This window comes from Ruegeria sp. AG7, assembly GCF_056541545.1.
Map to the genome: position 1 here is coordinate 1 of NZ_JBQFYP010000021.1, position 45,936 is coordinate 45,936.

Consider the following 45,936-nt stretch of genomic DNA (forward strand, 5'->3'; position numbering starts at 1 on the left):
AGATCGGGCGATACAAACAGGTCATCGGACTGGAACTGCGCAGCCGCAACATGGAGACCCAGACAACCGAAGCCCGCATCGCTGTCAAAGCCCTCAACCGCATGACCCGTCTAGGTCGTGCGACCTATGAACGTGTCGCATAACGAACCGGGGAAAGGGGCAAATGCGGCCCAAGCGCTATTCGTGCAACGCGGTCGGCCGGATGCGTCTTTTGATGAAACGATGGTCCTGTTCCACGATGTTGTTCAAGGCGTTCGCTTCAGCGGCGGCAACCCTCGACGGAATCGAAGTGGCACACATGATCCGCAAAGGTCAAATCACGCCCGGAGTCTGTCCGTTTCGGCAGTTTGCAGAGCTGGCCGCTTAGCCCGCCGGTACAACACTATCGCTGTCGCCAGTCAAAACTTCGCAACAGATCCTTTCGTCCATTCGCCAGGAGCGGTCGCATGGGCCTTTGCGGCGGCGTGCTGTTTCAGCGATTGCGCAAGAGTACCGTGTCACCCAGCGGTTCAGCGTGGTGTGATCGACCGAAACACCGCGCTCTGCCATGATCTCTTCCAGATCGCGGTAGGAAACGCCGTATCGAACGTAGAAGAATACTGCGAATAAGATCACATCTTTCGGATACTGTGCACCTTTGAAGGAAATCATGAGCTGGCTTTCGACTTGATACGACCGACGAGTCATTCACTCGTTAATTCCGAAAGCGTCAATGGCCGAAAGTTTGCAACGGAACCTTCAGCAGTTATGCAAGCGCTGGTCCTACAAGGGGCAAGTAGAATTTGATGTAACTGAAGGGAAAGTTTCATTTGAAAACGGGTGCGCGGTCGCGATGAAAGCGACGGACGAGGGGCTAGACATAGTTGCTTCAGTCGGCCCACGTGGTGACTTGAACTCGTGGAAAGTTGTCATAGAAGACCACCTGAAACGCTTTGCATTTCGCGAAGAGTTCACGGTTGATTGGAATGCATAACGCTGGAATGCAGGGGCAACCGAGCGACCTCCTGACATTCGGACACCGCCGCAGGCTACGATTTGTAGTCTGCGGATATTCGACAAGACCCTGCACCGGATTCTGACTCGGGTAAGACAAGCCGCAACTGAGGATTTTCCAAACCTAAAGCGGCATCATCCTCGACAAACGTCCTGACAGCGGAAACAGACAGGCTTGCAACGAGTGGTAGATGTCCGGCTTGCCGTCAAAAATAGATGTCACTACAGCCCCTGCCCCATCCACTGCTGGAAACCAGCCGCCATGTCGATGATCCACAAGTGTTTCACTCGCATAGGTCCAGAGCTTTCTGTACCACTCCTCGTCTTCTGGCCTTCTGTCTAGCGCGATCAGAGCGGCAACCGCCCCTATGGCTTCGGTGATGGGCCACCAGAACCGCGAAGCATTGGCAACGCGACCATCAAAATCAAGAGTATAGGCCAACCCGCCGCCAGGCAGCCACGCATCATTCAAAGCCTGCGCAATCAAGCGGCGCGCCCTGTACGGAGCATTGGGGTTCGTTCGGCCTGACAAATCCCAATGCTGAAGCTGAAGCCGACCCAATTCGAACGAATGCCCCGGCGTTGTTCCGTAAGGTCTGAACATCGGGTCACCCGCATAATCCCGGTTGATCTGCCAATCAGACGAATAGTGTTCGGGAAGCCGCCAGTTTTCACCGGGTGCAATTTTGCCAATGAAGAAGTCCAGAATGCGACCGGCGCGGGACAGGAAGATTTCGTCTCCTGTGGCTTCAAAGGCGGCCAGCATTGCCTCAACGCCGTGCATATTTGCATTCATTCCGCGATATGTGGAAAACGGCGTCCAATCCCTGTTCCATTCATCGCGAAACAGGCCTGCTTCTTCGTCCCAGAAGTGTTTTTCCAGAACACTTTGGACATCTGTCATTAGCTTGTCTGCATCCGGGTGACCCGCCAGTTTCGCACTTGCCGAGGCAAGAAGGACAAAGACGTGCCCATAGGCAAGCTTGCGGTCATCCTTGATCTGATCCCCATCCAACGCCCAGAGATATCCGCCGTGGTCGCGATCTCGGTGATGGCTATCGAGATATGTCATGCCGTGATCAATGATCCGTTCAGCACCTTGGAAACCGGACAGAAGTCCTAATGCATAAGAATGAACCAACCGGGTCGTCGTGTGCAGCTCCTGCGGCTTGCCGGGCAACGGGCGGCCATCGTGACCAAGTGTATAGAACCCGGACTCATCCCGGCAGCTCGCGCTGAAGAACGTAAGTTGCCGCATGGCCTGATTCATCAACCAATCGCGATGTCTTGACGTTTCAACCCAAAACCCGGCTTCGGACTGCGACCCCGGCAGCAATAACTGGTTATCGTTCATCTAAAGATCCCGCGGATGGAGTTTTATCGCATGCGGCGAAGCCCAATCTTCCAAATTATCCACCATCTCAGCAAGCCCGTCTCAACGCTGTACCATCCGAGGCAAACAGATGTGCATTCTGTGCTTGAATGCGCAAACCGAGGCGATCCCCGGATTTCACCGGGATATTGCCATGCTTGCGCACCATCATGGGGCCGATCCCCTCGGCATTGACGTAGATGTTCGTGTCCGACCCCAGATGTTCCACAACATCCGCCACGGCCGACAGATCACCGGTGCCGTTGTCCACAACATCGATATGTTCCGGCCTTACACCCAGTTCTTTCGCCTGAGCGGTAAGGGGTTGATCGAGTATCCTGATTTCAACCCCATTCCCGACATTCACACCTGTTTTGGTTCCCAATACAGGCACAACATTCATGGTGGGTGAGCCGATAAACTGGGCAACAAATTTGTTGGCCGGCCTTTCATAAAGCTCGAGCGGACTGCCGACTTGCTGGATATCCCCTGCGTTGAGAACAACGATCCGGTCTGCCAGCGTCAACGCTTCGACCTGATCATGGGTCACATAGATCATGGTCGCACCTAGTTTTTGATGAAGCCGCGCGATCTCCAGCCGCATCTCGACACGCAGAGCCGCATCAAGGTTTGACAATGGCTCGTCAAACAGAAATGCGCGTGGGTCTCGGATGATGGCCCGCCCCATGGCAACCCGCTGACGTTGACCTCCTGAAAGGGCCTTGGGCAAGCGATCCGTCAATTTGGTCAACCCCAGCGTCTCTGCCGCCTGGGCGACCTTTGATATGCGTTCAGCAGCCGGAGCTTTGCGGATTTCCATTGAGAAGCCCATGTTCCGAGCGACATCCATATGCGGATAGAGAGCGTAGGACTGGAACACCATCGCGATGTCCCGATCCCTTGGCCTCTCATCATTCATGCGCTCGCCATCGATCAGAAAGTCGCCGCTTGATATCGGTTCAAGACCAGCAACCATGCGCAGCAAAGTGGACTTGCCGCAGCCTGACGGGCCGACCAGAACGATGAACTCACCATCCTGAATCTCAAGGTTGATGTTGCGCAGAACCTCGACGGATCCATAGCGTTTTGCAACGTCACGAAGTTCGATACGTGCCATGATCTGGCCTCCTATCCTTTGACCGCGCCGGACGTGAGGCCCTGCACGAGATAGCGTTGAATGAAGATGAAGAAGAGGCAACTTGGGATCAGTGCCAGCACGCCGGCCGCCATCATTTGCCCCCAATCGACGGAGAATTTGGAAACAAATGTCAACAAGCCAACCGGGAATGTCATCGCGTCGTTCTTTGAAATCAGCATCAACGCAAACAACAGCTCGGACCATGCGGCAGTAAAGACAAATCCAAGCGTCGCCCCGAGACCGGGCAATGTCAGCGGGAACACCACTTTGCGCAGCGCCTGAAACCGTGTACAGCCATCCATCATCGCCGCGTCTTCAAGATCTTTGGGAATGCCGTCAAAGAATGACTGCATCAGGAATGTTGCAAAGGGGATGTTGAACGCGGTGTAGACAACAATCAGGCTTGTCAGCGAATTCAGCAGCCCCAGGTCCGCGATGATCTTGTAGATGGGTGCGATGATCATCAGCAGCGGGAACATCTGGGTGACCAGCATCAAGGCAATGATGATCCGTTTGCCCGCGAAAACAAAGCGGGAAAAGGCATAACCCGCCCCAGCCGCGAACAATGTCGTAAAGAACGCCGCCCCCAGCGACACCACAAGAGAGTTCCGGAAATAGGCCACAAAATCGGTCTGAAAAATGACTGTTTTGAAGTTTGAAAAGGTCACTTCGCTTGGAAACAGCCGGGTGCCCTCTGAAAAGATCAGTGCGTCCGGGGTCAACCCGATCTTGAGCAACCAGTAAAGCGGGAACAACGCAAAGATCAGATAGAACGCAAGTGCCGCGTATTTGCCCACAACCAGCAGGGGGTTGGGTTTCCTGACAGCTGACATGGCCTACTCCTCAAATCTTGACCAGCTTCTTGCGAAGCCAGAGCAGGATAACGGCGTAAATCAGAAGGATCACCAGCAGCGCCACAGCAATGGTTGACGCGTAGCCGAAGTCCAATTTTCGAAAAGCTGTGGTGAAGATGTAAGTCGACAGGATTTGGGTCGAATTGGCAGGCCCGCCGCCGGTCATCACGTAAATCAGGTCGGCGAAATTGGCGATCCAGATCGTCCGCAGCATCACGGTGATCGCGATCATCGGAGCAAGGAACGGCAAGGTGATCTTGGTGAAGGTCTGCCATGGGGTCGCGCCATCGACTTCTGCAGCCTCATAAAGCTCACCGGGTATCGATTGCAAAGCCGCCAACAGCGTGATCGCAAAGAAAGGAACGCCGAACCAGATATTTGCAGTGATCGGGCCCCATATGGCAAGCTCGGGATCGCCAAGGATATTGTAGGGCTCTGACAGAATGCCAAGGGCGGCCAGCCAATGCGGTAGCGGGCCGATGACAGGGTTAAAAAGCCACGCCCATGTCAGCGCAGAAAGGAAGGTCGGGACAGCCCAGGGTAGGAAAACAAGCGCCTGAAAAAGTTTCTTTCCATAGAACTGCGTATTCAAAAGCATGGCAAGACCAAGGCCAAGCAGAAACTGGAATGTTATCGACCAAAAGGTCCAAAACAGCGTGTTCTCCATCGCGATCCAGAACTTGCGGTCTCCCCACAGATCAACGTAGTTTTCAAACCCGATCCAGCCAGAAGCAAAAGGCTTCAACAGCTCAATGGATTGGAACGAATATGAGATTCCGATGATTAGCGGAACCATGATCACCGCACCGATCAGAAGAATAGCGGGTGACAAATAGAAAAACGGCTCGACCATGTATTGTAGGTAGAGCGAGCGTCGTGCCCGGGTGTCCCCGGGCCTGACAGTTTTCTGAGTGCGCGAAATCACTGTCTTGCCTTCCACTTGGCGTGTTCGTCAGTGAGGAACTCAGCCCACTCATCCGCGACGTCCTGCGCGCTGCGCTGCCCCAACAGGGCTTCCTGACTGGTTTCCAGCAGAAGCGTGCTGCCAAAATAGCCCCACTGTTCCAGGTTGGTTGGCATTGTTGTCGGCACATATTGCTCGCCGTTCAGTTCCTCAAACCAGCCTTTGAATTGCTCGGTCTGGAAATGAGGATCCTGATCGGCGCCTTTGTGGATCGGAATGACGCCAACGCGTTTTGCCCACGTGGCGTTGGCTTCGGGCGTCGACAAGGCCGCAACCAGATCAAAGGCTTCGTCTTCATGTTCAGTCGCATTGAAGATCGACCAGCCTGCGAACCCAATTGTTGGGAAAGCTTTGCCCGAAGGTCCGACAGGCATCGGAATGACCGCAAAATCTTCGGCAGGCATCCGCTCGGCAATAGCGATCAGTGCGTCCGGGTCCTGATCGAGGAATGCACATGTACCGGAATAGAAACCGGCCACGATCTCGTTAAAGCCCCAACTGACGGCGTCCTTGGGCGCATATCCGTTCTGATACATGTCGATCATGAACTGGATACCTTCGACCGAGCCGGGCTCGTTGATGCGGCTGACACCGTCTTCTGTGAAGAACTCGTTGGTGCCGTTCATGGCTGCGGCCAACATGATCCAGCCATTTGTTCCACCGGGACCACCGCGCAAACAGTACCCATACTTGCCCTCAAGCTCGGACACTGCGGCAGAGGCAGCCTTGAACTCCTCCATCGTTGTCGGGGGAGTGTCGATACCCGCTTCGGCCAGCAGTTTCTTGTTGTAGAACATCGCCCGCAGATAGAATCCGTACGGGATCATATAGAGATCACCCGCCTGGCTGCCCATAGCGACTGTCTTGTCAGTCAGCGAAGCCCCGTGTTCCCATCCGGCGACATGATCCTTGAGACTGACCAGCTGATCGGACCCAGCATAAAGAGCCTGCCAGGTATCGGGCATTTCCACCACATCAGGGATGTCGCCACCTGCCACCATTGTTGCCAGCTTTTCGAACGCGTTACCCCAAGGTAGCGATACAATTTCGACAGTGACGTCGGGATTATTGGCTTCAAATTCATCCACCAGTCCCTGAAGCACCTCTGTACGCTCAGGGCTTGTAATAACCTCGACCAGTTTCAGTGTGGTCTCGGCGTAAGATGCCGATCCCATGAGCACGGCCGCAGCCGTCATTCCAGTTAGTAGTTTCTTCATGTTTTCCTCCTGTTGATTTTATTGAGCGAACGGTTCTAAGCCGTGCTTTCGGCGAGCGCCGAAGAAAAATCGGCCCATAGATCTTCTGCCGACTCGAGCCCCAGACTCAGGCGCACTAGATTGGGTGAGACCCCAAATTTCTGCATTGAGTTTTGTTCACCGGCCTGAGCAAGCCCGACGCGCGCAGGCAGGATCAGACTTTCGAAGCCACCCCAGCTCACACCGAGGCGGAAAAGGTTCAAGGCATCAGAAAGTTTGGCGATGTCGACACTGTCATCAAACTCAACCGACATAAGTCCGGACCGCCCCGTCAGCCCGGGCACGTCGTTGGCGCCTGGTGAGTTGACCTGCCTGACCTGCGGAACAGTGGCTAGGCGATCAACAAACATGTTGGCCGTCGCTTGATGCTGCATCATGCGTGCGTTCAGCGTGCGCAGGCCGCGCGTCAGCAGGAAGGCCTCAAAAGGTGCCAGTTTGGCCCCAAGCAAAGGAAGTGTCAGATCACGGATGCGGGCGATATGGTCCCGGGAGGCAACCACCACGCCCGCAACCGTGTCCGAGTGCCCCGAAATGTACTTCGAGGCCGAGTGGATGACGATGTCGATGCCCAGTGCGAGGGGGCGTTGGAACACCGGGCTTGCCCATGAATTATCGATTATCGTCAACACATTGTGGCGTCTGGCATGCTCTGCGACACGACGTAGATCCATCGCCTCAAAAACAATCGATCCGGGGCTCTCCAGATAGGCCACCGTTACATCGGCAAGCAGATCGGGGTCGTTCTCGAAACGCTCCGGCGCATGGTAGTCGATATGCACCCCGAACGGGCGCAGGATGCGCTCCATAAACCGGAATGAATCCGGATAGACGTGTTCGACGCAGGCAATCCGGTCACCGGGTTTGACAAATGCCAGCAGCGTTGAGGAAATGGCCGCCATCCCGGAAGCAAATGCAACGGCAGCCTGACCTTGTTCGGCTTCAGCCATGAGCGTTTCAAACGCGGCGACGGTCGGGTTTTCCACGCGCGTGTAGATGGCTGTTTCTGATCTTCCGGCCATCCGGTCTTCAAAACTCTGATAATTGTCAAAGGTGAATAGTGACGTTTGAACAATAGGAGGCGTGACCGAACCTGCCTCTTCCGGGAAGATAGTTGCAAGACGCGTTGCAAGGTCTCTGTAATCAGACATTCTGACTTTCCATGATTTCTAGGACTTCTGCTTCGACCATGTCCATGATCTCGCCGATAATACGCGCGGCTTCATCTGCACGGCCTGCGACAATTGCTTCAGCCAGCTGCGCATGTATTGGAATTGAGGCTTGACCCAAGTGTGGTTGGCCGAATGGGGTGTCATATACTTCGTGAAATGCTTTCTGAATTTGCCGTATCAACTGCCCGAAAAGTGGGTTTCCGCACGCTTCATGCAGTGCCGCGTGAAACCGGTAGTCGGCCGGTCGCCAATCCTCACCCGCAGAATGAACAGCTATGAGCTCGGCAACGCGGGCCGAAATCAAAAGCCGCTGCGCGTCTGAGCAATTCAATGCAGCCAACCTTGCAGCCTCGATTTCCAGTGGCCGGCGCACGGCGTGTGTCCGCAAAAGGCTTTCGGCTTCAAGCTTCAGCGTGAGTGGGAGATGGATCGTGTTGGCAGATACCTCGGCTGCCAAACGTGTCCCGGCTTTCTTGTTCCGCACAACGATGCCCATGTTCTGCCAACTTGTCAGGGCCTCGCGAACCTTCGCCCGTCCGATTCCAAGCTGATTTGCAATTTTGATCTCTGGCGGCAGGCGATCGCCTACTTTCAAACCTTCCGCTTCGATCATTCCAGAGAGAGCTTCCAGAACGTCCCGGCCACTGCTGCCAGCTGGTAGCACCTTCAAGGTGTTGCCGACACTCTCAGCTTTTTCCTTTGGGGGCGTTCTTTTGGCCACGTGCGACTTCTCCGATTCGTGTTTCATTCACTTCTACATTTAATGTAGGACAAAATAAACAATAATGTCCGACAATATAACAACACTTGCCATCCCTACAGATAAAGTCGAAAAAATTTGGTCTCGGTCATTTCGCGGCCGGATCGATACAGCCTTCCTCGCCTGCGGCTTGTTGGCGGGTTGTGGTCTTTGCGTGACCGTCTTTCTTGCTGTATTCCGCCCGAATTGCCGTTATCCTGAAGCGCCCGCCTAACGGTGCCCATAATCGCCGTTAGGTTTTTTTGTCAGCTACGGCTGAATAGTGCTTCTTTACGCCAAGGACCCGCGGTTTCTTGCCCAAAAAAAGATGTGCAAACTTGGCAAGGCTGATCTAACTTTTTAAGTGCGGGGTCGCATCTCCGAATAATATGGATTTAAAACATTGAAACCTGAACACCGCGTATCCGCGGCCCCCCGAAATGAACTGCGCAATGTGCGCAATCAGGGGATCGCGTTCCTTGCTTTGGCGTTCTTGTTCAGCATTTTTGTGAACCTGCTTATGCTGACGGGCCCATTGTTTATGTTGCAGGTGTATGACCGGGTATTGGGCTCGCGTGCGGTGGAAACACTGACAGCGTTGTTTTTGTTGGTGGCGTTGCTTTATGCGCTGATGGCGATGCTGGATTTTGCCCGCGGACGCATCGTTGCCCGGTTCGGCGCACGGTTCCAGTCACAGTTGGATGAGCGCGTCTTCGAAGCAACGCTGCGGCGTTCACTTATGCCGCAAATACGATCTGCCCCGGCGACGGCCTTGCGTGATCTGGAATCCATTCGAAACCTGTGTTCGTCCCCTGTTCTGCTGGCGGTGATGGATATTCCATGGACGCCTGTTTTTCTGAGCGCGATTTTCCTGTTTCATCCCCTGCTGGGTTGGCTGGCCGTGACAAGCGGTGTTCTACTTGTCGTGATTGCACTCCTCAATCAGGCGCTGACCAGCAGGAAAGTCGCCGAGGCACAATCTGCAGCAGCGCGGGCAAACGCCTTTGCGGAACATGCGAGACAAGCGGCAGAGGTTGTGCGCTCTCAAGGTATGCAGGCGGACGTGACAAAGCGGTGGTTGGACCAGCGTTCGAATGCCTTACGCCAAACCATTTCTGCCAGCGATTGGACAGGCAGTTTTACATCTCTGACCAAGTCGCTACGACTGTTTCTTCAATCTGCAATGCTTGCCTTGGGCGCGTGGCTGGTTCTGCAAAATGAAATGACACCGGGCGCGATGATTGCGGGCTCAATCCTTTTGGGTCGGGCCCTCGCCCCGGTCGAACAAGCGGTTGGCCAATGGGGCATGATCGAACGTGCGCGAACAGCCTGGACTTCCCTCAGCCGGTTTTTGGATCAGACCCCACCCGAAGAGCAGCGGATCCGCTTGCCCATCCCGAAGGCGCAGCTGGAAGCAAAATCGCTGACTGTCATTCCCCCTGGGGCAACAACGCCAACGTTGCGGAACGTCAATCTGAAACTGCAACCGGGCAAGGCGCTGGGTGTCATCGGCAAAAGCGGGTCGGGAAAGACGACACTGGCCAAGGCGTTGCTGGGGCTTTGGAATCCGGCAGCCGGGGAAATTCGGCTGGGTGGTGCCACTCTGGATCAATATGACTCCAACGATTTGGGCAGCCATATCGGATATTTGCCGCAGCAGGTTACCCTATTTAACGGAACGGTGGCCGAGAACATCGCCCGGATGTCGGAGAACCCGGATTCCGAAGCGGTGGTGGCCGCGGCCAAAAAAGCCAATGCACACGACCTGATCCTGTCTTTGGAGAAAGGTTATGGCACCTTCCTTGAAGGCAATGACAGTCAGTTGTCAGGTGGACAGAAACAGCGCATCGCTCTGGCCCGCGCCCTCTATGGCGACCCTGTTCTGCTTATTCTGGACGAACCAAACTCGGCACTGGACGCGGATGGCACCGAAGCCTTGAACGCGGCCGTGAGGGGGCTCAAGGCGGCAGGCAAAGCCGCCATCATCATGACACACCGTCCGCAGGCCATTTCGGAATGTGACGATCTGGCCGTTGTCGAAAAAGGACAAGTGGTCAGGTTCGGTAGTCGTGACGAGGTTCTCGGCGCAATGGTGCAGAATGCGGGCGCGATTAAGCGCAAGCTTAGCCCCGTAGGTGAATAATGGCAAAAAACACGACCAAGAAGCAGGCGCAGGCCTGGAGTATGAGAATCCCCGCCCTGGTAGGATTCGCCGCGCTTGCCATTTTGGTCGGCGGACTGGGCCTTTGGGCAGTGAAGACACGCCTAGCTGGTGCGATCGTATCCTCAGGCGTGATCGAAGTGCAAAGCAACCGTCAGGTGGTCGAACACCCTGATGGCGGCGTTGTTGGCGAAATCTTTGTACGCGATGGTGATGTGGTCGCCTCGGGCGAGATGCTGCTGAGACTGGATGATACTTTCCTATTGTCCGAACAGACGATTGTGGAAGCGCAGCTTTTCGAACTTCTGGTCCGGCGTGCCCGGCTTCAAGCCGAACGCGACGGGCTTTCGTCGCAAGAGCTGTCGGCGCAGTTGCACGAGGTACAGGAGGAATACAGCATTGATCCCGACCTGATAGTAGGGCAACAAAACTTGTTCGACGCGCGGGTGGAAACAATGTCCAAGCAGCACGAACAACTGAAAAAGCAGTTGGTTCAGATCGAAAGTGAGATCGAAGGCACACAAGCCCAACTCGTTTCCCTGCGCCGTCAGGTTGAATTGATCGAGGATGAGCTGGAAGACCAACAAAGCCTGTTGAAACGTGGATTGACCCAAACCAGTCGCGTGCTGGCCCTGCAACGGGAAGAAGCCAGCCTGACAGGTGAAATAGGTCGACTGGAAGCCGCTGTCGCCCGCCTCAAAGGGCAGATCGCATCAACCGAGATCCAGATCGTTGAACTGACTGCAACCCGCCGGGAGGAGGCGATTACCACTTTGCGAGACGTACAGGCCCAAATTGCTGAACTATCGGAACGCCGACTATCCCTGTCCGAGCGGATGGCACGTTTGGACATCCGCGCACCTGTCAACGGAACCGTTTACGGCAGTCAGGTCTTTGCCCTGCAGTCGGTGATTCAGCCGGGCGAACCCATGATGTATGTGGTCCCACAGGATACGCCATTGCTGGTCGCCGCGCGTGTGGACGCAATCCATGTGGATCAGCTGCACGTGGGCCAACCTGTCGCCCTGCGATTTCCGGCCTTCAATCAGCGCGAAACACCTGAATTGGACGGGCAGGTCAAAAACGTGTCTGCCGACACTTTCACGGATGAACAGTCCGGCTTCACTTTCTACCGCGCCGAGGTGATTATGAATGATGGTGAAATGGACCGTCTCAACGGTCAGGAACTTTTGCCGGGTATGCCTGTTGAGACACTGATCAAAACCGATGAGCGCACTCCGTTGTCCTATCTTGTCAAGCCGATGGCCGATTACTTCAATCGTGCATTTAGGGAATAACGGCAGGGCTATCTCTGGATTACCGCGCTTTCCCATTCGGCCAGAAACCGGCGGCGTTTTAATCTGTCCAAAAACGTCATCAACGCTGGATCCAGCCCGATCGTTTCACGTTCTTCGTCCGTGTCATAAGGCGCCAAAGGCGGGAGGGTATGGCTGCCACCTGCCCGGCTGGATTGACTGGATACAAGGTGACGGACAAAAGACGCGGCAAATTCAGGTACGGGTGTACCTTCAAGCACCATTGCCGTGCGCATCATGGTCGTCTGAAAATCCGACGGCAGAATAACCTCAAGCGTATCCTTGTGCCCGGCGCGCGCATCCGCGTAGCTGCCAAGTACATTGTAGGCGACGGCGATCTCGCCTTTAACAAGGTCGTCAATCATGTCACCCGAACAGCAGTACAGACGCACATCCAAACCGCCCATGACTTCCATCAGACGCCAGAACGTTTCTGACGCACGGGCATCCTGCGTCGCAAACAGATACCCTAGACCGGACTGGCGGATGTCATAAGTTCCCACCCGGCCCCGAAAACTGTCCGGTCGCATTCGAAGTGCTTCGATCAGTTGCTGTCGGGTCTCCGGGATAGGCGTGCCGGAAAAGGCGGCACGGTTGATCACGATGGTCGCGGGCTCAAACGTGAAGGCGAAAAGACTGCGATGCCACTGCGCCCAGGACGGCAGAGATATGTCATCGATCACGCGTCCATATCCGTCATTGGCCAGTTTCAGTTGCAGGTCCATAGCGCTGGAAATGACAATATCGAAATCTTCCGGTGCGGCACGCACGATTCGATCGATGTCGGCAGTACCCGTCACCATATACTCGACAGAAATGTCAGGGTTCTCCTTGATAAAACCGGAAATCATAGGCTCAAACAAAAACGTATCCGTGCTCGAGATGACCCGAATATGCGCCTCGTCTGCTTCGGCGTTGAATACTTGCCGGTCCTCCCAGATTTGCGCCAGTGTGACAGCAGGAAACCAAAGGAAGACTAAAGCGATAATGTAACGCAAGCGCCGCCTCCCTGCCTGTTGGACAAGTCAAGCGTTCCACCATGCGCTGTTGCAACGTCCCGCGCGATGGTCAGGCCCAGACCGGACCCGATGGTGCCACTTGCGTTCTTACCCCGTTCGAAACGGCGCGTGAGAGTGTCAATTTCGTTTATGGGGAACCCCGTGCCACGATCTTTTACCCGGATTTGAACCCGTGGTTCCGAAGTGACTTCGATGCGAACAGAACTGTCGGCCGGAGCATATTTCAGTGCATTGTCAATCATGTTGCGTACGGCGTTTTGAATGAGGATGGGGTCACCTGAATACATGACCTGTGGGTCGCCACAAAGCGACAGTGACAGGTCCTTCATCTCGGCAATTGGTGTTAGGCGCTGCACAAGGTCACGGACCAAGGCGTTCAGGTCTATGTCTTCCCGCTCAAGATGATCAGCCCGGAACGTGATCATTGCGTGATCCAACAGCTGACCAGCTGCACGTGAGCTTTCGTCAATGGCGCGCACCATCGAACGCAGCGCCTCGCGGTTTTCTTCTTTTTCAACCCTTTGCAAAGTAGCATCAGCATATGACCTGACAGTGGCTAGCGGGGTGCGAACGCGGTGAGCCGCTTCGGCGATAAAATCTTCTGACTGGCTCAGTGACTGATCAAGCCGACCCATCAATGAGTTCAGTGAAGCAACCAAAGGGGCCATTTCGCGGGGTACCGGCTTTTTGAACGGGCTCAAGTCCTGTGGGCCACGGCGGGTGACAGAGGTTGTCAACCTGTTCAACTGCCCGATGGTCGAGGACGTCGCCCAAAAGGAAAGAGCGGCGGCAAGGGCAAAGAACCCTACGCCCAGAATCGCCGCATTGCGCGAAATCTGGTCCAGAGTCTCCGCCAACGCATCTTGCGTTTGCCCCAGCGCGACCACGAGCTCGATTTGCTTATCCAATCCCACCAAAGTCCGGCTGGCGCTGACCTGACGAATGGTTTCACCGCGAATCTGGCTGAACCTGAAAAGCGACTTGCCGTCATGCGGTCCTATGGTCGGTGGAAAATCCTCGTATCCGGACAGAAACGACCCGTCCTGAAAGATAGAATAGAAGATTCTGTCGTCCGCAGGGGTGCTTAGCATCGCGAAGGCCGCATACGGGATATCGACCTCCAACACGCCTTCCCGCAAAGCGGCCGCATCGAGGATAGAGGCCACTGATGCGCCAAGTATGTTGTCTTGCCCCTGTAGCGCGACCTGCGCAGCATAGTTTTGTACTGCGACAAACAGCAGGAACGCAAGTATGGCCGCGCCACCGATCAGTGTCAGAACCAGCCTGTTCCGCAGTGATCCTGACACATTGGGATCAGGAGGCATGATCCAACCTGTATCCCAGCCCACGCAACGTGGTGATCTTTAGGTCCGAGGGTTCTAGATGCTTGCGCAAGCGGCCCACATAAACTTCGATCGCGTTATCAGAGACATCATCATCATAAGAAAACAGCCGGTCGGTTAGTTTTTGTTTCGAAAAAACTTGACCAGGTGCGCTAATGAACAATTCCAGCAGGCGCAGTTCACGGTTACGCAGCGACACGGTCTCGTCACCCACCGTCAGATGGCCTGCCAGAGGGTCGAATACGATGCCGCCGACTTCTATCGTTGTCTTCGTATTCCCGGATTTGCGACGCAGAACTGCGCGGCAGCGCGCTTCAAGCTCGGCGTGATCAAACGGTTTGGTGACATAGTCGTCAGCGCCCAGATCAAGCGAGCCGATTCGATCAGAAACCTGACTGCGGGCCGTCAAAACGATTACTGGCGTGTCCAAATGGCTCGCGCGATGCCGCTTGAGGAAATCGCGACCGTCCCCATCCGGCAGCATGATATCCAGCAGGATCAGATCGTATTCCTGAGTTTCAACAAAGGCAGTTGCATCGCCTAATGTGGACGCGTTATCAACCACATGCCCGTCCAACCTCATGCGGGAACTGATCGCGTTTGCGAGGTCTAGATTGTCTTCGACAAGCAGAAATTTCATCGGGCTTTAATACTATTCTCGCGCGTGACAGGTTGATGTCAGGTTGGTGTGTTTTTGTTCTTCCTAATCTGAGCCGCCATGCGGCCCGTTGTCAAATGGGAGGACATCATGACAACTTTCGAACTGGGCCGTCGCGCCCTGATCGCAGCTGTTGCTGCTGTAGGTCTTGCAGGACCCGTTCTGGCTGAAGACCAGCTGGTGGACAGCATCCACTTTCTGATCCCCGGCGGCGCCGGTGGTGGTTGGGACGGTACCGCTCGCGGCACCGGCGAAGCGCTTACCAACGCCGGTCTTGTGGGCACCGCGTCTTATGAAAACATGTCAGGCGGTGGTGGCGGCAAAGCCATCGGCTATCTGATTGAAAACGCCGACAGCAACCACGGGACGTTGATGGTAAACTCCACGCCAATCGTGATCCGTTCGTTGACTGGCGTGTTCCCTCACAACTTCCGCGACCTGACGTTGGTGTCGGGCACGATTGGAGATTACGCAGCAATTGTTGTCGGCAAAGACAGCCCTATCAACTCTATGAGTGATCTACTTGCTGCATTCGACGCCGACCCGGGCAACACGGCCATTGGCGGTGGCTCAGTTCCTGGTGGCATGGACCACCTGGTCGCAGCAATGGTGATGGAAGCCGCTGGGAAGGATGCTCTTGGCGTGAAATACATCCCATATGATGCAGGTGGCAAAGCCATGGCTGCCCTTCTGTCCGGTGAGATCGCAGCCCTGTCTACGGGTTTTTCGGAGGCCGTCGATTTGGCCAACGCAGGTGAAGTCAAGATCATTGGCGTTACATCGGCAGATCGTGTTGACGCCGCCCCAGACGCGATGACCATGAAAGAACAGGGCATCGACACCACCTTTGTGAACTGGCGTGGCTTCTTCGCGGCCCCGGGCCTGCCCGAGGACAAGCTTGCAGCCTATCAGGCCGCGATTGCAAAGATGTACGACACCCCGGAATGGGAAGAGGTTCGTGCACGCAACGGTTGGGTGAACATCCACAACTCGGGCGATGATTTCCGGTCATTTCTTGAGCAGCAAGAACAACAGATTGGTGATCTGATGAAGAAGCTGGGCTTCCTCTGAATACAACTTTGGCAGAGCGGTAACCCGCTCTGCCATCTCTGACGACCAAAAAAGGAGGGGGTCCCATGGCGCTGGATCGCTGGATCGCGCTCATTCTTCTGGGTGTTTGTATAACATATGGCTACGCCGCTTGGTTCACGATGGACAGTAGTCTGCCTCCTTTCATGCAAAGAAATCCCATCTGGCCAAGCACTTTTCCCAAAGTGCTGTCGATTCTGGGCATCATCACGGCCACGATCATTCTGCTGGGCTTTGAAAAGGCTGAACCCAGCGAACCTGAAATCGATTATCGGCGGTTGGGCGATTACCATCTTGGTCAGGCGATCATGCTGCTAGTTCTGATGGTCGTCTACGCATTGTGCCTGCGCCCTGTTGGGTTTCTGATCTCAACCTCGGCCTTCCTGATCTTAGGATCATTTATATTGGGCGAACGCAAATGGCATCTCATGTTTCTCGTCGCCCTGATTGCCACCGGTACAGTCTGGTATCTGGTTCAGGAAATCCTTGGCATTTACATGCGCCCCTTGCCCGGCATTTTCGGAGGCTGACATGCTTGAAGGACTTCTGATTGGCCTGCAAACGGCATTCTCACTGCAAAACCTGCTGATGGTCGTCGCAGGCTGTCTGATCGGCACATTCATCGGAATGCTTCCGGGTCTGGGCCCGATGTCGATCATCGCCATCATGATCCCAGTAGCAATTTCCATGGGTGACCCGTCCGCCGCGCTGATCCTGCTGGCCGGCGTGTATTATGGCGCCATTTTTGGTGGCTCGACCTCTTCTATTCTGCTGAATGCGCCGGGGGTCGCGGGTACCGTCGCGTCCAGCTTTGACGGCTACCCGATGGCCCGTCAGGGCAAAGCGGGCAAAGCCTTGACCATTGCCGCAATCGCGAGCTTTGCAGGTGGCACGTTCGGTGCGTTGCTGTTGATGGTCTTCGCTCCTGCCCTGTCCTCTGTTGCGTTGCTTTTCCACTCGGCCGAGTATTTCGCGCTGATGGTTGTCGGTTTGTCCGCCATTGCCGCTTTCGCGGGAACAGGTCAGGTTGCCAAGGCTATCATAATGACAATCCTTGGATTGATTATGGCAACCGTCGGCGAAGGCGCGCTGTTCAACATGCCCCGCTTCACCATGGGCATCATGGATTTGCAGTCGGGTTTTGGCTTTATCACACTTGCAATGGCCATGTTCGCGTTACCCGAAGCTCTGTTTCTTGTTCTCAAACCCAAGGACCTTAAGGGCGAAGAAGGCGAAATCAAGGACCTGCGCATAAGCAGGGAGGAAGCCAAAGCCATTGCTCCGGTGATTGGCCGCCAGTCTATCCAAGGGTTTTTCATCGGCGTTCTGCCGGGTGCCGGTGCAACGATTGCCAGTTTTCTGGGCTATGCGGTCGAGCGTAACATCGCCCCAAAAGCCGAGCAGGACGAATTCGGCAAAGGGTCAATCAAAGGGCTGGCCGCGCCTGAAACAGCAAACAACGCCGCCTGTACCGGCTCGTTCGTACCGCTGCTGACCCTGGGCATTCCCGGATCGGGTACGACGGCGATCCTGCTTGGCGCATTGATTGCGCTGAACGTGACGCCGGGCCCACGCCTTATGCTGGACGAGCCGCAGATCTTTTGGGCGGTCATCATGTCCATGTTCATTGGCAATCTGGTGCTTCTGATCCTGAATCTGCCGCTGATCCCCTACATTGCCAAAGTTCTCTCGGTGCCGCGCAACTATCTGATCCCCTTTATTTTGTTCTTTACTCTGATGGGGGCCTATATCGGGCAGAACAATGCAACCGAACTGCTGATACTGGTAGGTTTTGGGGTATGCGCAACGGCGTTGAAATTCGCTGATTACCCATTGGCACCACTGCTGATTGGTTTCATCCTCGGCGGCATGATGGAAGACAACTTCTCACGGTCCATGCAGTTGTACGATGGCATCGCCTTTATCTGGGAACGCCCGATGACGCTGGGTCTGCTGGTTATCGCGGCGCTTCTGGTGCTCCTGCCCAGCTACCGCGCGCGCCGTGCACAGGCCCGGGCGGAAGGGGTTGCCGAAGGTGACTGACCCGCTGGCGGGAATACGGGTTCTCGATCTGACCAATGTCCTCGCGGGTCCGTATTGCTGCTACCAACTGGCATTGATGGGTGCCGACGTGATCAAGGTCGAACGCCCCGATGGTGGCGACCTTGCTCGCGTTCTGGGAGCCGATCCTGCCAGAAACAAGGCGGGGATGGGGATCAGTTTTCTGGCGCAGAATGCCGGGAAAAAATCTGTCACGCTGGACATGAAATCGGAAAAGGGCAAGGCGCTGCTGAAACGCCTTGTCCAGTCAGCCGATGTTCTGGTGGAAAACTTCCGGCCCGGAGTAATGGATCGTCTTGGTCTTGGTTACGAAGTTCTGCGCAACGTCAATTCCAACCTGATCTATTGCGCCATCAGCGGGTTCGGGCAGGATGGCCCCCGGCGCGGCGATCCGGCTTATGACCAGATTGTGCAGGGTATCAGCGGCGTGATGTCAATCACCGGCGCCCCCGACACGGCACCTTATCGCGTCGGCTATCCGTTGGCAGACACGGTCGGGGGGATGACGGCTGCCTTTGCAGTCGCGGCGGCATTGAACGCCAACCCGCGCGGCGCGTATCTGGATGTTGCGATGTCCGAAGCCGTAATTTCGACGATGGGCTGGGTTGTTTCAAATTATCTGGTGGGCGGCGTAACACCCGGAGCACACGGGAATGAGAACACAACCTCGGCCCCCTCAGGGACATTTGCCACGCTGGACAGCCCGATCAACATCGCGGCCAATCGGGACGAGCAATGGCAGGCACTTGCCCGCTGTCTGGGGCGGGATGATCTTCTGGACAACGCTGATTACGCAACGCGCGAAGACCGCAAAAGAAACCGCCACGCCTTACGTACAAAACTGGAACGAACCCTGAAAACGAAGGCTGCGGCCGAATGGGTGAGTGAATTAAACGCTTTGGGTGTTCCAGCTGGGCAAGTTCTGACCGTACCAGAGGCCCTTGCAGACCCGCAACTTTACGATCGCGGTCTGATTGGCTCTTTACAGGTTCACGGCGAACAGATGCAGCTTGCAGGTAGTCCCGTCGTAATGGATGGCACCCGGCGAATGCCGCAAATCGCGCCACCAAAACTTGGGGCCGACAACAAGGCAGTGTGGTCTGAAATCGGATTGACCGACGCGGAAATCGACGCGCTGCGCAGAGAGGGGATCATATGAACGATGTGTCAGATTGGTGGGCAACATCCATCATCGATATGGAACCTGGCCGGATCGACCTGCGCGGAGAGCCGATTCAAAACCTGATCGGACGCCTGGGTTTCGCGGAGATGATCTGGTTCATGGTACGCGGCGACCACCCATCAAAAGCGCAGGCCCAATTGTTCGAAGCCGCGCTGGTCGCGGCAGTCGACCACGGTCCGCAGGCCCCATCGATTGCGACCGCGCGCATGGCGGTGACCTGTGGCCTGCCTCTCAACAACGCGATGGCGAGCGCCGTGAACATGTTGGGCGACATTCATGGAGGGGCTGGCGAGCAAACCGTGGAACTCTACCACTTTGTGGGCCTTTACCCTGGCACTTTGGAGCAGGCAATCAATGCGAGGATCGAAAGCCACGGAAAGATACTTCCGGGTTTTGGTCACAGGTTTCACACACCCACAGACCCTCGTGCGCCGCGCCTGATGGAACTGGTCGCCGAAGCGGTGAAAACCGGTGCTTGCGATGGGCAGGTCATGCGCATTGCGCAGCAGATCGAGGCAGAGCTTGCGCGGCGTAAGGGTAAACCCGTCCCGATGAACATCGATGGCGCAACCGCAGTTATTTATGCCGAGCTTGGGTTTGCGCCACCATTGGCGCGCGGCCTTTTCTGCCTGTCCCGATCAGTGGGTATTCTGGCACATGCCTGGGAGCAGATGCAGCAAGGTGGTCGCAACAAAGGGCCGACCCCACCCTCGTATCGCTGGACGTACCAGCCGGGCTAAGCACTTTTCCGATGGGATCGATTTGTCAACAGATCTGCGGCAGCACGGGCAATAACCAGCTCTTCGTTTGTCGGAATAACCATGGCCACCACACGGGACAGATTTGTCGAGATTATCCGATCATTGTCCGCGTTGGCATCGGGATCCAGTTCAATCCCCAGCCACCCCATTCCGGAACATACCCTGTCGCGTACAAGACGCGAGTTTTCTCCGATACCACCAGTGAAGATCAGGGCATCAATACCGCCCAATATTGCGGCCATTGCCCCAAGTTCGCGGCGGATGCGGAAAGTGAAATAGCTGATGGCCTGTCGGCTTTCACGGGTATCTGCTTTTTCAAGAGTGCGCATGTCGCTTGAAAGTCCGGACAGACCCAGCAAACCTGATTTGCGAAACAGAAGGTCGGAAATCTCTGAGGCGCTCAACCCTTCCTGATCCATCAGATACAACAAAACACCTGGATCGAGCTGACCGCAACGTGATCCCATCGGCAGCCCGTCCAACGACGAAAACCCCATGGTCGAACCGACGGATCGCCCCCCGATCATGGCACACATCGACGCACCGTTACCCAAATGCGCGACCACAACCCGCCCCGCGTGCAAAAGTGGCGCGGTTTTGGCCAAATGGTCCGAGATGTACTCATAACTAAGCCCGTGAAAACCATAGCGGCGGACGCCTTTGTCGTAATACTCGCGCGGCAGGGCGAATACGTCGTTCTCCCAGGGGTGATTGCGATGAAAGGCCGTGTCAAAACAGGCAATCTGGGCGGCATTTGGAAAGCGTTCCATAGCTGCCTTGACGCCAGCCAGGTTGTGCGGCTGGTGCAGAGGTGCATACGGAGAGAGCTTGTCCAACTCCTCCAAAGCAGCGGCGGTCAACGGCAATGGCGTATCGATCTCAGGTCCGCCGTGAACAATACGATGCCCAACCGCGGTGACCTCGCAACTGGGGAAGGCACGTGACAACAGGTTCAGTACCCAGTCCAGGGCGGCGGCATGATCGTGAATATCTCCTGCCGTGCCATTCGCCAGAACTCCGCCGCCAGATGACCGCGCCTTGACGGTTGGCTCAGGCTCGCCGATCCGTTCGACCACACCGGTGCACACCATGATTGGATCGTCTTCTGTCAGTTCGAACAGGCCGAACTTCATCGAAGACGATCCGGCATTCAGTGTCACGACATGTGTCATGCATACCCTCTGGTTTACGAAAAGGTGAAGCTCAGGAAGTTTACAGATCCGCATTGGGCCAAGGTTGTGCTTCAGACGTTATACAAGAGACTACGAACCAGCCCACCGCGACAACCCCGGTCTTTTCGAACTTTCAAGAAAGAAAAGATCAATTAGCACAGCCGTTTCTGTAGCGCCAACATCACCTTCATTCCGGTCGTCCCAGTCGTAATCATGGATTGAACCACGTGCAAGATACTAAGCTGACGCCCCTCAAAACGCGGTTTCAAGAAGGCAGCGCACTTCATCACGCGTCGTTTTGCGATCACGCGCGACGATGTCCGCCGCCACTTTGTTTTCGCATGGTCAACCCAATGCGCTTTCTCGGGACATCAACATCGACAACACGTACTTTAACCACCTGCCCGGTCTTAACCACGTCATGCGGATCTTTGACAAACCGGTCCGCCAGCTGGCTGACATGAACAAGCCCATCCTGATGCACACCGATATCCACAAAAGCGCCAAAAGCCGCGACGTTGGTGACTGTGCCTTCCAAAACCATTCCGGGTTTCAGATCGGTGATTTCTTCGATACCATCGGTGAATGATGCGGTGACGAAACTGGGTCTGGGGTCGCGTCCGGGCTTTTCAAGTTCGGCAAAGATGTCCCGAACCGTCGGCAGGCCGAAATCCTGAGTTACAAATTGTTCCGCCCGCAACCCCTTTAAAGCGCCATTATGGCCCATGATGCTTCGGATATCACGGCCGCAGGCGGCAACAACCCGGCGCGCAACGTCATAGGCTTCGGGGTGTACCGAAGACGCATCCAGCGGCTCGGAACCGTCCCTGATGCGCAGGAAGCCGGCGCATTGTTCGAACGCGCGCGGTCCAAGGCGGGCGACGGACAGCAAATCCTTCCGCGATAGGAAGGGCCCATTCAGATCGCGGTGGGTGACAATCGCTTCGGCTTGCGCTGGCCCCAGACCTGATACGCGTGACAGCAAAGGGGCGGACGCTGTGTTCAGATCGACCCCGACAGCATTCACCACATCCTCGATCGCGGAATCCAGCGACTGTGACAGGCGATGCTGATCCACATCATGCTGATACTGGCCGACACCAATGGATTTCGGTTCGATTTTTACAAGCTCGGCCAAAGGGTCCTGCAATCGGCGCGCAATCGAGACCGCACCACGTAGCGAGACATCCAGATCCGGAAACTCGCGCGCAGCCAGTTCAGAGGCGGAATAGACCGAAGCCCCAGCTTCTGACACCACCACTTTTGTTGGTGCTTTCACCTTCTTGGGTAGTAGCGCAAGAGTGTCTGCAACCAATTTTTCGGTTTCACGGCTGGCAGTCCCGTTCCCGATTGCGATCAGTTCGATCTGATGAGCAGATATCAGATTGAGGATACTGGCCTGTGCGCCACGCAAATCATTTTTCGGCTGAAATGGGTACAAGGTGTCAGTGGCAACGACCTTGCCGGTCGCATCAACGACAGCAGCCTTTACGCCCGTACGAATGCCCGGATCCAGACCCAATGTCGCCTTGGCACCTGCCGGCGCGGCAAACAGCAGGTCTTTGAGGTTTCGCGAGAAGACCTGAATGGCTTCGTCCTGCGCCCGGCTGCGCAGATCAGCCATCAGTTCGACCATCATGGACAGCGAAAGCTTTACCCGCCATGTCCAGCCCGCGACTTTGCGCAACCATGCGTCTGCCGGCCCCGTGCCACGTGTCTGTAGATGAGCGGCAACAATCGTCTCGGCCCGCGCGGCACCAAATTCCGGTTCAGGCGCGATATCCAGCGTGACGATGCCCTCTTTGGATGCCCGCAGCATCGCCAATGCCCGATGCGACGGCACGTCTGCCCACAATTCGGCATGGTCAAAGTAGTCGCTGAACTTTGCGCCGTCCTTTTCCTTGCCTTCGATGACCTTTGCGCTGAGCAGAGCCTCGCGCTGCATGAAGCTGCGCAATTCGCCCAGCAGTGCGGCGTTTTCCGTCAGCCGCTCGGTCAAAATGTCCCGCGCGCCGTTCAATGCATCCCGGGTCGTCGTTACCGCCTCGGTGAGGTACGCCGCGGCCAATGTTTCAGGGTCGCAGTTGCGGTCCGCCAGAATAGCGTCAACCAAAGGTTCAAGCCCATTTTCGCGCGCAATCATCGCCTTGGTGCGCCGTTTTGGCTTGTATGGCAGATAAATGTCTTCCAACTGCGCTTTGGTTTCGGCACGTGCTATGGATTGGCTCAGATCTTCTGTCAGTTTGCCCTGATCCTTGATCGAGTTCAGGACGGTCTCACGCCGCGCTTCAAGCTCGCGCAGATAGGTCAGCCGCTCGGACAGCAGACGCAACTGGGTGTCGTCCAATCCTCCGGTTGCTTCTTTTCGATACCGGGCGACAAAAGGCACGGTTGCTCCGTCGTCCAGTAGCTTGATCGCGGCACCGACCTGCTCGGATCGTGCATTAATCTCGGTGGCGATGGTGCGGGCGATACGGTCCAATGGGGCCTCCTGAAACGACGCTGGAAGAACTTCTTAACCAGCTGTTTCGGCAAGGGGAAGACCCTTGGTTCAATCTGAACCGGTCACAGATTGACGCCGCTCAGTTGCGGCGTGCAATCGACGATTCCAGCGTTGAGCGCAGTAGTTGCGCATCTAGCGGTTTGTAGAGCAAAGGCAGATTGGCGCGCTTGCAACGCTCGGCCAGTTCAGGTGATCGGTTGGCCGAGATAATGCAGCCGGGCAGAGGGCCAAACTCGTGCGTCAGGGCATGTATCGCGTCAACACCGGTTCTATCGTGATTTAACTGAAAATCGGCAACTATTGCGTCAGGCAGAATGTCAATTTCACGAAGTAGATTGATTGCTTCGTCTTCGCTTTCGCTCTCCAGAACCTCAACCCCCCAGGATTCGATGGTCATGGTCAGTGCACTACGGAGGTTTTCATCATTCTCAATCAACAATACGACCGTGTTACCAAGGACCTTGGAGCCCGGATCGCGGGCCGCAGGGGCGCTGCTGCAAATGGTCTGCTCTTCCTGCGCCAACGGAACTTCGACCGAGAATCCAGTTCCTTTGCCTACTTCGGAATACAGCTGGATTGGATGTTGCAACAGCCCACAGGCGCGCTCCACGATTGCAAGGCCCAATCCCATACCCTCTGCGGCGCTGGCATCAGAATGCAGGCGCTGAAATTCCTGAAAGACGAGGTCTCTTTGGTCTGACGCGATACCGATACCTGTATCCCAGACCTGCAAGGCAATTGCGCCTTTGCGACGCCGCACTCCGACCAGAACCTTTCCGGCCTCGGTATACCTGATCGCGTTCGAAAGCAGGTTCTGCAAAATCCGACGCAAATAGCTGGCGTCGCTGGTCACGCGCGCGTTCGTGTCAACAAAAGACAGCTCAAGCCCTTTTGCCTGCGCCACCGGGCGAAACGCATCTTCCATCTGCGAAAACAGCGTACTCACTGTTATGGTCGACAAATGCGCGGTGGCCCGCCCTGAATCAAGTTTCGAGATATCCAGCAGCGCTTCCAGAATGTGTTCAACACTGTTCAGCGCACTTTCAGCCTTTCCTGCAACGGTTCTTGCGTCGTCTTTGTCCAGACCGCTGCCCAGCGATGCAACATAAAGCTTTGCCGCTGACAGAGGTTGCAACAGGTCGTGACTGGCCGCTGCCACAAATCGCGACTTGGATGCGTTTGCACGCTCGGCCTCGTTCAAAGCGTCAGCCAGTTCCATCGTGCGCGATGTTACGCGCTGTTCCAGCAATTCTTTGGCCTCATATAAGGCCTGGGCGGATTTTCGTTCTGCGGTTACATCGGTGAAGGATATCACAAAACCGCGGTCGGGCATTTCCTGCGCAAAAACAGAAAGTATCTTCGACCTTCCACGGTGCATCTGAAATTGCAGAGGACGGCGATAGGTTTGCCGCGTCACCCAGTTCAGAAGATCGGCTTCCGTTACCCCCTTCTGGAACCTGATGTTCGCGCCAAGGCGATTGGACAGCGATTCAAACCGGGTTCCCGTCTGAAACTGTGCGATTGGAATGGCCAGCAACTCGCTAGCGCGGTTGTTCCACCCGATCAGACGGTGTTTGTTGTCAAAAATGCAAACGCCCTGTTCAATATGTTCAAGCGTTGCGCGGATCAGCCTGGCCTTGTCATCCAGTATCCGGTCACGCTCCTGCCGTTCGATCCGCATGATATCGGTCACATCGGTTTGCAGAATAACAGTGCCGCCATCCGGCGTGCGGTGTTCGGACACTTGTGACCACCGATTGCCAACAAGCCGGACGTTGAACACCACATGATCGTCCGTGTGCCGATCCAGGCGGCTTTTGGCCCATTCTGTCGGTGTCATTGTTTCAGGCAGGGACAGAAACCCTGATCGGCTGACCAGTTCGACATATTCGGCAAAGCTCAATCCCGGGCTCAGCCGCTCCTGAATGTCGGGCATATGCAGACCAAAACGGCTGTTACACAGCACCAGTTTTTCGTCGCGATTGAAAAGGGCAAACCCCTCTTGCACCGTTTCGATTGCATTGGCCAGATCCGCGCGTGCGGCTTCGGTGTCCTTGTTCGCCTGTGCCAATCTGGCATTGGAATCGTTCAGCAATTCAAGGGCACGTTCCAGATCATTCGTCCGGGCGCGGACCTCTTGTTCAAGCACGGCCGCACGCTGAAACTGCGCATAAGCTGCGCCTGACGCATCGGTGGATTCTTCTACCCGACGCATCAGCGCTTCGGCGATCTTGCGAAGTTTCTCGTTCTGGCGGTCAACCGAGTCCGTGGGATCTGTAAGATGCTCGATCATGCGTTACTCTTTCTCGGGCGGATAAATCGCAACACCCGTCAGAGTTTGGTTCACATGGATAGAGTTGTACTGCTCTCCGTAAGTTGAAAATCCGACAACGTGATTGCGGGCCAGAATGTCCGAGATTTCGCGTGTCTTTTGCTTTTCCTGCGCTTCCAGTCGGCGGAGAATGCAATCACAGCCCAGAATTGTGTCGGGTTGCCGTTTCTCGGTCAGAAGGCCGATTTCTTCCTCAAGGTGCTCTACCATGTCCCTTGGTTCGGCCAGCGTCAGCACAAGCCCTTCATCAATGGCCGAGAAAAAGACAAGGTCCCCGTTGCCCGCCACCTGCTGAATGGCGCGGACGTGATGCTGCCCACCAATCTGCACAACAACGGGGTGCGCCGCAAAGGTGAATGTCGTCAGTTGTTCCGGATCCTTGCCAAGGATACGGGCGTACTCGCGGGCGGCGGGCTCGGCATTGATCTCCTGAACGATGCGTTTTGCCGGATCCGCCTTGGTTACGACCATACGCCGGGTCGTTGGAACCAGATGATCCGTTTTGAACACCTTGATCGGGCACCGCGTACGAACCTGAGTCAGTATGGCAGCATTGCTCAGTGCCTTGCCCTGATGCAGCACATAGGTACGCCCGAACCGGGTTCCATCACCGGCCGATCCGCCAAACAATGGCACCGGCCCCAAGCCGACGGCCAACTCGGAGGTCAACGCATCCTCTTTGGTCGACAATCCGTCGATCATCAGGAACGTAAACTCATGGCTCCAGTCGGGCGCCGTGACCATCATGGCATTTCGGTTGTGGATCATCTCGTTGATGATGCTTTCCGCCTCAAAATCGTTCAGATCGGAAACTAGGACCGTACGCGTGTCGAAATGGGATTGCGGGAGGCCGATTGCGACGATCTGGTCTTCGCAATAACCGCTATCCGCAAGTTCTCCGGCGGTGGTGCAGCCAACCACCGGCGTAGGCGCAAACACCTGCTCGGCTTTGGCAATGACCGCAGCGGCGTCCGCGTTCGGACTGACGAACAATATCACCAGCGCAAGTGGCTCAGCCCCGATTTGACGTTCGAGCACCCCAAGCGCCTGCCCGGTGTCGTAACGCACGAAAGCCGTTTTGACGATGCCTGTTGCACCGGTCCGGGCTGTCGCCCACCCGACTGCTTGGTCCATCGAGCCTCCTCCCTAAAGCGCGACGATGTGGTGAGAGTATGACGCTTAGCCTTGGTCTTGCAAGACGCTGGCAAACGAAGCTTTCTTTGCAATCAGAACGGCTTGCGTCCGGCTTTGCACACCCAGTTTCCGCATGATTGCCGTGACATGCGCTTTGACCGTGGGTTCCGCAATGGACAGGTCATAGGCAATCTGCTTGTTCAGTTTACCTTCGCAAATCAGTTGCAGGATGCGGGCTTGCTGATTTGTCAGTGTCGCAAGCCGATTGACCGCGTCGGCGTGTTCATCCTCTTCAACATTGATCAGAACGCATCCTTCGGGCACAAAAACTTTGCCGGAATGCACTGTCTCGAATGCCAGGCGAAACACATCGCGTTGGCTATGCTTGGGTACATAACCCGATGCACCCGCCTGAATCACCTGACTGACAACGCGATTATCCGTCATCGAGGACACCACAATAACCGGGGCATTCGCAGCAGCCTTCAGACGGACAAGGCCGTCCAGCCCTTCCACATCCGGCAGGTTGAGGTCCAGCATGACCGCGTCCGGTTTCAGCCCCCCTGATAGAAGTTCCATCGCGCCTTCCAGTCGGTCTGCGGTATGGATTTCGCCGATCTGCGCCACGCTTTGCAAGGTCATCGACAGCGCGTCGCAAAACAGGGGGTGGTCATCGACGATCAGCACTTTCTCGAAGCCAGACCTTACAACGGAGTCAGCAAGCATTTGGTATTGCCTTTTTTCAATCAGATTGTCCCCAGCTTACCCAATCCTAACAACGAAAGTAATCTGCGCCTACTGGCCCAAAGTCGTACATAAGACCGGCTCGGCGTCACCTACACCCAAGGTCTAATAGGCAGGGCGAAAAACACCACGTAGCGTAAGAAAAAACACCTGGAGAAGAGAAATGGAGCTTAGCGACAGCCGCGTCATCGCCGCGCCGCGATCCAAGGTCTGGGATGCGCTTTTGTCGGTTGAGGTTCTGAAAGAATGCGTTCCGGGATGTCAGGAAATGACGGGCTCGGTCGATGACGGGTTCGAAGCGACGGTGGTGCAGAAAGTTGGCCCCGTCAAAGCGACCTTCAAAGGGGCCGTTACCCTTTCTGATATCGTAACGCTTGAAAGCGTGAAGCTCTCGGGTGAAGGTAAGGGTGGGGCTGCGGGTTTTGCCAAGGGTGCGGCCGATGTCAGTTTGTCTGATGTGCCCGAAGGTACTCTGCTGACCTATACCGTCGACGCACGTGTCGGTGGCAAGCTGGCCCAGCTTGGCAGCCGGGTCATTGATGGCGTCGCCAGAAAAATGGCCGACCGGTTCTTTGAAAACTTTCAGAACGCGGTCGAACCGGAAAAAACGCCCGATCCGGAAACCTCGGATCAGGTTCAAGCCGAACCTTCGGCCGAAGATGAAGAAGGCGAAGCAAAAAAAGGTTGGTTCAAGCGCGTATTGGGCGGTTGAACCGTTGGAATTCAGGGAGGAGAAAGTCATGAAAATTTCCATGACCGTGAACGGCAAGGCCGTAAGCGGCGAGGTCGAGGGTCGGACATTACTGTCCGGCTTTCTGCGCGAGCAACTGTCATTGACGGGCACGCATGTCGGCTGTGATACGGCCCAGTGCGGCGCTTGCGTTGTACATGTGAATGGTCAGGCCGTGAAGTCGTGCAATATGCTGGCGGTTGAAGCCGACGGCGCTGATGTTGGCACCATCGAAGGTCAGGCAAATGCGGACGGTTCGCTGAACGTGATCCAGCAAGCCTTTCAGGATCATCATGGCCTTCAATGCGGGTTCTGTACTCCGGGTATGGTGATGAGCGCCGCAGCGCTGCTGAAAGACAACCCGCGCCCATCTGAGGCCGAAATCCGGAAATACCTGGAAGGCAACCTGTGCCGCTGCACAGGGTACCACAATATCGTCAAGGCGATCATGGCCGCCTCTGGCCAGGACGTCGGCAGTATCGCCGCGGAATGATGCCGCTGCGGGCGTAAATGTTGCGCCCGTGGGACAAGTGAAGGGTGCAACAGCATCCGTTTATGGGAGGAGAACAAGCAATGCCCAAAGACAGTGGCATCGGAGCCAGCTCCAAGCGGCGCGAGGACGTCCGCTTTCTGACCGGAGCAGGCAACTACACCGACGACATCAATGTACGTGGCCAGGCTTACGTATATTTCCTGCGGTCCGACATCGCGCATGGGCGGATCAATTCTGTGGATACATCAACGGCCGAGGGTATGCCCGGCGTGGTCAGGATATTCACCGGCAAAGACTTTGAAGGCGTGGGCGGAATGCCCTGTGGCTGGGAAGTGACCGACAAGCACGGCGCACCGATGCAGGAACCGCCACATCCCATTCTAGCACAGGGCAAGGTGCGCCACGTGGGCGATCCCATTGCCGCCGTGGTGGCTGACAGTCTGGAACAGGCCCGTGACGCGGCTGAGGCTATTGATATGGATATCGAGGAACTGCCCGCCGTGATCGACATGAAATCCGCCGCGCAGGAAGGCGCGACGCTGGTTCATGACGATCTGAAAAACAACATCTGCTACGACTGGCAGCTGGGTGAGGCCGACGACGCAAAGGTGAACGACGTCTTTGCCAACGCGGCGCACGTTACCAAGCTGGATCTGGTGAACAACCGGCTGGTCGCCAACCCGATGGAACCGCGCGTGGCTGTGGCGGAATACAGCCGGGGCACGGATGAATATACGCTCTATACCACTTCGCAGAACCCGCATGTCATCCGCTTGTTGATGTGCGCCTTCGTTCTGGGTTTGCCGGAACATAAAGTCCGCGTCGTGGCCCCGGATGTGGGTGGTGGATTTGGCACCAAGATATTCCACTATGCGGAAGAAGCGTTCTGCACCTTTGCCGCCAAGGCCTGCAACCGCCCCGTCAAGTGGACCGCCAGCCGGTCCGAGGCGTTCATGTCGGATGCGCAGGGTCGTGACCATGTCAGCACGATTGAACTGGCTCTGGATGCGGATAACAACTTTATCGGGCTGCGGACCAACACCTATGCCAATCTGGGCGCTTATCTTTCGACCTTCTCCAGCTCGGTGCCGACATGGCTGCACGGGACGCTGATGGCAGGCAACTATAAGACCCCGGTCATTCAGGTAAATGTGAAGGCGATGTTTACAAACACGGTGCCGGTGGACGCCTATCGCGGCGCTGGCCGCCCCGAAGCAACCTTCCAGCTGGAGCGTGTCATCGACAAGGCCGCCCGCGAGTTGGGTGTGGATCCGATCGCCCTGCGTCGCCAGAACTTTGTCACGCAGTTCCCCTATGACACGCCAGTGGCGCTGACTTACGACACCGGGGACTACAACGGGACAATGGACAAGCTTGAGGCTGCTGCCGATCTGGCAGGCTTTGCCGCCCGCCGTGCAAAAAGCGAGGCCAACGGCAAGCTGCGGGGCCTGGGTGTCAACTGCTATATCGAGGCCTGCGGTATCGCGCCGTCGAACATCGTTGGCATGCTGGGGGCCCGGGCGGGTCTTTATGATGCCGCGACCGTTCGGGTTAATGCCACCGGTTCGATCAGCGTCATGGTCGGCGCGCACAGCCATGGTCAGGGGCATGAGACGGCCTTCCCGCAGGTTGTGGCCGACATGATCGGCATCGACGAGTCGATGGTCGAGATCGTGCATGGTGACACCTCGAAGATCCCGTTTGGCATGGGCACCTATGGCTCACGCTCGCTGGCGGTTTGTGGATCGGCGATGGTCAAGGCGACCGAAAAAGTGATCGACAAGGCCAAGAAGATCGCCGCCCACCTGTTGGAAGCGTCCGAGGCGGATATCGAGCTGAAGGACGGTCAGTTCAGTGTTGCGGGGACCGACAAGTCGGTGGCATGGGGAGATGTGACCCTCACGGCTTATGTCCCGCACAACTATCCGCTGGAAGTTGAACCGGGACTGGAAGAAACCGCGTTTTATGACCCGGCCAACTTTACTTTCCCGGCAGGGGCTTATGCATGTGAGGTCGAGGTTGATCCGGACACAGGTCAGGTCACGATTGAGAAGTTTACGGCTGCGGATGACTTTGGCAATATCGTCAATCCGATGATCGTTGATGGACAAGTGCATGGCGGTATTGGTCAGGGCATTGGTCAAGCCTTGCTTGAAAACTGTGCCTATGACGAGAATGGCCAACTGCTGAGCGCGTCCTTCATGGACTACGCGATGCCACGCGCTGATGACGTCCCGTTCTACAGCGTCGATCATTCAAGCCAGACGCCCTGTACACACAATCCGCTTGGTGTGAAGGGTTGCGGCGAGGCCGGAGCGATCGGTTCGCCGCCGGCGGTGGTCAACGCGGTTCTGGACGCACTGAATTCGGGCGGAAAGGCTGTTGATCATATCGACATGCCGATGAGCCCGTCACGCGTTTGGACGGCGATGCATGGTTGAGAGGTTGGGGAGCGAGGGGCCAGCCCCTCGCGCTCCCCGGGATATTTATAGCCAGATGAAGGGCGGATCAGCGCCTTTCGGAAAGGAAGAACGAAATGTACAATTTCGAGTTTGAGAAGCCCTCGACCATTGCTGACGCGGTTGCAGCATTGGCAGCAGAGGATGCGCAAGCGTTGGGAGGTGGGCAAACCCTGATCCCGACATTGAAACAACGATTGGCGGCACCGTCCAAACTGGTGTCGATGGGCGGCATAGCAGAGATGCAAGGCGTCTGCGTTGATGATGACGGCTCGGTCTCAGTTGGGGGTGCAACACCCCACGCTGTCGTTGCTCGCGACGCTGCAGGATCTTATCCCGCGCTGGCGGCATTGGCTGGACAAATTGGCGACCCGGCAGTGCGCAATCGTGGAACCATCGGTGGTTCGGTTGCAAACAATGACCCGGCAGCCTGTTATCCGGCGGGCGTGCTGGGATCGGGCGCAACCGTGGTGACCAACGCGCGTAAAATTGCGGCAGATGACTTTTTTCAAGGCATGTTCACCACAGCCCTGGAAGAAGGAGAGATCATCACTTCGATCCGCTTTCCGGTTCCGCAGGCGGCAAGCTATCAGAAGTTCCTGCAGCCAGCGTCGCGGTTTGCACTTGTTGGGGTCTATCTGGCCCGTTTCACGGACGGCGTGCGCGTGGCGGTGACCGGGGCAAGTGAGGACGGCGTCTTCCGTTGGAGCGAAGCCGAGCAGGCGCTGAACAAGGAGTTCCGCCCGGACGCCTTGATGGACCTTCGGATTAACCCTGCCAACATGATCGCTGATTTACATGGCAGCAAGGAATATCGGGCGCATCTTGTGTCGGTCATGACCAAACGCGCCGTTGAAGCCTGCATGTAGGAATTTCACGAAATGATGCTCAAAAGCCCCGGTATTTACCGGGGCTTTTTCGTTGAGATATGGTTTTGGTGTCTCGCCACAGTCGGGCTGGCCAGCACCTTTTCGTTGTTTGAGGGTCGTGGCCAGTGTCTACGCAAAAAATCAGGCCGCCCAATTCCAGACGGCCTGATCACGTCATAAGCTAAGCATTTGCTTATTCGGCGGCTTGTGCACCTGTCGCGGCATGTTTGTCACGCTGACTGTCGCGGAACAAAGCTTTGGCCAATGCAATACACATCAAACCCATTACAGCAGTAAAGGGCAGTGCTCCGATGATCATTGCGTTTCGCAGAGCATCCATCGGGTTGTTTTCGCCCGCTGCGAGGACCAGCGCGCCAATCACAGCCGTCAGGATGACACCCCAGATGATGCGGTGCTTGATGCCCGTCTCCTGGCTGCCGCCCGACATGATGGTGTTCATCACCAGAATGCCCGAGTCTGCCGACGTGACGAGGAATGTCATGATCAGGATCACGCACATCACGTTCAGCAATGACAACAGACCTCCGTCAATCATGTAAGACAGGGTCACGAACAGCTTGTTGGTGTTTGATGCTCCGACGATCGCACCTTCTGCAGCGCCTGCCAGTTCCAGGTCGATCGCGGTGCCGCCCAAAACCGTCATCCAAGCAAAGCACACCAACGCCGGAGCGAACACGCAACCCACGATGAACTCGCGGACAGACCGTCCTTTCGAAATACGGGCAAGGAACAAGCCCACAAAGGGCGAGAACGCGATCCACCAGGCCCAGTAGAACGTGGTCCAGCCCGACTGCCAGCCGAACTGACGCCCCTGCTCACCCGCCGCATAAACGGCCGCCAGCGTTGCTTCATCCAACTCGGCTGCTGCCCCTTCCAGGCCGCTCTTGAAACCGTCAAAGCTGCCCCACGCATTGGTAGCTCCGCCCATCAGATCATTGGCATGGGCTTGTGCTTCGGCGGGCAGAGCCGCAGCGAAGGCTTCAACTGACAGTGGACCATAGGCGTTAAAGCTGAGCGACAGGATATGCAGAATATAGTCGACCATTGCTGTGCCATAAGTGGTCATGGCAAAGACGAACGAGCCGAAGACGATAAATGTGCCCAACAGGATGATCGACAATACGAGGTTCAGGTTCGACAGGTATTTAACACCACGACCAACGCCTGATACGGCCGAAATAATCGACAGACTCATGATGATGACCAGACCGGCGATCAGACCCACTTTGCTTGGGGTTGGAACTTCGCCACCCAGATCCATGACCCATTCCATACCGGTGATGGCATAAAGCCCGTCGATGAATTGGCTGACACCATAGCCGATGGTGACAGAAACACCGAGGATCGTTGCAACAACGCCCAAAACGTCAACCACATGGCCGAAGAAGCCATTGACGAAGCGGCCAAACAGGGGCGTCAGCGCCGAGCGGATGGTGAGAGGCATGTCGCGGGTATAAGCGTAATATGCCAGCGACAACCCGGTAACCACATAGATGGCCCAAGCGTGAAACCCGTAGTGCAAGAAGGTATATCGGTAAGCCGACTGCAGTGCTTCGGGTGTATTTCCCACGACCGCCTCGGACACGACTTCGGGGTTCGAACCCCATAGCCCCAACGGTTCTGCGGTTGCAAAAACCATCAGACCAACACCCAGGCCGGCGCCGAACATCATGGAGAACCATGAGAAGTTCGAAAACTCGGGCTTTTCACCGGGTGTTCCCATCACACGGCGACCCGTGGATGGAATAGCGGCGACAACGGCCAGAAAAACGAGGAACAACCCGACAATGACAATGTAGAAGCTGTTGAAAAGCTCAAGCAACCGCCCGTTTAGGCTGCCAAGCGTACCGTTTGCGTTTGCTGGGAAGATCAGTGCCCACAAAACCAGCGCGACCATGATGGACTTGCTGATCAGGGCAATTGGGACGCTGTAATTTTCGTAAAAACCGGCATCCGCCGTCTTTATCTCAACGTCCGTGAATGGATCGGGTATCGACATATTGCGTTTTCCTCCGTGTGTTCGCCATTTCTTGTTCTTCTGATTTCGGCTTGGGGTGCACCGCGCGGGACGGCGAAAATAACATGCCCAATGCACCAAACGATCAGCGAGTTGGCTGCAACTCAGCTGAGATTTACGGGGAAGACCACACACCATGTGGGATCGCCCACCGCTCTTTTCCTCCCGGATTGTTCTCGCTTGCAAAAGCTGTTGGCTCGAAGTGGCAAGTCTGTCTGCCGTTGAACCTGGTTGCAGCTTCGCAAGAAGTGGTTGCGCCGTTCAATTCGGGGAAACCTATGACAGAGGTTAGGGCAGCTCACCCAAGATTCCGACACATATGCAACTTGAAACGACGCTCACGGTTACTCGAAACAGGTGTTAGCGAGAACAAGTAAAGGGCATGAATGTGGCTCCTTCTACAGTTTCAATACCAGTTTACCCGACTTGGCCCGCGAAACGCATGTGCACAGGAACTCATGCGTTTCCTGCTCTTGCGGGGTAAGTATACCGTCGCGATGATCGACTTCGCCGGAAACGACATCCACGATACATGTTCCGCAAAGCCCTTCGGAGCAGCCGAAATCAACCTGCACACCATTGGATTGCAAAACCTCCAGAATGGATTGGTCCTTGCCAACGGGATAGACAGCACCGGTCGACTGGATCTCGATCTGGAAATCGGCGTTCGGGGCGTGTTCAATGTCCGACGCGGCGGCGAACCGTTCAAAGTGTATCGCGCCGCCGCGCAGCAAGGCACCAGCCTCCAGTACCGCATTCAGCATCGGTTCAGGGCCGCAGGTATAAACGTCTGCGCCCATCGGCATCGATTGCATGACCGATCTCAGGTCGAACACCCCGTCTGTGTTATCACAATGCAAATGATACCATTCATCCAGTCCAAGCGCCCGGAATTGTGCATCCATCGCCGCGTATTCTTTTGATCGAACAAGATAATAGACACGAAAATCCTGCCCTCGGTTCAGCAGCTCACGTGCCATTGCAACCAGTGGAGTGGCCCCGATGCCGCCTGCGATCAAAGTGACGTGCCGATCATGGCTTTCAAGTTTGAAGTGGTTGCGGGGGCCGCCGATTTCCACGGTCGCGCCCTCTTGGAGGTCATGCATCGCCAGTGACCCGCCTCGCCCCTTGTCTTCGCGTTTGACGGCCACGTTGATCAGGCGTCCATCCTGGCTCCAGCTCCACAGCGAGTATTGCCGTATCAGACCGTCTTCAAGATGGATGTCTACATGCGCTCCGGGCTCGAGGCTGGTGAAGCGCCCGCTTTCGATCTCGAAACAGAAGTCAGAGGTGTCGGGGCTGAGCGGTGTTTTTCGCACAAGGCGGGCAACTTGAGTATCCATCACTTGTCCTGTTCGGTCTCACGCGGCGCACATTCCGGGTCGTTCAGCAAACAACAGGAAAAAAGATAGATTTCAATTGCAAAATTTCTAACATTCGGATGAATTGAACTCACCTAGAGTTCAAAAGCCAACAAACCTCCATGTCTCGACGCCACTACAACCTTCCCCCACTTACGACTTTATCGGCCTTTGAAGCCGCCGCTCGGCATCTCAGTTTCAAGGAAGCCGCGAGTGAGCTTTCCGTGACGCCGGGTGCCGTCAGTCATCAGATTAAGGCGCTGGAAGGTGAGCTGGGCGCGACCCTTTTTGTCCGGAAACACCGCGGCGTGGAACTGACCGAGGATGGGCAAGACCTGTTTGAGGCACTCGGCGCTTCGTTCCGGCAGATTTCAAAGGTACTTGAAAAGATTCGCAGCAACGATGTCGAGAACCACGTAACCGTTGGGTCAACCACTGCCGTCGCCGCACTTTGGCTGTCGCCGTCTGTCATCCGGTTCTGGCAGGATTATCCGCACGTGAAAGTGAACCAGATGGCGCAGGACAAGGCGTTCACGGACCGGCCGGATATCGACTTGTTCATCCGCTATGGCCGGGACGCGAACGCGCAACTCACGCACACGAAATTGTATCGCGATATCCTGACACCCGTTTGCAGCCCCCAGATGGCCGCGGACCTTAAAGGGGCCAGTCTTGAAGACCTCGTGCAGCGGCGGCTGATCCATCTTGAAACGCAGGACAGCACCTGGACGACCTGGTCATCCTGGTTCCACGACCTCGGGTTTTCTGGAGTTGTTCCCGTGGAATCGCGGGTGAACAGCTATGCGCTTGCCCTTCAGGTGGCGCGTAAAGGGGCGGGTCTTGCGCTGGGGTGGAAACGTCTGGTCCAGCCCATGCTCGCATCAGGGAAACTCGTTGCATTAGAGGAATTCAGCCTGCCCGCCCCGGACAACTTCTATCTTGTCGGTCGTCCGGACGATCAGCTCTCGGAAGGGGCTCTGGCTCTCAAGAATTGGTTACTTAACGAACTGTCTGAAGGTTCGGTTTAGCCTGCCTCAATTTGCCATTAGGTTTTTTAGTATTGAACGTGGGCGGCCTCGGCCGCCAATGGATGCAGCGATAAACTCATTCAAAATCACTCAGGAGTGGCCGATGAACAAGCACGCACCGCTTTCGTCTGTTCTGACACCGGTAAACACCGCAAAGGGTCTGCCGAACGAGCATTATATTGATCCCGCAGTTTTTGCCGAAGAACGGGATGCGGTCTTGTTTGCGAACTGGTCCGGCATCGGCTTTGGCAAAGACATTCCAGAGGCGGGAGATGCGTATCCGATCGATTTCCTGGGTGTGCCGCTGTTGATGGTACGCGATCGCGACGGTCAGATCGGCGTGTTCCAGAACACCTGTCGCCATCGCGGCATGATTTTGGTCGACAAGCCGCAAAAAATCCGCGGCGCGATCCGCTGCCCCTATCACAGCTGGTGCTATGGCCTGAATGGTGAACTGCGGACTGCCCCTCATGTCGGTGGCCCTGGGCAAAACACCCATGAGGATCTAGATTTCGCCGAGTTGGGCCTTATCCGCATCCGCTCGTATGTCTGGCGGGATGTTGTCTTTGTCAATGTCAGCGGCGATGCTCCGGAATTCGAAAATGTCCATGGCGAGTTGATGGAACGCTGGAAAGAATTCGATCAACCAATGTATCACGGTGGCGCTGGCGCATCGGTTTATCTTGAGTTGAACTCGAACTGGAAACTGGCTGTTGAGAACTACTGCGAAAGCTATCACCTGCCTTGGGTTCATCCCGGCCTGAACAGCTATTCGCGTCTGGAAGATCACTACAACATCAACGAACTGGGCAAGTATTCGGGTCAGGGCACCTATGTCTACCGCCAGTTCGAGGGTCACGATGGCGAAAAGCTGGATGATTTCGAGAACCTGAGTGAGCAGTGGACTGACGGCGCGGAATATATCGTCGTTTACCCGAATACCCTGCTGGGTGTTCAGCGTGACCACGGCTTTGCTTTCCTCATCGATCCGATCACGCATGAGCGTTCGAACGAACGGATTGAGCTCTACTACGCCAAAAAACCCGAAGAGGCGCCCGAACACGAAGCACTGCGTGCCAAGAACGCGCAACTGTGGAAGACGGTGTTCGAGGAAGACGTCTTTGTGGTTGAAGGCATGCAGAAAGGCCGTCACGGCGTGAAATTCGATGGCGGTCGTTTCTCGCCCGCGATGGACGGCCCGACCCATTGTTTTCACCATTGGGTGGCCACGCAGATCGAAAAAGCCCGCGCTGAAGCGTAAGCAATCCTGAAAAGTCGATCTGGTTAGGCCTGACTGACCAGATCGCGGGTCGGTTGCAAACACTATAGACGGGACGGCGTTGCCTTCTTTTCTTTAGTATTGGGCAGCCGGTGTGAATTCGCTGAAAGGATCACAGTGGATCTGAACGAACTCGATAAACAACTCTTGCGAGCCCATGCGGAAAAAGATGTACCCGCATTGATCCGGCTTTATCACGAAGCGGCGATTCTGGCCGAACAACGTCAGGATCATGAAGCCTCGTGTTTTTACCTGACCCACGCATTTGTGTTTGCGTTGGAATATGGCGCGCCGGAAGCAGATGAGTTGAACCTAAAGCTGTTTGAACGTGGCCGCGCACACCGATTGACGTTCTGACGAATTCGTTTGCTTAAGCGTATTGCGCCGTCAGGCATTCTCCAAATTTGAGTTTAGCTGACTTCATTCGATCTCGAATTTTGTCGACATTGTCGATGGGTCAGTCTTCATGAAAGAACAAGCGCGAACGAAAACGCGCGAGATAGCCAAAATGCGAAACGAAGCTCAGGCCGTGGTCATCGGCGGAGGAGTGATCGGGTGCTCGATCCTGTATCATTTGACCAAACTGGGATGGTCCGATGTAGTTCTGTTGGAGCGGAACGAGCTGACCTCGGGGTCAACATGGCACGCAGCCGCCAACATTCACGGATTGCACGACAGTACCAATATCAGCCGCATCCAGCATTACACGATGAGCCTGTATAAAGCGCTGGAAGCTGAAACCGGTCAAAGCTGCGGCGTATTCCAGCCTGGCTCGCTATACCTGGCCCAGACAGAAGAGCGCGAACATCAGCTGAAGCTACAGGCCGCAAAGGCCAGACTGTATGGCATGAACTTCTATGAGATCAGCATCGAAGAAGCTCAAAAGCTGAACCCGCTGGTCAATTACGACGGCATCCGTTGCGTGATGTTCGAACCCGATGGCGGCAATGTGGACCCGTCGGGCGTGACCAACGCCTATGCGGTCGGCGCACGTCAACGCGGGGCGCAGATTCACCGTTTCACGCCGGTCACTGCAACCGAGCAGCAGGAGGATGGCAGCTGGATCGTCAGAACGCCAAAAGGTGACATCAGGACACGCTGGGTGGTGAACGCAGCGGGCCTGTGGGGGCGCGAGGTTGCGGCACTGGCCGGAATCGAACTGCCGCTGCAACCTACAGAGCACCAGTATTTCGTAACCGAATCCATGGCTGATGTGAAAAGCCACGGCACCCGCCTGCCATCTGTGTCAGACCGGGATGGCGAGTATTACCTGCGTCAGGAAGGCAGCGGCCTGCTGGTCGGTGCTTATGAGAAAGATATGAGGTTCTGGGCCGAAGAAGGCACGCCGCTGGATTTTGCCCACGACCTGTTCCCTGATGATCTGGAGCGGATCGAAGAGAACATGATGAACGCCATCGAACGCTTGCCTGCTGTTGGTGAAGCCGGGATCAAGCGTGTCATCAACGGCCCGATGATCTGGTCGCCGGATTCAAATGTTCTGATGGGGCCGGTGCCTGAGGTCGACGGCTATTTCTGCTGCAACGGGATCATCCCCGGCTTCTCGCAATCGGGCGGCATGGGCCTGATGGCGGCGCAGTGGATCATCGAGGGTGAAACGGAATACGACATGTTTGCCTGGGATCTGGCGCGTTTTGACAGCTGGGCCACCAAGGTGTTCACCAAAGCGCGCGTGGCAGATCAGTACAGTCATCGGTTCGCGATCCATTTTCCCAATGAAGAACGCAGCGCCGGTCGTCCGGCACGGGTTCGCCCGATCTATGAGGCGCAGAAGGTCATGGGTGCGGTTTTTGGCCTGAACGCCGGTTGGGAACATCCGCTGTGGTTTGCCGCAACGCCCGGCACCAAAGATACCAATGGCTTTACCCGTCAGAACTGGTGGGGACCGGTGGGTGAGGAATGCAGGATGTTGCGCGACCGTGCCGGGATCATCGATATCTCGAACTTCGCCAAGTATCTCTGCAAGGGTCCGGGTGCGGCAGACTGGTTGAACGCCGTCTTTGCCAATACCATGCCCAAAACCGTCGGCAGATCCTGCCTGACCCCGCTGATCTCGAAACGCGGCGGTATTGCAGGCGACTTTACAGTTACCCGCGTGGCTGATGACGAGTTCTGGGTGATTGGCTCGGGCATGGCAGAGCGGTATCACAAGCGCTTCTTCAAACAGGTTCCGCTGCCTGAGGGAACCACTTTCGAAAGCAAAACCGAAACGATGTGCGGCTTTAACGTGGCCGGCCCTAGGTCCCGCGACATCCTGCAACTTCTGACCAACACATCGCTCGCAACCGAAGATTTCCCGTTCATGCGGTCCGCCAAGATTGAGCTGGCGGGAGTTCAGGTTCTTGCCCTGCGCGTCTCCTTTACTGGCGACCTGGGGTGGGAGCTGCATTGCGCCACCCAAGATCAGGCACGGCTGTACAATGCCTTGCTTGAGGCAGGCAAAGAGTTCGGGGCTGGCCCCGTTGGCAGCCGGGCACTGATGTCTATGCGGGTCGAAAAGGGCTATGGGTCTTGGAGCCGCGAATACAGCCCGGAATATTGGCCGCATGAAGTGGGTCTTGATCGCCTCTGCAAATTCGAAAAGGACTTCCTCAACAAGGCGGCTGCGCAGAAAGTGTTACAGAACCCGGCCCGGGAACACCTGGTGATCCTGCGCCTGAACGAAGCGGATGTGACAGTATCCAACGCGGATGCAACAGGTGGCGAGCCGATCTTCAAGAACGGTGAAGGGATCGGCCGGGTGACCTCGGGCACCTATGGCTACACCGTCGGAATGTCGTTGGCCTTGGGATATGTGAAAAATGCCCAGCTAGGTGATGAGGTCGAGGTTATGGTTCTGGGGCGCCCACACAGGGCCACAATCCTGCATGAACCGCCCTTTGATGCCGCGGGAAAAGCGCTTAGGGCTTAAAACTGCAATAGCTCAAGGCGTTGCCCTTCGGGATATTCCGTCACTTCTGCCGGGATGATCGCCAATCCATCCGCTTGCGCAAGCAAAGCAACACGACCACTGTAGGACGGCTCCATCAGACGCAATCGGGGCTGTCCGTCCAGTGTGTAACCGTCAATCTGAACCGGACGATATTCCTGTCGGCCTGCGGTACGGTACAAAGGTTCCGACAGAACTGATTGTACGGCTGCGTGCGGTGTGTGGTGCAGACCGGCGCGGCGCGCCATCATCTGCGATCCGATTATCTGCCAGGTCACAAAAGCAGAAACCGGGTTGCCCGGCAGGCCAATGTAAAGAGCACCGCCACGCCGACCGAACATGATGGGCTTACCCGGTTTCATTGCGACTTTCATCACATCCGTCACGCCACCGATCTCGGTGAACAGACGCGGCATATGATCTTCATCGCCGACAGAAACACCACCGGTCGTGATGATCAGGTCAGAGGTTTCAGTCGCGTCCAGCAAGACCTGTTTCAAAAGCGCGGGGTCATCTTCAACCGGCCCCCGGTCCGTGAGTTCAATCCAGGGCTTCTGCAACAGCGCAAGCAGCATGTAACGGTTCGAGTTATAGATCTGCCCCGGGCCAAGGGGCTCACCCGGTTGGCGCAACTCACTGCCGGTTGAAAAGATCGCAACCTTCAGCTTGCGGAGAACCACGACCTCGCCATACCCGGCGGATGCAAGGGCTGCCACCTCGCGCGGGCCAATCTCGCAGCCGCGCCGCAGGATCGACGCTCCGGCATGAAGGTCTTCACCGGCACGCCGGATATGTTGCCCGGGCTTTGGACGGCGGCTGAAGCGAATTTGCCCCTCTACAACATCACAATCTTCCTGCATGACGATGGCGTCGTAATCAGAAGGAACAGGCGCTCCGGTAAAAATCCTCACCGCGCTGCCGACAGGTGCAGCATGAGACCCGCTGTCCCCCGCCGCGATGCGACCCTCCACCGGCATCTGGAACAGGTCGTCATCGCCAAGATCTGCGGTTCGAACCGCATAACCATCCATTGCCGAATTGTCGAAAGCGGGCATATCGACCTTGCTGAAACAGTCGCGGGCCAATATTCGCCCTATTGCAGCGGCCAAAGGCAGCGTTTCCGTTTCTGTGATCGGATCAGCAGCGGACAGGCCACGGTGCAGGGCCTCATCCACGCTCAGATACATATGCACGTGTCGATCACAGCCGCATCCATCAGCCATATCCAGCCTCCAACTCTGCGAACATATCTTCCACCCATTCTAAGGTGGGCTAGGTTCGCTCAACCGACACGACATCCGCGGTACTGTCATTGACATAGGTCACGTGTCATCGTGTGGCGCGCTTCGAAACCACGGGTTGGCTGGCTAATCGCGACTTAGTATACAGTGGCTTCTCGGATGGCTCTCAGGCCGGGATCAGCTCTTCCTGATATGCAAACAGCGCCGGTTGCCCACCCGTATGCAACAGCACAACCTTCTGACCCTGTTGAATGGTGCCGTTTTCACGTAATTCCAACAAACCCGCAAATGTTTTGGCCGAGTAGACCGGATCCAGAAAAATACCCTCGGCGCGCGCCATCAGTGCAAGCGCCTTCCGTGTGGACGGGCCTATCCGCCCATATCCAGGAGGTAATGCGCCGTCCCATGTGAGGATGTCTTTCATGACCAGAGCCGGGTCAAACTCCATCATACCCGCCAACCGTTCCAATACCTTTTGCAACCGCGCATGTTGCTGGCGACGGTCGCGGCGAACGCAGATGCCGTAAACAGGTGCCGTGTTGCCAGTCAGACGCAGCCCGGCCAGAAACCCGCCGTGGGTCGAACCGCTGCCGGATGGCACCACTGCGACGTCGAAATCGGCGATCTGATCCAGTAGTTCGGCAGCCCCGGCCACATAACCCAACGCCCCCAAGGGCGGATGATCGATGCCCAAGTTAATTACATATGGCTTTCGGCCCTCAGCGATCAGCTGATCTGCCCGCACGTGAAGGGCATTGTCGGCCCCGGCCTCGTCTTCTCCGGTGTGGTAGTGCATGTGCTCGGCACCCAGAATCCGGGCCAGAAGAACATTCCCCGAGGAATAATAGTGCTCTCCCATATCGGGCACGCGCTCTTCCAATTGAAGTACGGCCTCCATCCCAAGCTTCGACGCAGCCATGGCAGCCGTGCGCACGAAATTGGACTGCACAGCGCCGGTGATCAGAATGGTGTCTGCCCCCTGTTTCTGTGCCTCGCCCATATAGAACTCAAGCTGCCGGGTTTTGTTGCCGCCAAAGCTCAACCCTGTCAGATCATCCCGTTTGATCCACAATTCCAGACCAAGCTGGTCGGACAAACGATCAAGCCGTTCGACCGGCGTGGCAGCTGTCATCAGTCTCGCGCGGGGATAACCGGCTAGTTTCTGTTCAATCGTCATGTCTGCGTTCCATCACCTCACCCATTCAGGATCGCGCCGAATAGGGCATATCCAGCAAGAATAGTAAGGATAGTGATTGCCGGAAAGATCGCAGACCGGAAATGGCCAGTTTACTGCCCAGAGAAACAGCCACACGGCTCTATTTCTCGCTCGGGTCGCTTTCCGCGTAATTCCGTAATACATCCATGTCTGCAATTTCCGCGTGGTTTCGGTTGATCTTCACCCCGACTGGTTTCAACCTCGAAAACGCTCGGCTCAGGCTTTCGGGTTTCATCCCCAGACGTCCGGCGATCAGCATCTTGTCATACGGCAGTTCAACTTCGCACTGGCCGGCATCGCTATCACACAGATTCAGCAGGAATTCTGCGACACGCTGCGCACCTGTCTGGGCCTTGAGCTGTTCGAGCTGCGCCACAAGGGAATGCAGGTGCGTGAATGTGGCCGCCAGAATCGACACGCAGATTTCCGGATCTTGCTTCATCAGCGACAGCAGCACCGGACTTGGAATGTGCATGATCTCGCAGGGAGATACCGCCTCGGCCGAAACGGGATAGGGCACATTGCGCAGCGCAACGGCTTCACCAAAGCTCTCACCGCGCGTGAAAACACTCACCACGGCTTCGGCACCGGTCGGGGAAATGCGAAACAGCTTGACCCAACCAGCCAGTACAACATGTACGGCCCTGGCTTCTTCCTCTTGCAGAAAGATTGTCTCGCCCCGGTCGTATTGCCGCCAGACGGCCTGACGCAGCAGAGTATCGACATGTTGCTCTGGCAGGCTTCGCAAGAGCAGTGACTGCCGTGCAACTATCTTTTGTGCCTCGTGTGACAAGAAGGCAGCCCCTTATTCGTCCGTTCCGGGAACACCCCCGGATGATCAACCCCGTGACATGCTATGCCAAAGCCAGCGCGGGGGTGCCACCCTTTTCTCGGTCTCCAACTTGACTATTGTCATGTAAGGGCGCGAACCACTGGCATAGGTTCAACGAAATTTCAGTTATCCGGGGAGCACGCCAGATGGACTTCGAGCGATTTTTCAGCCACAGCCTCGACACTTTGAAAGACGAAGGCAACTACCGGATTTTCATCGACCTGCAACGCCGCTGTGGCGCGTTTCCGAACGCGCGCCAAACCGACGGACCGGTCCAGCGGGATGTGCGGATCTGGTGCTCCAATGACTATCTGGGCATGGGGCAGCACCCTTCGGTGATCTCTGCCATGCACGACGCTCTGGATCGCTGTGGAGCAGGCGCTGGCGGTACGCGCAATATCTCGGGCACCACGCATGATCACGTTTTGCTTGAGGCTGAGCTGGCCGATCTGCACGGGAAAGAAGCGGCGTTGCTGTTCACCTCAGGATATGTGTCGAACTGGGCTGCTTTGGGGACATTGGCCGCGCGAATTCCCGGGCTGATCGTGTTTTCTGATGCGCTCAACCACGCCTCGATGATCGAAGGTATCCGGCATTCGCGTGCCCAGAAGGTGATTTGGAAACATAACGACCTGGCGGATTTGGACGCCAAACTGGCCGCAGCTGATCCCAACGCACCCAAGATGATCGCCTTTGAATCGGTTTATTCCATGGATGGCGATATCGCCCCCATCAAGGAAATCTGCGATCTGGCGGACAAGTACGGCGCGATGACCTATCTGGACGAGGTTCATGCCGTCGGCCTTTACGGCCCGCACGGGGGCGGAATTGCCGAACGCGAAGGATTGATGGATCGCCTGACGGTCATCGAAGGCACGTTGGGCAAAGCGTTCGGCGTGGTTGGTGGGTATATCGCAGCCTCAGCCGCGCTGTGTGATTTTGTCCGCAGCTTTGCCAGTGGCTTCATCTTCACCACTGCCCTACCCCCATCGATTGCAGCCGGCGCCGCCGCATCGATCCGGCATTTGAAGCATTCAAGTGCCGAGCGTGAATTGCAAAAAACCCGTGTGGCGCAGGTACGCGCCCTTTTGGATGCAGAAGGCATTCCGCATTTGACCAACCCCAGCCATATCATCCCGGTGATGGTTGGCGACCCGGTGAAGTGCAAATTCATTTCGGACACGCTGCTTGAGGAGTTTGGCATCTACATTCAGCCGATCAACTATCCAACAGTTCCAAAAGGAACCGAGCGCCTGCGGATCACACCGTCACCCGTTCATACGGACGAGGATATCGATCATCTGGTGGGCGCATTGTCGGCGCTGTGGCAGCGCTGTCAGATCGCGCGGATGCCAATGGCCGCACAATAACGATACTGTTGAAAAACTCTGCTTGAGCGATGCTTTGGCTGCTGATTCAATTCTCTTGAGTTGCAGGAGAGTTGCTGATGATGGGACCGAGGCAAGTTGCGCAGGGTGCGCT

Annotated in this window: 37 protein-coding genes and 2 pseudogenes; 18 read left to right on the top strand and 21 right to left on the bottom strand. The window is 56.2% G+C overall.

What is annotated here, in order from left to right; genetic code table 11:
• Positions 1–244: 244 nt before the first annotated feature.
• Positions 245–367 (top strand): annotated as a pseudogene (locus ACR0BF_RS18375) (IS6 family transposase); the annotation flags it as partial.
• 49 nt (positions 368–416) lie between these two features.
• Here the strand turns inward: ACR0BF_RS18375 and ACR0BF_RS18380 are convergent.
• Positions 417–651: pseudogene (locus ACR0BF_RS18380) on the bottom strand (IS6 family transposase); the annotation flags it as partial.
• A 61-nt stretch (positions 652–712) separates the two neighbouring features.
• Here ACR0BF_RS18380 and ACR0BF_RS18385 point away from each other — a divergent pair.
• Entirely contained in the window at positions 713–973 is a 261-nt protein-coding gene (locus ACR0BF_RS18385) for a DUF2218 domain-containing protein (protein ID WP_480625499.1), read from the top strand.
• A gap of 144 nt (positions 974–1,117) precedes the next feature.
• Here ACR0BF_RS18385 and ACR0BF_RS18390 read toward each other — a convergent pair whose 3' ends face one another.
• The 7 genes from ACR0BF_RS18390 to ACR0BF_RS18420 all read right to left on the bottom strand — a co-directional run bounded on the left by ACR0BF_RS18390 (position 1,118) and on the right by ACR0BF_RS18420 (position 8,494).
• A complete protein-coding gene (locus ACR0BF_RS18390) occupies positions 1,118–2,347 on the bottom strand; it encodes an AGE family epimerase/isomerase (protein WP_480520560.1) in 1,230 nt (409 codons plus the stop codon).
• Positions 2,348–2,414: 67 nt separating this feature from the next.
• A complete protein-coding gene (locus ACR0BF_RS18395) occupies positions 2,415–3,482 on the bottom strand; it encodes an ABC transporter ATP-binding protein (protein ID WP_480625500.1) in 1,068 nt (355 codons plus the stop codon).
• 11 nt (positions 3,483–3,493) lie between these two features.
• Entirely contained in the window at positions 3,494–4,336 is an 843-nt protein-coding gene (locus ACR0BF_RS18400; RefSeq protein ID WP_480477286.1) for a carbohydrate ABC transporter permease, read from the bottom strand.
• A gap of 10 nt (positions 4,337–4,346) precedes the next feature.
• Entirely contained in the window at positions 4,347–5,297 is a 951-nt protein-coding gene (locus ACR0BF_RS18405) for a carbohydrate ABC transporter permease (RefSeq protein ID WP_480625501.1), read from the bottom strand.
• Positions 5,279–6,538, bottom strand: coding sequence for an ABC transporter substrate-binding protein (locus ACR0BF_RS18410; RefSeq protein ID WP_480625502.1), 1,260 nt, complete (start codon positions 6,536–6,538; stop codon positions 5,279–5,281). Before ACR0BF_RS18410 ends, ACR0BF_RS18405 begins: the two co-directional genes overlap by 19 nt.
• A gap of 35 nt (positions 6,539–6,573) precedes the next feature.
• Complete coding sequence (locus ACR0BF_RS18415; RefSeq protein WP_480606788.1) at positions 6,574–7,725, bottom strand: aminotransferase class I/II-fold pyridoxal phosphate-dependent enzyme; 1,152 nt, start codon at positions 7,723–7,725, stop codon at positions 6,574–6,576.
• Entirely contained in the window at positions 7,718–8,494 is a 777-nt protein-coding gene (locus tag ACR0BF_RS18420; RefSeq protein ID WP_480625503.1) for a FadR/GntR family transcriptional regulator, read from the bottom strand. The genes ACR0BF_RS18415 and ACR0BF_RS18420 overlap by 8 nt, the downstream gene beginning before the upstream one ends.
• Before the next feature lie 394 nt (positions 8,495–8,888).
• Here ACR0BF_RS18420 and ACR0BF_RS18425 point away from each other — a divergent pair, with 394 nt between their 5' ends.
• Positions 8,889–10,628, top strand: coding sequence for a type I secretion system permease/ATPase (locus ACR0BF_RS18425; RefSeq protein WP_480606792.1), 1,740 nt, complete (start codon positions 8,889–8,891; stop codon positions 10,626–10,628).
• A 41-nt stretch (positions 10,629–10,669) separates the two neighbouring features.
• A complete protein-coding gene (locus ACR0BF_RS18430; RefSeq protein WP_480520546.1) occupies positions 10,670–11,944 on the top strand; it encodes an HlyD family type I secretion periplasmic adaptor subunit in 1,275 nt (424 codons plus the stop codon).
• Between the two features lie 8 nt (positions 11,945–11,952).
• Here the strand turns inward: ACR0BF_RS18430 and ACR0BF_RS18435 are convergent, their stop codons facing one another.
• The 3 genes from ACR0BF_RS18435 to ACR0BF_RS18445 are packed head-to-tail and all read right to left on the bottom strand — an operon-like array spanning position 11,953 to position 14,964.
• Positions 11,953–12,960, bottom strand: a complete 1,008-nt coding sequence (locus ACR0BF_RS18435; protein ID WP_480606797.1) for an ABC transporter substrate-binding protein — start codon at positions 12,958–12,960, stop codon at positions 11,953–11,955.
• On the bottom strand, positions 12,939–14,306 hold the full coding sequence (locus ACR0BF_RS18440) for a sensor histidine kinase (RefSeq protein ID WP_480625504.1): 1,368 nt from the start codon (positions 14,304–14,306) through the stop codon (positions 12,939–12,941). Before ACR0BF_RS18440 ends, ACR0BF_RS18435 begins: the two co-directional genes overlap by 22 nt.
• Entirely contained in the window at positions 14,296–14,964 is a 669-nt protein-coding gene (locus ACR0BF_RS18445) for a response regulator transcription factor (protein ID WP_267366073.1), read from the bottom strand. Before ACR0BF_RS18445 ends, ACR0BF_RS18440 begins: the two co-directional genes overlap by 11 nt.
• A 108-nt stretch (positions 14,965–15,072) precedes the next feature.
• Here ACR0BF_RS18445 and ACR0BF_RS18450 point away from each other — a divergent pair, with 108 nt between their 5' ends.
• The 5 genes from ACR0BF_RS18450 (at position 15,073) to ACR0BF_RS18470 (ending at position 20,055) form a co-directional block, all read left to right on the top strand.
• Positions 15,073–16,053, top strand: a complete 981-nt coding sequence (locus tag ACR0BF_RS18450; protein WP_480625505.1) for a tripartite tricarboxylate transporter substrate binding protein — start codon at positions 15,073–15,075, stop codon at positions 16,051–16,053.
• A 65-nt stretch (positions 16,054–16,118) separates the two neighbouring features.
• Positions 16,119–16,601, top strand: coding sequence for a tripartite tricarboxylate transporter TctB family protein (locus ACR0BF_RS18455; RefSeq protein WP_480625506.1), 483 nt, complete (start codon positions 16,119–16,121; stop codon positions 16,599–16,601).
• A gap of 1 nt (position 16,602) precedes the next feature.
• Positions 16,603–18,114, top strand: a complete 1,512-nt coding sequence (locus tag ACR0BF_RS18460) for a tripartite tricarboxylate transporter permease (protein ID WP_480477308.1) — start codon at positions 16,603–16,605, stop codon at positions 18,112–18,114.
• Positions 18,107–19,291 carry a CaiB/BaiF CoA transferase family protein gene (locus ACR0BF_RS18465; protein ID WP_480520536.1) on the top strand — a complete coding sequence of 395 codons (1,185 nt, stop codon included), beginning with the start codon at positions 18,107–18,109 and terminating at the stop codon, positions 19,289–19,291. The genes ACR0BF_RS18460 and ACR0BF_RS18465 overlap by 8 nt, the downstream gene beginning before the upstream one ends.
• Positions 19,288–20,055: a citryl-CoA lyase gene (locus ACR0BF_RS18470; protein WP_480555355.1), complete on the top strand. Its 768-nt coding sequence runs from the start codon at positions 19,288–19,290 to the stop codon at positions 20,053–20,055. Before ACR0BF_RS18465 ends, ACR0BF_RS18470 begins: the two co-directional genes overlap by 4 nt.
• Here ACR0BF_RS18470 and ACR0BF_RS18475 read toward each other — a convergent pair.
• The 5 genes from ACR0BF_RS18475 to ACR0BF_RS18495 form a co-directional block, all read right to left on the bottom strand.
• Entirely contained in the window at positions 20,052–21,248 is a 1,197-nt protein-coding gene (locus ACR0BF_RS18475) for an acetate/propionate family kinase (RefSeq protein ID WP_480520532.1), read from the bottom strand. The two genes, ACR0BF_RS18470 and ACR0BF_RS18475, sit on opposite strands and share 4 nt — an antisense overlap.
• A 304-nt stretch (positions 21,249–21,552) precedes the next feature.
• Positions 21,553–23,730 (bottom strand): Tex family protein, encoded by a 2,178-nt coding sequence (locus ACR0BF_RS18480; RefSeq protein WP_480625507.1) that lies wholly within the window; start codon positions 23,728–23,730, stop codon positions 21,553–21,555.
• A 100-nt stretch (positions 23,731–23,830) separates the two neighbouring features.
• The gene (locus tag ACR0BF_RS18485; protein WP_480625508.1) at positions 23,831–26,044 is read right to left on the bottom strand and encodes a hybrid sensor histidine kinase/response regulator; all 2,214 of its coding nucleotides are present in this window, start codon (positions 26,042–26,044) and stop codon (positions 23,831–23,833) included.
• Positions 26,045–26,047: 3 nt separating this feature from the next.
• On the bottom strand, positions 26,048–27,217 hold the full coding sequence (locus ACR0BF_RS18490; RefSeq protein ID WP_480520526.1) for an FIST N-terminal domain-containing protein: 1,170 nt from the start codon (positions 27,215–27,217) through the stop codon (positions 26,048–26,050).
• A 45-nt stretch (positions 27,218–27,262) separates the two neighbouring features.
• Positions 27,263–27,943: a response regulator gene (locus ACR0BF_RS18495; protein ID WP_480484332.1), complete on the bottom strand. Its 681-nt coding sequence runs from the start codon at positions 27,941–27,943 to the stop codon at positions 27,263–27,265.
• A gap of 181 nt (positions 27,944–28,124) precedes the next feature.
• On the opposite strand from ACR0BF_RS18495, the gene ACR0BF_RS18500 reads away from it, so the two are divergent.
• The 4 genes from ACR0BF_RS18500 (at position 28,125) to ACR0BF_RS18515 (ending at position 32,512) form a co-directional block, all read left to right on the top strand.
• Positions 28,125–28,673, top strand: coding sequence for an SRPBCC family protein (locus tag ACR0BF_RS18500; protein WP_480520524.1), 549 nt, complete (start codon positions 28,125–28,127; stop codon positions 28,671–28,673).
• A 28-nt stretch (positions 28,674–28,701) separates the two neighbouring features.
• On the top strand, positions 28,702–29,184 hold the full coding sequence (locus ACR0BF_RS18505; RefSeq protein WP_209507073.1) for a (2Fe-2S)-binding protein: 483 nt from the start codon (positions 28,702–28,704) through the stop codon (positions 29,182–29,184).
• A gap of 80 nt (positions 29,185–29,264) precedes the next feature.
• Complete coding sequence (locus tag ACR0BF_RS18510; RefSeq protein ID WP_480625509.1) at positions 29,265–31,625, top strand: xanthine dehydrogenase family protein molybdopterin-binding subunit; 2,361 nt, start codon at positions 29,265–29,267, stop codon at positions 31,623–31,625.
• A 95-nt stretch (positions 31,626–31,720) separates the two neighbouring features.
• The gene (locus ACR0BF_RS18515; RefSeq protein WP_480520520.1) at positions 31,721–32,512 is read left to right on the top strand and encodes an FAD binding domain-containing protein; all 792 of its coding nucleotides are present in this window, start codon (positions 31,721–31,723) and stop codon (positions 32,510–32,512) included.
• A 193-nt stretch (positions 32,513–32,705) separates the two neighbouring features.
• Here the strand turns inward: ACR0BF_RS18515 and ACR0BF_RS18520 are convergent, their stop codons facing one another.
• On the bottom strand, positions 32,706–34,532 hold the full coding sequence (locus ACR0BF_RS18520) for a BCCT family transporter (RefSeq protein ID WP_480606824.1): 1,827 nt from the start codon (positions 34,530–34,532) through the stop codon (positions 32,706–32,708).
• Between the two features lie 416 nt (positions 34,533–34,948).
• Positions 34,949–35,893 carry a PDR/VanB family oxidoreductase gene (locus ACR0BF_RS18525; protein ID WP_480625510.1) on the bottom strand — a complete coding sequence of 315 codons (945 nt, stop codon included), beginning with the start codon at positions 35,891–35,893 and terminating at the stop codon, positions 34,949–34,951.
• Between the two features lie 140 nt (positions 35,894–36,033).
• Here ACR0BF_RS18525 and ACR0BF_RS18530 point away from each other — a divergent pair, with 140 nt between their 5' ends.
• From ACR0BF_RS18530 to ACR0BF_RS18545, 4 genes are all read left to right on the top strand, one after another.
• On the top strand, positions 36,034–36,939 hold the full coding sequence (locus ACR0BF_RS18530) for a LysR substrate-binding domain-containing protein (RefSeq protein WP_480520514.1): 906 nt from the start codon (positions 36,034–36,036) through the stop codon (positions 36,937–36,939).
• A gap of 103 nt (positions 36,940–37,042) precedes the next feature.
• Positions 37,043–38,200 (top strand): aromatic ring-hydroxylating oxygenase subunit alpha, encoded by a 1,158-nt coding sequence (locus ACR0BF_RS18535; RefSeq protein ID WP_480625511.1) that lies wholly within the window; start codon positions 37,043–37,045, stop codon positions 38,198–38,200.
• Positions 38,201–38,335: 135 nt separating this feature from the next.
• A complete protein-coding gene (locus ACR0BF_RS18540) occupies positions 38,336–38,575 on the top strand; it encodes a hypothetical protein (RefSeq protein ID WP_480520512.1) in 240 nt (79 codons plus the stop codon).
• Between the two features lie 151 nt (positions 38,576–38,726).
• Positions 38,727–41,147, top strand: coding sequence for a GcvT family protein (locus ACR0BF_RS18545; protein WP_480625512.1), 2,421 nt, complete (start codon positions 38,727–38,729; stop codon positions 41,145–41,147).
• On the opposite strand, the gene ACR0BF_RS18550 is transcribed toward ACR0BF_RS18545, so the two are convergent.
• From ACR0BF_RS18550 to ACR0BF_RS18560, 3 genes are all read right to left on the bottom strand, one after another.
• Entirely contained in the window at positions 41,144–42,388 is a 1,245-nt protein-coding gene (locus tag ACR0BF_RS18550; RefSeq protein WP_480625513.1) for a molybdopterin molybdotransferase MoeA, read from the bottom strand. The two genes, ACR0BF_RS18545 and ACR0BF_RS18550, sit on opposite strands and share 4 nt — an antisense overlap.
• Before the next feature lie 184 nt (positions 42,389–42,572).
• A complete protein-coding gene (locus ACR0BF_RS18555; RefSeq protein ID WP_480625514.1) occupies positions 42,573–43,583 on the bottom strand; it encodes a D-cysteine desulfhydrase family protein in 1,011 nt (336 codons plus the stop codon).
• 139 nt (positions 43,584–43,722) lie between these two features.
• A complete protein-coding gene (locus ACR0BF_RS18560; RefSeq protein ID WP_480477349.1) occupies positions 43,723–44,415 on the bottom strand; it encodes a Crp/Fnr family transcriptional regulator in 693 nt (230 codons plus the stop codon).
• 185 nt (positions 44,416–44,600) lie between these two features.
• Here ACR0BF_RS18560 and hemA point away from each other — a divergent pair, with 185 nt between their 5' ends.
• Positions 44,601–45,824: a 5-aminolevulinate synthase gene (hemA, locus tag ACR0BF_RS18565; protein WP_480555367.1), complete on the top strand. Its 1,224-nt coding sequence runs from the start codon at positions 44,601–44,603 to the stop codon at positions 45,822–45,824.
• The last annotated feature ends 112 nt before the right edge of the window (positions 45,825–45,936 follow it).

Coding starts and splice junctions, on each gene's coding strand:
- ACR0BF_RS18440 (WP_480625504.1), bottom strand. CDS start 14,306: ATGCCTCCTGATCCCAATGTGTCAGGATCACTGCGGAACAGGCTGGTT.
- ACR0BF_RS18420 (WP_480625503.1), bottom strand. CDS start 8,494: ATGAAACACGAATCGGAGAAGTCGCACGTGGCCAAAAGAACGCCCCCA.
- ACR0BF_RS18530 (WP_480520514.1), top strand. CDS start 36,034: ATGTCTCGACGCCACTACAACCTTCCCCCACTTACGACTTTATCGGCC.
- ACR0BF_RS18500 (WP_480520524.1), top strand. CDS start 28,125: ATGGAGCTTAGCGACAGCCGCGTCATCGCCGCGCCGCGATCCAAGGTC.
- ACR0BF_RS18545 (WP_480625512.1), top strand. CDS start 38,727: ATGCGAAACGAAGCTCAGGCCGTGGTCATCGGCGGAGGAGTGATCGGG.
- ACR0BF_RS18510 (WP_480625509.1), top strand. CDS start 29,265: ATGCCCAAAGACAGTGGCATCGGAGCCAGCTCCAAGCGGCGCGAGGAC.
- ACR0BF_RS18550 (WP_480625513.1), bottom strand. CDS start 42,388: ATGGCTGATGGATGCGGCTGTGATCGACACGTGCATATGTATCTGAGC.
- ACR0BF_RS18460 (WP_480477308.1), top strand. CDS start 16,603: ATGCTTGAAGGACTTCTGATTGGCCTGCAAACGGCATTCTCACTGCAA.
- ACR0BF_RS18445 (WP_267366073.1), bottom strand. CDS start 14,964: ATGAAATTTCTGCTTGTCGAAGACAATCTAGACCTCGCAAACGCGATC.
- ACR0BF_RS18520 (WP_480606824.1), bottom strand. CDS start 34,532: ATGTCGATACCCGATCCATTCACGGACGTTGAGATAAAGACGGCGGAT.
- ACR0BF_RS18455 (WP_480625506.1), top strand. CDS start 16,119: ATGGCGCTGGATCGCTGGATCGCGCTCATTCTTCTGGGTGTTTGTATA.
- ACR0BF_RS18495 (WP_480484332.1), bottom strand. CDS start 27,943: ATGCTTGCTGACTCCGTTGTAAGGTCTGGCTTCGAGAAAGTGCTGATC.
- ACR0BF_RS18450 (WP_480625505.1), top strand. CDS start 15,073: ATGACAACTTTCGAACTGGGCCGTCGCGCCCTGATCGCAGCTGTTGCT.
- ACR0BF_RS18430 (WP_480520546.1), top strand. CDS start 10,670: ATGAGAATCCCCGCCCTGGTAGGATTCGCCGCGCTTGCCATTTTGGTC.
- ACR0BF_RS18505 (WP_209507073.1), top strand. CDS start 28,702: ATGAAAATTTCCATGACCGTGAACGGCAAGGCCGTAAGCGGCGAGGTC.
- ACR0BF_RS18475 (WP_480520532.1), bottom strand. CDS start 21,248: ATGACACATGTCGTGACACTGAATGCCGGATCGTCTTCGATGAAGTTC.
- ACR0BF_RS18385 (WP_480625499.1), top strand. CDS start 713: ATGGCCGAAAGTTTGCAACGGAACCTTCAGCAGTTATGCAAGCGCTGG.
- ACR0BF_RS18470 (WP_480555355.1), top strand. CDS start 19,288: ATGAACGATGTGTCAGATTGGTGGGCAACATCCATCATCGATATGGAA.
- ACR0BF_RS18410 (WP_480625502.1), bottom strand. CDS start 6,538: ATGAAGAAACTACTAACTGGAATGACGGCTGCGGCCGTGCTCATGGGA.
- ACR0BF_RS18400 (WP_480477286.1), bottom strand. CDS start 4,336: ATGTCAGCTGTCAGGAAACCCAACCCCCTGCTGGTTGTGGGCAAATAC.
- ACR0BF_RS18515 (WP_480520520.1), top strand. CDS start 31,721: ATGTACAATTTCGAGTTTGAGAAGCCCTCGACCATTGCTGACGCGGTT.
- ACR0BF_RS18555 (WP_480625514.1), bottom strand. CDS start 43,583: ATGACGATTGAACAGAAACTAGCCGGTTATCCCCGCGCGAGACTGATG.
- ACR0BF_RS18525 (WP_480625510.1), bottom strand. CDS start 35,893: ATGGATACTCAAGTTGCCCGCCTTGTGCGAAAAACACCGCTCAGCCCC.
- ACR0BF_RS18415 (WP_480606788.1), bottom strand. CDS start 7,725: ATGTCTGATTACAGAGACCTTGCAACGCGTCTTGCAACTATCTTCCCG.
- ACR0BF_RS18390 (WP_480520560.1), bottom strand. CDS start 2,347: ATGAACGATAACCAGTTATTGCTGCCGGGGTCGCAGTCCGAAGCCGGG.
- ACR0BF_RS18395 (WP_480625500.1), bottom strand. CDS start 3,482: ATGGCACGTATCGAACTTCGTGACGTTGCAAAACGCTATGGATCCGTC.
- ACR0BF_RS18535 (WP_480625511.1), top strand. CDS start 37,043: ATGAACAAGCACGCACCGCTTTCGTCTGTTCTGACACCGGTAAACACC.
- hemA (WP_480555367.1), top strand. CDS start 44,601: ATGGACTTCGAGCGATTTTTCAGCCACAGCCTCGACACTTTGAAAGAC.
- ACR0BF_RS18485 (WP_480625508.1), bottom strand. CDS start 26,044: ATGATCGAGCATCTTACAGATCCCACGGACTCGGTTGACCGCCAGAAC.
- ACR0BF_RS18490 (WP_480520526.1), bottom strand. CDS start 27,217: ATGGACCAAGCAGTCGGGTGGGCGACAGCCCGGACCGGTGCAACAGGC.